This window comes from Ruegeria sp. CDSB022, assembly GCF_059611145.1.
In genome coordinates, this window is record NZ_JBXWOZ010000010.1 from 1 (window position 1) to 54,181 (window position 54,181).

A 54,181-nucleotide genomic window follows, 5' to 3' on the forward strand; every position below is an offset into this window, starting at 1 on the left:
GAGATCAGACATGTTCACCGCTCGTTTTTGAACCGTGAATCACGCCGCAAAACGGAAATCAATGGGTCCTGACCCTAAGCCGACATTAGCGCCCCCCTCCGACTGGGCAATGTGCTCAGAAAAAGCACGCGCCCAACAAAGGCAATCCGACCAATCCTTGAAGCCACGGCATTGATCCCCATCTTAACCCGCGACCGTGCGCCCTCTGGTACTTTCTGCACAAGCAGCGTAAAAAGGGTGCTGCGCGAAATATTTGGAGCCTCGCACCGATGAAAGAACATCGTGGCCGTCTGACCAAGGACGGTATCCGTATCTATGAGCAGGGTGACTTTGCCGGCATGCAGGCGGCAGGGGCTTTGGCTGCGCAGATACTTGATGATATTGCCGATCATGTGTTCGTCGGCCAGACCACTGGCGCGATTGACGGGCTCATCACGCAGATGGTTGAGGATGCGGGCGCAACATCGGCCACGATTGGCTATAAGGGCTATCAGCATGCCAGCTGTATCAGCGTCAATCACGTGGTCTGCCACGGCATTCCCGGCGACAAAAAGCTGAAGGATGGCGATATCCTGAATATCGACGTGACCGTTATTGTCGACGGCTGGTTCGGGGATACCTCGCGCATGTATGTAGCGGGAAAGCTGCCGCGCAAAGCCGAACGGTTGATCCAGATCACTCATGATGCTCTGTTCAAGGGCATCGAGATGGTCAAACCCGGCAACACGTTCGGCGATATCGGCCACGCGATTCAATCATTTGTCGAGGCACACCGGATGAGCGTAGTCCGCGATTTTTGCGGCCACGGGCTGGGCCGAGTCTTCCATGCACCGCCAAACGTTCTGCACTATGGCCGTCCGGGCACTGGTGCGGTTCTGGAAGAGGGCATGTTCTTTACCATCGAACCGATGGTCAATCTGGGCCGCCCCGAGACCAAGACGCTGGCCGATGACTGGACCGCCGTGACGCGCGACAAATCACTGTCGGCACAGTTTGAACACTCGGTCGGTGTAACGGCAGATGGGGTCGAGATCTTTACCCTGTCGCCAGGCGGTAAGTACCACCCGACCTATTCTTCCTGATCCGCCGCCTGATCCCGTAACAGCTTTAGCAGCAAGGTTTCCGGCCCCCATGGCGTGACCGCATCATGGATGAAAACCGGCGCGCGCAGAGGCGTGCGCTGGGGATCGGTTGCGGTGTCAGCCTTTTGCGGAGGTGACCAATTCGACGGGGTCAGTGCACGGTCCATGCCCCGCAGGGTAACATGACCGGGTCAAATCCCCAAAAGCGCCGGGACCTGCGCCATGTCTGAAAAGACTTCGCCCCCCGCATCGGCCAGTTTTTTACCGCCACCATGCGGCACATAGGCCAAACAGCGCATATGTGCCCTGCTTGCTGCGGTCACACCGCTGAGGCTGTCCTCGATCACCACAGGGTTTACGGCGTTGAAACGCTCAGCCGTAGCCAGAAACAATGTCGGGTCCGGCTTGGCCGTTCCCAGAACATGAGCGGAAAAGGCGACATCGCGAAACCGATCCCATAACCCGTTCTGACCCAAAGTGATCTGCATCTTGTCCGGGCTGCCGTTCGAGGCGACACAGAAGGGCAGCCCGTTTGCCTCGAGAACCGCCAGCAGGTCCGCCACGCCGGGCATCAGCTGCACGCCAAGTCGGAGCCGGTCATAGGTTTCCGCATAGACCTCATCAACCCAGCCTGTGGGCAGCTCCGCGCCCAGCGCCCTTGCCTTGTCCCGCACCCCGGTCATGGTGCCCCCAACGAACAGCTTCATACTGTCTTCGATTGTCAGGTTCAGGCCATAACGGGCAAGATTGTCGACCAGTACCTGATTGGACAGCGGCTCACTGTCGACCAGGACTCCGTCGCAATCAAAGATCACCAGATCATGCATCCGGATCGCCATTCCACATCAGGGTGATATGCGTGTCGCCATATTTGCGGCTGTTATGCAACACGAACCCCTCGGGCGGCTGCATGGGCGCGTTTTCCTCCCAGACGACAAGGGCGCCTTGTGCGAACCAGCCGTCAGACAGAGCCGCAATCGCCTTTTGCCCAAGGGATTTGCCATAGGGCGGGTCCAGGAAGATCAGGTCATAAGGCGCTGCAGGATTGGCCCCCAGCCGCGTTGCGTCGCGACGGATCAGCTCGGTACAGTCAGAGCTGCGGGTCAGGTCGATATTCTTGCGGATCAGGCCCTGTGACACGCGGCCATCATCGACAAAGCTCACATGTGCCGCACCGCGCGACAAGGCCTCAAGCCCCAGCGCACCGGTGCCTGCGAACAGGTCCAACACGCGCAGCCCGTCAAAATCAATCTGATGGGCCAGTACGTTGAACAGGCTTTCGCGTACCCGGTCTGTGGTCGGGCGCAGATGCGCGCCGGCGTCCCCCTTGCCGACCGAGGCCAAAGCCCGACCTCGGAAGGCTCCGGCGATGATCCTCACGCTCTGAGCAGCGGTTTCAGGTCCGCATCCGGGTCGGCTACAATAGCAGGATCAGCTGTTTTTCCGCTTTCAATCAGACGCTTACCAACCATATAGGCACGCGGATCGTTCATCGCGTCGACAGCGATCAGCTGATCGCCCTTATAGTACCAGAAGGACACGGTCTGCCCGTCACCATTGCGGGTCACCACCCGGTCATACCCGGTGTTCAGGCCCGCGATCTGCAGTTTGACGTCATACTGATCCGACCAGAACCACGGAATCGCAGTATAATCCTTTGCCGCGCCCAACATGTTCTGGGCAACAATCTCGGCCTGATCAATCGCGTTTGGCACGCTTTCCAGACGGATACGCCCGCCAGCATGCGGGAATGAGGCGCAATCGCCCGCCGCCCAGATCGACGGATCAGAGGTGCGCCCATGCGCATCTGTCTTGATGCCATTGTCCAGCTCAAGCCCGGCCATCTCGGCCAGTTGGGTCGCAGGGGCGATGCCAACACCGACAACAACGAAATCGACCGCCAGTTCTGTTCCATCGGTCAGCACCGCGCCAGTGACCCTGCCGTTTTCACCCAGCAAACGGCCCAACCCGACGCCTTCGCGGATATCGGCGCCATATTCGGAATGCAGCGTTCTGAAATAGTCACTGGTTTCAGGGGCGGCGACCCGTTGCAGAATGCGGTCGGACATTTCAACCAGGGTCACCTTGACCCCGCGCTTGGCGCAAACGGCTGCGGCCTCAAGCCCGATGTATCCTCCGCCCACGATCAGCGCACGCGCGCCTTCGGACACATAAGGTTCCATTTCGTCCACATGGGCCAGATCACGCACCACATGCACCCCGTCCAAATCGCCGCCAATAGCGGCTGGAAGGCGGCGCGGATCCGATCCGGTGGTCAGGGCCAGCTCGTCGTAAGCAACAACCTGATCACCCAGCGTCACGGTCTTGGCCTGAGGGTCGATTCCGGTCACGCGCTGACCAAGGCGCAGGGTGATATTGTTATCGGTATAGAAGTTTTCGGGGCGCAGGAACAGGCGCTCTAGCCCCATCTCACCCAGAAGATAGGCCTTAGACAAAGGCGGTCTCTGATAGGGCAAATGCGGCTCTGCGCCGATCAGAGTAATCTCGCCGTCGAACCCATCTTTGCGCAGCCGGGCGACAAGCGAAGCACCTGCCTGGCCGGCGCCAATCACGACAATATGGCTCATATTCCCCTCACCCTGTCGAATTCCCGTGGTCACTTTTGTTAGCTCACCTATATTGCGGCTAGGCCCGACTCTGCAAATCCAAATGACAGGAGCGAAAAAATGATTTCAACAGGTGACACTCTGCCCGACGCCACATTGACCCAAATGGGGGCAAATGGCCCTGAAGAGGTCCGCGTTTCGGACAAGACCAAAGGGCGCAAGGTTGTCATTTTCGCCGTGCCCGGCGCCTATACCGGCACGTGCACAACGGCGCATGTTCCAAGCTTTATGCGTACCAAAGACCAGTTCGATGCAAAAGGCGTGGAAGAAATCATCTGCATCTCGGTCAACGACCCCTTTGTCATGAGCGCCTGGGGCGAGTCCACAGGCGCAACTGCGACTGGCCTAACCATGTTGGCCGATGCGGCGTCTGAATTCACCAAAGCCATCGGGATGGATTTCGACGCCCCGCCCGTTGGTCTGATCGGCAGGTCCAAGCGCTATGCGATGCTGGTCGAAGACGGCAAAGTGGTCGCCATGAACCTGGAGGAAAATCCCGGCGTCTGCGAGATTTCCGCAGGTGAAGGGCTGTTAGAGGTTATCTGACCTGATCTGGCCCCAGTGCTGCTGGGGCCATTTTCGCAATTTAACTTGCGGCACTCTCATGATGAGCGAATACTTGGTACATATTCATCAGGGAGTTTGTTTATGAACCTAAAGACATTTACCTTTCTTTTAGGTCTGACCGGCGCACTTGGCGCTTGTGGACCGGCCCCTACCCCGCAGCAACAGGCCGCACGACAGCATGAGATCGCCTGCCTGAGCGGCACAGTGGGTGGTGCCTTGCTGGGCGGTGTCATCGGCAATCAGTTTGGCGGCGGTTCCGGGAAAACCATCCTGACGGCAGCGGGTGCTGCGGTCGGCGGCGTTGAAGGTCAGAGGTTCGCATGTTGAGAGGGATGAAGATGAAAACCGCAATCGTCCTGTCGATGTTGTCCCTGGCGGGTGCCGCAACGGCCGAAACCGTGGCAGAGCTGCATGAGAATGAGCTTAAGGCCATCGACACCAATAATGACGGCTTCCTGTCGAAAGATGAGTTCGACGCCTTTTCCGACTATGCGTTCCAGACGATGGATGAGGACAAGAACGGCACATTGGGCCTGGATGAAGCCAAGCCGTTTCTGGATATAAAGCAATTCCAAAAGGTTGACCGGGACCGGGATAGTAATATTTCAAGAACGGAATACGATCAGCATATGACCGAAGATTTTATTTCTGCCGATCAGAACAGCAACGGTCAACTGGATTAGGCTCTGCGGCCCTGGACCAGACAGGAGTATGCAATGACCAAATGGAGCGCTCTTTTTGCGTTGGGGTTGCTTGCGGCATGTGATGTGCCGCAGGCCCCTATTGTGACCGGCCCTGATGGCCAACCGAGGATAGAGATCAGTACCAATGGCCTGACCTGCTATGACCGGCGTTGTCTCGACATCAACCCCGCAGCACGGTCCGTGCGCATGATCGGCAACAGAACTACCCGGATACCTGCCGAAATCGACGTTAGTGACAACCTGGTCACCCCAGCCGAGTTCAGGCGGCTGGGTCAGGTTGCCAGCCTTGCCGGTGGTGTCGGATCACGCGGTGACAGCGGCTAGACCAGGCTGTCCATCTTGCGGGCCAGTTTGGCGTCCAGCGCCGAAAGCCCGCCGACATCATGGGTGGACAGCGTCACCTCGACCGAGCGGTAGACATTGAACCATTCGGGATGATGGTTCCATTTCTCGGCAAACATGGACACTTGGGTCATCCAGCCAAAGGCGTGGACGAAATCTTCGAAGGTAAAGGTCTTGGTGATCGCATCCCGGTCCTTGACCATGGTCCAGCCGCTTTTGAACAGCGGGTCCAGCAAGGGGCCACGGGTCTCGGTCGACAGAAGTTCAGTCATTGGTGTTCCTCCGGGTTCGACTTTCTGAACGGGCCATAATCAGTCAGAATCTCGATTTCTTCTCCCACTGCTTGGGCCTCGGCGTCCAGATATTTTTTGATCGCATCGGCAAAGCTGGGGTCATTGACCCAGTGCAGGCTGTGCGTGCGCGTGGGAAGATAGCCGCGCGCCAGCTTGTGTTCGCCCTGCGCCCCTGCCTCGACCCGGGCCAGGCCTTGCGCAATGGCAAAGTCGATTGCCCTATAATAGCACAGTTCGAAATGCAGGCAGGCATGATGTTCGACGCAGCCCCAGTAACGGCCATAAAGCGTCTCGCGCCCGATAAAGTTCAGCGCCCCCGCAATCGGATACCCGCCGCGCTCGGCCAGAACCAATGCCATGTCATCCGCCATGGTTTCCTGAGCGATATCAAAGAATTGCCGCGTCAGATAGGGCACGCCCCATTTCCGAGCGCCGGTATCCTGATAGAACTCCCAGAACGCGTCCCAATGTTCAGGGCGCAGGTCATCACCCGTCAACGCGCGGATTTCGCCGCCAAAGGCGCAGGCCTGCGCGCGTTCCTTGCGAATGTTCTTGCGTTTGCGCGAGGATAAAGCGGCCAGAAATCCATCGAAATCCGCATACCCGTCGTTCAGCCAGTGAAATTGCTGGGAATGGCGCAGCATCAGGCCCATCTGCGCGCCAGCCAGCGCCTCATCTTCGGTGCAAAAGGTCGCGTGGACAGAGGAAACCTGATTGTCCGCCGCCAGCTGCACCGCCCCCTGCACCAAGGCGGACATGCCCACCGCCTGATATCCCGGCCGCAGCAGAAAGCGACGCCCGGTGGCCGGGGTGAACGGTACGGCAATCTGCAGTTTGGGATAATACCGCCCGCCGGCGTTTTCATAGGCATGCGCCCAGTTGTGGTCGAAGATATATTCGCCCTGACTATGCGATTTGGCGTACATCGGGGCGGCCCCGATCAACATTCCATCCAGATAAACCGTCAGGTATTGCGGCTGCCAGCCGGTACCCGGCCCGACCGACCCGCTCTCCTCCAAAGCCAAAAGAAAGCGATGAGTGGTAAAGGGATCAAGCGGACGGCCCCCATCCGCAGCCTCGGGGCAGGCACAGCTGTCCCACTCTGCCGCAGTAATCTGCGAGAGCGATCCAAGTACCCGAACCTCGATTTGTGCCTGATCCATGTGCCCTCTGCGTTTGATCTTTATCTGTGACGGAAGGGGCGCGGTTCAAGCCGGATGCGCAGCTATGTACCCTTCGAAAGTCACATTATCGGCAATCTTGCGAGCCTCGGCCTCTTGCGCGGCCGAGCGAACGGTCCAGCACAGGACCGGAACACCCTGCGCCTTCAGCTCGGCAACCCTTGGGCGGGACAAGTCTTCGACTTCGTGGCTGATGAAACTGGCCCCGACCCTTACGAAATCCGGGATGTCCCGCAGGTAATCGCACACCGCCGCAGGCAAAAGTTCGACTTTGGGCTGATACGAACAGGTCGTGATCCCCCTGGGCAAATGCGGCGCCAACCGCGCCAGTTCAGCCACCGAATTGGGGTTGAACGACATCAGCGCCACCGGACCTTCATAACCCTCAAGGGCTCGTACAGTATCGCGCTCGAGCGGGCCCACATTCGGGCCCATCACACCGTCCTGATCCTTAAGCTCGATCAGCAGGGGCACCTTGCCCGCCACGATTTCCAGCACATCATCCAGTGTCGGAATACCGTCATCAGCGTGCAACAGCTGTGTCTCGGACGCTACCTGCGCCGAAATCTGCCGAACTGGCCCCGGTCGCCCGGTCAGTCGCCCCAGGTCATAGTCGTGAAAGACCAAAGCCCGGTTGTCGGCGCTCAACTGCAGATCAATCTCAATCCCGTAACCGGCCTTAACAGCGGCACGAACCGCCGCCCGGCTGTTTTCCGGGCGGTTGTCCAATTTGTCGTGCAGGGCCCGATGCGTGATCGGGGCCTGTAGGAACGTAGCGGGCAGTACCGGGGTCATGCGATCTCGAAGATGCCTTCGATCTCAACCGCGACGCCCAACGGCAACGACGCTGCACTCACGGCCGAGCGCGAATGGCGACCAGCCTCGCCCAGCGCCTCGACCAGAAAGTCCGACGCACCATTGATCACCTGCGGCTGGTCGGTGAAATCGGCGGTTGAATTCACAAACCCTGTCAGTTTGATCACACGCACCAGCTTTTCTATATCGCCACCGCAAGCAGCCTTGACCTGCGCCAGAAGATTGATCGCGCAGACCTTGGCAGCCGCAGCACCCGCTGCAACATCCATGTTATCACCCAGCTTGCCGGTGATCAGTTCCGCATCCTTGGAAATCTGTCCTGAAACGTAGACGATATTGCCGACCCGCACGAAAGGCACATAGTTGGCGGCGGGCGCCGGCCCGTCCGGCAGACTGATTCCCAGGCTTTCCAGTTTTGCTGCGATACTCATCGGTTGATCCTCACCTGATATAGACTCGGCCGGACGCTATCCGGGATCGTTCGGCTGGAAAAGTGTGAAACCAGTAAAACTGCGGTCAGTGGCGTATTAAGCGTAACTTCTCTTATCCCGAGGTGTTGAACTTGTGTCACTTTACCTGATGCAGTCGGCCGGGTTAAACGCGAACTGTTTCAAAATGGGCCCAAAACCTTTATGTGACGACAGATTGAGCCGCAAAATGGCCGCAGGCATTATTGATTGAGCGTCCAGCCCCACTCACAAAACGGCTGGCGCGTTTGGAGTTGAAATACCGTGTTGAGCAAGATCAGATTCAAGCCCCTGATTGTCGTGACCCTGATGACCGTTCTTGGCGCTTGTGCGTCCCAACCCGCCGATCAGGCCGCGCGCGGCGATACTTTCGATCCCTACGAGAATACAAACCGCGGCATTCACAAGTTCAATCTGGGCGTCGACCGGTTCCTGTTCCGTCCGGCCTCGAAGGGCTATGTGAAGATCGTGCCCGATCCGATGGTGACCAGTTTCAACCATTTTGCCGAAAACCTGACTATGCCGGGTCAGGCTCTGGATTATCTGCTGCAGGGCAATCTGAAGCAGTCGGGCAATGCCCTACTGCGGTTCCTCATCAATACGACCGTTGGTGGCGCGGGTCTGTCTGACCCGGCCAGCGAATTGAACCTGCCGCCCGTGGATACCGATTTCGGTGAAACCCTGCACGTCTGGGGTTTTGGCGAAGGCGCCTATGTGGAATTGCCCTTCTATGGCCCCTCAACATCCAGGGATGCGGTCGGCGTCGTCGTCAACCTGTTTTCGAACCCGATCAACTTCACACCAGTGCGCCCGGTTGAGAATATCGGCGTCTACGCCGAAATCGTAAGGCGGATGGGCGACCGTGGACGGTTCTCGGACACAGTCGATTCCATCCTCTATGAAAGTGCTGACAGCTATAAGCAGGCACAAACAATTTACCTGCAAAATCGACGTTTCGAACTGGCACGCGATGATGAGGACGCCTATCTGGGATTGTATGACGATCCCTATGCAGATATCGGGACCGACCCTGTCAGAGACCCCTACCTTGACCCCTACGAGGATCCATATGCCGAGTAATTATTTGAAGAGAAGAGAGTTTATTGCATCTGGCATCGCCGGCCTGGCGCTAGCCACCCTCCCTTTGCCAAGCTTTGCACAGACAGAGGCCAGTGCAAAAGCGTTGGTCGTTAGCGTTGTGGATGACATCAACCGCGTCATCAGTTCGGGAAAATCCGAAAAGAGCATGATCCGCGATTTTGAAAAGATCTTCGTGCAATATGCCGACGTTCCGATCATGGCCCGCTATGTGCTGGGGGCCGATGGCCGCTCGGCCAGTGCGTCACAGATAAAGCAGTTCACCGACGCGTTTCAGGGCTATATCTCGAACAAATACGGACGTCGCTTTCGCGAGTTCATTGGCGGCGAGGTGACCGTTCGAAATGCGCGCAAGATCAAAGCCGGATACGAGGTGCGTACCTCGGTCAAGCTGCAGGGCTCCTCGCCCTTTGAGGTGACCTTCCTGGTGTCCGACAAATCCGGCCGCGACAAATTCTTCAACATGTTTATCGAAGGCGTGAACATGCTGCTGACCGAACGTACCGAGATTGGCGCCATGCTGGACGCGCGCGGCGGTGATCTGAACCGTCTGATCAAGGATATGAAGCGAACCGGGTGAATTCACAGCGATTTGCTGCAGTCAAAACTTTCAAATCCGATCGTAGTTTCGACCAGTTCGGCCTCATAGTGTGCGATCATTGGCATTGCAATGGGTTCGATCTGGTCATTCCAGACCGCCTCACCATAGAAGCTGTCCTTTATCCTGTCGCGTTCTTCCAACGAAGAAAACGCGTGCATCCAATGCACTTTGTCAGGATTTTCCAGGTCTCTGAGCGGCCCAAACACAAGCATTCCTGCATCCCGCAACGCAGCGCGATTGTGTTTCTCAAAGAATTCTATGAACGCTTCTCGGCGGCCCGGTTTTAGTGTGTAATGTCGAATTTCCAGTATCATCGATATTCCCCGGGCAATCTCGTTGGCCTGACATGGCATCAGTACTTGGCGAAATTGCCCGAGTTTAGCAAGAACAAGTCCTGCGCAGTGCGCTAGTTCAACCGCTCGCCGGTTTCCTTGGCAAAATAGGACACTTTGCTCATGTCAAAGGCCAGGTTCAGCTCTTGTCCGGCCTGGGCGCTGGTTTCCGCGTGCAGGCGCGCAGTGACCTGTTTGCCGCCCAGTTCGGACACTACATAGGTGTCAGCTCCGGCAGGTTCGACCATGTCGACCATGCAGACCGCCTCCTGCACACCGTCGCCTGCGCGGAATCCGGCCTCGGCGATATCCTCGGGGCGCAGGCCCAGAATCACGTCCTGCGGCAGCGACAGATCACGGGCATCCTTGAGAACCAGCGTTTCACCGGATGACCGCTCAATGGCGATTTCGGTGCCCGTGCCGTTCTTGGTGGCCTTTGCAGGGATCAGGTTCATCGCAGGCGAGCCCATGAAATCGGCGACGAACAGGTTGGCGGGGTTGTTATAGATCTCCGCCGGGCTGCCGATCTGTTGCACGATCCCGCCTTTCAGAACCACAATCTTGGTGGCCAGCGTCATCGCCTCGATCTGGTCGTGGGTGACATAAACGATCGAGGCATCCAGCGTCTGGTGCAGCTTTTTGATCTCGGTCCGCATCTCAACCCGCAGCTTGGCGTCGAGGTTCGACAGCGGCTCGTCAAACAGGAACAGCTTGGGATCACGCACCAGCGCCCGTCCCATCGCCACCCGCTGACGCTGACCGCCGGACAGCTGGCTGGGGCGACGGTTCAGCAGAGGTTCGATCTGCAGCAGGGACGCGACCTCTTTCAGCTTGGCGTCCTGCGTGGGCTGATCCACCCCGCGCACCTTCATGCCAAAGGTGATGTTCTTGGCCACTGACATGGTCGGGTAGAGGGCATAGGACTGGAACACCATGGCAATGTCGCGATCCTTAGGGCTGACATGGGTCATGTCTTTGCCACCAATGGCCAGCGTACCGCCGGTGATCGGTTCCAGCCCGGCAATGCAGTTCAGCAAGGTGGATTTACCACAGCCCGATGGGCCGACCAGCACCAGAAAGTCGCCCGGTTCGATCGAGATGTTGATATCCTTCAGGATCTCGGTTGCGCCGTAGTTCTTGTACAGCTTGTTGATATCAAGGATGGGAGCCATCATTCTATCCCTTCACAGAGCCAGCGGTCAGGCCGCGGATGAAATACTTACCGGCAACGACATAGACGAGCAGCGTCGGCAGACCCGCGATGATCGCGGCGGCCATGTCGACATTGTATTCTTTGACACCGGTGGTGGAGTTTACGATGTTGTTAAGCGCCACAGTCACAGGCTGTGTGCCCGCCTGGCTGAACGACACGCCGAACAAGAAATCATTCCAGATCTGCGTGAATTGCCAGATCACGGTTACCACGATGATCGGCAGTGACAGTGGCAGGAAGATCGACCAGAAAATCCGCAGGAACCCGGCCCCATCGACGCGAGCGGCCTTGGTCAGCTCGGCCGGGATAGAGACATAATAGTTGCGGAAAAACAGCGTGGTGAAGCCAAGACCATAGATTACGTGGACAAAAATCAGACCCGGAATGGTTCCGGCAATACCCATCATGCCCAGAAGGCGCGCCATCGGCAGCAGGACGACCTGAAACGGAATGAAGCAACCAAACAGCATCAGCGAGAAGATGATGTTAGCCCCTTTGAACCGCCACTGCGCGACAACGTAACCATTCAGAGCGCCCAGCAGGGTCGAGATAGCCACCGCAGGCACCGCAATCAGGACCGAGTTCCAGAAGTAAGGCCGCAGACCTTCGCATTGGATACCCGTGCAGGCGCCCGACCAAGCGGTTTTCCAGGCCTCGAAACTCACCTCACGCGGTAACGATATCAGACTACCGGTACGGATTTCCTCAAGACTTTTGAGCGATGTCGTCAACATCACAAACAATGGCATCAGGTAATACAGCGCGAACAGGCACAGCACCACGTAAAGCAGCCAGCGCAGGACGATTTTGCTCATGTTACTTTGACTGCGGGTTTGGGTGTGGGGCATCGACAGATCAGTCATTTTTAGCCCTCAATTCTGAGTAGAGATAAGGAACCACGATGGCAAAGACGACCAGCATCATGATCATTGCAGAAGACGCCGCCTGACCGATATCGCCGCGCGAAAAGGCCATCGCATACATGTAAGTGGCGGGCAGATCGGTGGCATAACCCGGGCCGCCGCCAGTCAGGGCGATGACAAGGTCAAAGCTTTTGATTGCCAGATGCGCCAACACGATGAAAGCGGACAGGAAAATCGGGGCCATCGACGGGATGATGATCGCGGTATAGATACGCCATGTTGGAATACCATCGACCTGTGCGGCCTTGATGATCTCGCCATCGACCGAGCGCAGACCGGCCAGAAACAGCGCCATCACAAAGCCCGAGCTCTGCCAGAGTGCAGCGATCACAATAGTGTAGATCGCGTAATCGGGGTTCACCAGCCAATCGAATTCGAAGTTGGGAAAGCCCCAACCCTGCACCATGGACTCAATCCCCAGACCGGGGTTCAGGATCCACTTCCACGCCGTGCCCGTGACGATCATCGACAGCGCCATGGGGTAGAGATAGATTGTTCGGATCGCTCCTTCGACGCGGATTTTCTGATCCAGCAGGATGGCCAGCAGCAGGCCCAGCAGCATCGCGATCACGATGAACAGAGTACCAAAGATATACAGGTTGCCAATCGCCGTATCCCAGCGAGGAGAGTCGAACAGGCGCTCATACTGGATGAAGCCATGGATCTCGTATTTCGGCAGCAGTTTTGAGCGTGTAAGCGACACCCATGCGGTCCATCCGATAAATCCGTAGACAAAGATCAATACGGCGATGAACGACGGTGCCAGCACCACCTTGGGCAGGTGGTTTTCCAGCCATTCGGACATGTTTTCCTCCGGGGAAAGATGCTCTGCCCCACACCTTGGGGGGCAGAGCGTATTGGATCAGTAGCTGTTGGCCACCGCGTCCGCCAGTTGCTGAACCGCGTCAGCCGAGGACATATCCGAGTTGAAATGCGCGGTCACAACATCTGTGATCGCACCAGCCTGCGACCCGCGCAGCGCCATGCCATGCGCGTAAGACGGCAGCAGCGAACCATTCGCCGATGTCGAGCCCATGTCTTCGGCCGAGATTTGCGCGCAGATGTCAAAGGCATCCAGCGACACATCGGTCCGGGCCGGAATCGAGCCCTTGTTCAGGTTGAACACTTCCTGAAAGTTCGGTGCAACAATCAGCTTGGCCAGCAATTCCTGACCGGCGCGATTGTCGTCGCCCTCAACCTCGAACATGGCAAAGCTGTCGACATTGTACAGATATCCATCGCCGGGGGTCGAGGCGCACAGGAAATCCTCACCAGGCTTCTTGCCCGCTGCAAGGAATTCGCCCTTGGCCCAGTCACCCATGATCTGAAAGGCCGCTTCGCCGTTCATCACCATCGCGGTGGCAAGGTTCCAGTCGCGACCCGAGAAATTCTCGTCCACATAACCACGCAGGGTGCGCATCTGGTCAAAGACCTGGATCATTGTGTCCGAGGTCAACGCCTCGGGGTCCAGATCGACCAGGGCTTTCTGATAGAATTCCGGTCCGCCAAGACCCAGCGCGACGGCTTCGAAAACCGTAGCGTCCTGCCAGGCCTGACCGCCATGCGCCAGCGGGATCACACCGGCGGCCTGCAGTTTTTCGGCTGCGGCGTTGAACTCGTCCCATGTGGTCGGCATCTCAATTCCGTTTGCGGCCAGCACATCGGCATTGGCCCAAATCCAGTCAATGCGGTGAACGTTCACCGGTGCCGCGCACCAGGTGCCCTCGCACATCATGTGACCGGCGATCGACGCGGGCAGAACCTCGGCCCAGCCCTCGGCGGCGGCCACGTTCGAGATATCGGCCAGTACGCCCTCTTCATACCATTCCTGAATCGCCGGGCCTTTCAGCTGAACCGCTGTCGGCGCGTTGCCTGCCAGAACCCGCGCCCGCAGCGCTGTCATGGCCGCATCACCGCCGCCGCCTGCGACAGGCATATCGGTCCATGTGCCCCCGTTCGAGGCAAACTCTTCCTGAAGCACGGCCACCGATTTGGCCTCGCCACCGGATGTCCACCAATGCAAGACCTCCGCCTGTGGTTCGGCCACCACAGATGATCCGGCTGCGACGGCCAATGCGGACACAGTCGCAAAAGAAAATCGTTTCATGTTTTCTCCTCCCTGAGAATTCGGTGCCAGTCAAAATGGCAATGCCGCAATACTGTGCCCCTATCTGAGTCTGACAACGCTTAATCCGGGCCAATACCCGGGAAAGGCGCAAATTTTCACCGCTTTTGTTACAGCGTGTTACGTTAGCATTGAATCTGTTTCCGTTCGTTACAATGGACGAAGTTAGGGGCCAGAGAACAGGAGGACAAACACTGTGAGCATTCCGCGGCTGTTGGTGGTGGATGACGACCCTGAAATGCGGTCGATGATGACCCAGTTCCTGCAACAGAATGGCTTCATTGCGCTGCCCGCCAGTTCCGAAAGCGAAATCCGCGCGCATCTCAAGTCGGGTCGGATCGACCTGATTCTGTTGGATGTGATGCTGGGGGATGAAAACGGCGTTGATATCTGTGCCCGCCTGCGGGCCGAACAGGACGTGCCGATCATTCTGGTCTCGGCCTTGTCCGCCGATCATCAACGCATGGCCGGGTATGAGGTGGGCGCCGACGATTACATCGCCAAGCCTTTTAATCCGCAACTGATGCTGGCTCGCGTACGCGCCGTCATGCAACGGGCGCGTCGTACACCTTCGCTTGCCTATCGCCGCCGCACCCGCTCCTTTAGGTTTGACGGCTGGCTCTATGACGGCAAACGGGACGAAGTGCATTCGCCCGACGGATATCTGGTATCCCTGTCGCAGCGAGAAACAGCAATGCTCAAGGTTTTTCTGGCCAACCCGCATATTCCCCTGACCCGGGATGAAATCGCCGCGGCCCTGGATGTAACAGGCGCTAATGACAAGAGCGAAGGCCAGGGACGCGCCATCGACATGCTGGTCGGGCGGCTGCGATCCAAGATCGAAGCCAACCCCAAAGACCCGCAAATGCTGAAGACCGAACGCGGTGTGGGCTATATCTTTGCCGCAGAGGTGTCTGTGGACGAAACCGCATGACCGTCCGCGCCACGCGCCTGCGCAGCCTGGGCTGGATCTGGACCTGCGCCGCTTTTACCTCGGGGTTGCTGGCCGCAGGCCTTTGGTTCGCCTCGGCCCGGGCATGGCAGGAATTCCAGACCCGTGCATATGTTGCCGGGTTCGCTATTTACGAGGATTTGCGCATCGGTAAATCCCCACCGCCAGGCATCTCCATCGTACCATTGCCGCCCAAAGCAGCCAGCCTGGCGGATGCCGGGCAGTTTGAGCAACTTCCCGGGTTTTCGGATCGCAGCTTTGTCACCAACCTGTCGATCCTGACTGACAGCTCAGCACCCGTTTCAGGCCGAGAGCTGACGCTGGCTGTGATGTCAGACCGGCTGGTTTACCCGGTGTCCGACATCCTCTCCGGCATCGACCAAACCGGCCCAGAGAAAATGGGCAATCTGACCCGGCTTTTGGCGACCTATTGCAGCGAACCGATACTGATCGCCCGCTATGGGCGCGGCGCATGGCAACAGGTGGACGGGACAGATATCTGGGGATGCCGTGCAGCCCCAACCGACCTGCGTCTGCCTACGATTCTGGTCGCTATTGTCGCGCTGGCGGTGATCCTGACCTCGGTGGGCAATGTATCAGACAGTTTCACCCGCTTTTCTACTGCCTTGCGCGACCGCAAAAGGCGGGGTGGGCCGAACAGTTATGAGGCCGATGGCCCGGCCGAACTGCGCGACATCGTCTCTGCCGTGAACGAGCATCTGGACGCAGAGCGCATGCAACTGGAAAAGCGCGCCACTGTTTTATCGGGTGTCAGCCACGATCTGGGCACCCCGGCCACCCGCGTCCGGCTGCGCGCCGCATTGATCCCGGATGCCGAGCTGCGCGAAAAGCTTGAGGCCGATGTCGATCAGATGACCGGCATGATCGAAAGCGTTCTGACCTACACAAGGTCCGAGCTGAGCATTGAGGAACCGCGGCAGATTTCACTGACGTCGCTGGTCGAGGCTTTGGTCGCGGACTATCAGGATATGGGACTGCCGGTGACCCTGAAAAAGCTGGCCCCAGTGGCGGTACAGGGCGGCACGTCAGTTTTCATGTCGCGCCGAGGGCATGGATCACTGCCCGAGACCCGGAGAATGCTGGTCGTCGGCAGGCCAATTTCGCTGAAGCGCGCCCTGACCAACCTGATCGACAATGCGCTGAAATATGGGCGCCATGCCGAAGTTCAGCTGGAAACCGATGCCAAAATAGCAACCATCACCGTCGAGGACAAAGGGGCCGACCTGTCCGTCTCGGATATCGAAGCCCTGATGGCCCCGTTCCGTCGCGGGTCAAACACCGGGTCTTCGGATGGGTTTGGTCTGGGTCTGACAATCGCGGCGACAATCGCAGAACAGCACGGCGGCACCCTCAGCTTCGAAGCCGGAGAGCAAGGCCTGCGCGCACGTCTGCAGATCACCAGGCAGTGACGATTCATGTCATATAGCTACGCACCAGCGCGCTTGCGATCAGCGACCAGCCGTCGGCAATGACAAAGAAGGCTAGTTTGAACGGCAGCGACACTGTTGCAGGCGGAACCATCATCATCCCCATCGACATCAGCACAGCGGCCACCACAAGATCAATGATCAGAAACGGCAGGAAGATCAGAAACCCGATCTGAAAGGCCCGCGCGATCTCAGATAGCATGAAAGACGGCATCAGGATCGACAAAGGAGCCTCAGCCGACAGGGACACCGTATCACCCCCAGGGCGTAGGGCCGCCATGGCATGGAAGGTATCGGGATCAACTCGCCCTGCCATAAAGGCACGAAACGGCTGCAACGCGCGCTCCAACGCTGGTTCGACCTCCATCGTTTCTTCGACCATGGGGCGAATACCTGTGGTCCAGGCCTCCGAAAAGACAGGCTCCATGATGAAATAGGTCAGAAACAGTGCGAGGCTGACGATCAGCATGTTGGGGGGGGATTGCTGCAATCCGATCCCTTGCCGCAAGATGGCCAGAACGGTGATCAGGAACGGGAAACAGGTGATCATGATCGCCAGCCCAGGCGCGAGGCTGAGCACGGTAATAAGCAAAATCAACTGAATGGTGCGCGCGGAAATCGACCCGCCTTCGCCCAGTGACAGCGACACCTCTTGCGCGGCGGCCAGAGACGGCGTCAGCGTCAGCAGCACCGCCACCCAAAACAGGATGCGCATTACCCGATCCCGTTCTGCAGATCCGCGATTTCGGTTAGGCGCACGGACAGTTGCCCGGCCTGATCACCCTCCATCTCTTCCAGCAGACCACGCGCCACGAGTTGGTCGCCAACATAGAGGTCCACAGGGTCTTCGATCCGCTTGTCCAGGGTAAGAACAGCGTTTTCACCCATACTCAGCAGATCGCGGATGAGCGGGCGGGCGCGGCCGACTGACACGGTTACCTCGATCGGAACGGTATCAAACGGGCTGGCTTTTTCGGGTTTGGGGGATTGCGGGTCACTCATTGTTCAATGCCTCTTTTGCCTCATACACGTAAGCGTCAAATGCTGAACGGATTGTCTCTAGCAAGGCGCTGCTATCCACCTCTCGCTGCGAGGTACCAATCTGCAGACGCGCCTGACCAGGCCCCAGAGACGGGTCCTCGACAACCCGTGTCGGGGTGGCCAATTCAGGGGGCAAAAGCCCCTCGACCGCATCCGCGAAACCCGAAGGCACAAAGACCTGCATCGGCTGACCAATCTGTTCCCGGGCCATTTCGGTAAGCTGTTCGACCAACCGCGGGGCCTGCCCCCGATCCAGGGTGTCCGGCAACACCAGATTGACGAGGCTCTGGAACATGGGCTCTAACGACATTGTCATCCGGCTCGTCGCCTCATGATAAGTAAAGGACATATCCTCGAGCGCGCGGGCAAGGTTGTCTGATACCTTTCCACGACCCTGTTCTTGGGCCTGAAGGGCATCGTCCCATCCGGCGCGATAGCCGTGTTCGAAGGCTCCAAGCCGCTGTTCTTCCAGCGCCTCTTCGTCCAGTAAATGAACTTTGCCGCCGCCTGCCTGTACGGTGAAATCCTCAAGAAGATGGGCTATCGACATCACGCACGCTCCTCGCTTTCTTCAAGCCAACTGCGCAGGATTTCCACGGTCTCCTCCTGCTTGTCGCCGATCATGGCCCGCAGCCGATCAACCGGATCAGCGCCCGGATTTGCCGCCAGCGCGGGTACATCCCCCGGGGTATGTCCCGGAATAGCGGCGAATTGCCCGTCCTCTTCGGTCGCGATCTCACCGGTCAGAACCGCCTCGGGCTCTGGCGGCGATCCTGCTGGCAAAAGGGCGGGGGCAAGGGCCGGTTTCATCAGGATCGGACGGATCACGAACAATCCCAGCACCAGCATCACAATCGCCAGAACCGCCATTTGAACCAGCGACATGGCGTCGAAATGAATCTGCTGCCAGATCGAAGCGGAAACCACAGTTCCACCAGGCTCTACTGCGGGCAGATCCAGCGATTTCAGGGTGATGACATCACCTCGTTCTGCATCGAACCCAACGGCCGAGGCCACAAGCTCACCCAATGCATCAAGCTCGGTCTGGGGCAAGGGCGTAAAGCTTTCGGCACCCGAGGCATCAACCGTCCGCGTTCCATTCACCAGAACTGCAACGGTCAGGCGCTTGATCGCACCGGGTGCGGTATGAACCTCTAGCTCCGTCTCGGACACCTCATAATTGACCCGTTCCCGTGTCTGTGTGGCATTCGAATTGGATGCATCCCCACCTGCACCGTCGCCATCGGGCAGGTTCGACGCCACCGTGACATCGGACGATTGGTTCCGGGCGCTGTCAGACCGTTCCTCGACATCGGTGCTAATGGCCACGCGCCCCTTAGGATCAAAGCGCCTTTCACGGATGGATTCGGTTTTAGTGACCGCATCAACACTGACCTCAACGACTGCATTTCTGGCCCCCACTCGGGCCTCAATCAGACGCAGGACCCGTTCGCGCAGCTGGCGCGACTTGTCATCCGCAGAATCTGCTGCCACCGCAGTCTCTTTTGCGCCAATGACCGCACCATTGGAATCAATCACCGCCACATTCTCGGGTGCGAGGCCGCTGACGGCAGAAGAGACCAGAAAACGGATCGCCTTGGCCTGATCCGAAGTGATATCCGCACCCGAGGACACCAGATAGACCGAAGCCGTCGGCGCGACGCTGCGCTGAAACGGGTTCGTTGACCCGTTGGCAATATGCACGCGCGCCTGACTTATGTGAGGGCTGCCGACAATCGTGCGCGCGAGCTCACCCTCTTTCGCACGCCAATAGGCCGCATCGAACATTTGCGAGGTGGTGCCAAAGCCGCTGAGTGAATCCAAAAGCTCATACCCGCGGTTTCCGTTCGCAGGCAGGCCTTCGCTGGCCAGAGTCATGCGCAATTCGTCCCGCTGCGAGCCGGGCACGTAAATCGAACCGCCCCGAATCTCATACTGTACGCCGCGCTGATCCAGCGATCGGACGATATCCCCCGCCGCGCCGCTTTCCAGCCCGGCATATAGCAGGGTCATCGACGGCGCCGTCGCCAACCGCGACATCGCAAGGACCCCTAGAAACACCAGCACAACTGCACCGGCGACAATGATTTGCTTTCGCCTGTCCAAACTTGCCCAGACAGTTCCGATCTGCTGCACGCTCACCTCCGACTCGCCGACATTCTGCCCGGCGCATCCCCTGTTTGGACGATTGCCCTTAACAATCGGTTAGTCCCTGCCGGGTTATGACATCCCCAGACTGAATGAATGAGGACGTCATGACTGACGCGGCTGCAGAACAGGCAGAAGCCCCGGAAAAATCGGGGAAAAAAGGATTGATCATAGGGGTGATTCTGGCCGTTGCCGGGGCTGCGGGCGGGTATTTCCTGACCACTTCGGGATTGCTGCCATTTGGCGGCCAACCAGCCGCAGAAGACGCCAAAGAAAAAGACAACGGGGCTGAGGTTAAGGCCCTGCCCGAGGTTGGTTTTATCGACCTGCCGGCGGTGATCGTCTCGGTCAATGCCGGCGATTCGCGGCACCTGAAATTCCACGCCCAGCTTGAAGTGAACAGCAGCTACGTCTCGGATGTCGAGAAGATGAAGCCTCGAATCATGGATGTTCTGAACGGGTATCTGCGGGCGGTCGAAGTGTCGGATCTGGAGGATTCGCTCGCACTGATGCGCATCCGCGGTCACCTTTTGCGCCGCATTGAAATCGTCGTCGGGGAAGGGCGCGTGCGCGATGTCCTCGTGATGGAATTCGTATTGAATTAGGAGGCCGAGATGGAGCTGATTGCAGATATTTTGCTGGTCGCAGGTGCGCTGGGTGCGGGTCTTTACTGTTTCGTGCTGTCCCGTCGGCTAAAGCGGTTCACTAATCTGGAACAAGGTGTCGGTGGCGCGGTCGCTGTCCTGTCATCCCAGGCGGATGAGTTGAAGAAATCGCTTGATTCGGCACGAACTGCTTCGGACCAGTCGGGCCTTGTACTTGAGGCACTGACCCAAAGGGCGGAATCGGTTGCTCAGCGGCTCGAACTGATGATGGCCTCGATGCACGATGTCATTCCGGCCGAAGACATCACGGTTGAAGAACCCAAGCTGCAAGAACCCGGAGCCGAGGAACCAACGGCGGAACCTGAGCCTGATGAGGCTCCGGTCGAAGCGGTGGAAAAGCCAGAAGCCCCTGTCGCGCCCAAATCCGGGGACGCTCGGGAAAAAAAGCGCCCGGGCGGGCTGATGTTCTTCCGTCACGCCCGCAATAGCGGAGAGGCCGCGACATGAGCGGACGCGCTGTAGAGAAACGGCCAAGAAGCGGTGTGCTGACAGTGATCTCACTGTTGATGCTCGGGTCAGCTGCGATTCGGCTGGGGTTTGAGGCTGGGCCAGCCCTAGCAAAAGGGGCCGAGCAAGCCGAAGCAAAGCCGAAAGAGACCCAAGCAGAGCTGCCCGGAGCCCGGATATTGCTGACCGAATTGCTGCGGCGCGAAGAGGCGTTGAAAAAGCGCGAAGCCACCACCATTGATCGGGAAAAGGCGCTGGCCATTGCCGATCAGGCCATCGAGGCCCGCCTGGCTGCCCTGCAGCAGGCAGAAGAGGCGCTGCGTGAGACGCTGGCCATTGCAGAAAAAGCGGCTGAGACAGACCTGACGCGCCTGACGGATGTCTATCAGAACATGAAGCCGAAAGACGCGGCCGCCCTGTTTGAAACGATGGACCCGACCTTTGCCGCCGGATTCCTGTCACGGATGCCGCCCGATGCCGCAGCCGGTGTTTTGGCAGGCCTGAACCCCGAGGCTGCCTATACAATCAGCGTGATTATGGCCGGGCGAAACGCTTCGGCTCCGCAGGAGTAGCCCCCATGATTTTCAACCCTGCATCGGAATTCGCCGGAGACCTCTTATGATCGGAATTGTCGGAATTGTCGTTATTTTCGTCATGGTGTTCGGCGGCTATTTGGCGGCTGGTGGGAAAATGACCATCATCATGAAATCCCTGCCGTTTGAAATGATGATGATCGGTGGCGCTGCGGTCGGTGCGTTTATGATCAGCAATGACCTGAGCGCCGTGAAACACACGATCAGGGATATGGCAAAAGTATTCAAAGGGCCGAAGTGGATGCCCAATGACTACCGTGACCTGCTGTGCCTGTTGTTTTCGCTGATCCGGATCGCCAAGGCCAACCCGGTCGAGGTTGAACAGCATATCGAAGACCCCGAAAACTCGCCTCTGTTTTCGACTTATCCGAAAATTCAGGCCGACAAAGAAGCCGTCGACTTGATCTGCGACACGATGCGCGCCGCCTCGTTGAACTATGACGATCCCCACCAGGTCGAAGAGGTGCTGGAAAAGCGGATGGAGGCGAATTTTCACCACGCCATGCACTCTAGCCACGCGCTACAGACTGTTGCTGACGGCCTGCCCGCACTTGGAATTGTTGCGGCAGTTCTGGGCGTTATCAAAACGATGGGCTCGATTGATCAACCTCCAGAAGTGTTGGGAAAGCTGATCGGTGGCGCTTTGGTCGGGACGTTCCTGGGGGTCTTTCTGGCTTATGGGCTGGTCGGCCCATTTGCAGGAAAACTCAAATCCGTGGTGGAAGAAGACAATCATTTCTATCAGTTGATCAAAGAGGTTCTGGTTGCCAACCTGCACAACCACAACCCTGCCATGTGCATTGAGGTCGGGCGGCAGAACACTCCCACCCATAACAGGCCGGGTTTCTCAGAACTTGAAGAAGCCTTGAAAGAGCTCAAGCAGGCAGCGGCATGATCCGATACGCCCTGATGGTTTCGGCAGCCCTTGCTGCCGCAGGACAGGCTGGCGCGCGCGACATTTCTGTGCGATCAGGCGAGCATGACGGATATACGCGTCTTGTCGTGCAGGTGCCCCCCGGCACGGAATGGGGTCTGAAACGAACGAATAATGGCGCAAAACTCAACGTGGCGCTTCCTGATGCCGAATTTCAAACCGGAGCGGTATTTCAGCGGCTGTCGCAGAACCGTCTGTCTGCGATCTCACAGACCAACCCGGGTGATGCGTTAGAGATGGAATTCGGCTGCGACTGCTTTGCCACCGCATTTCTGCATCAAAACACGATGATCGTTGTGGATATTGCGCCGGGGGCAGCCCTTCCACCGATCAGCAGCGACATTCCACCCCCAACGCTGCCCAAAGCCGCTGTGGTAAACGCCCCGCTGCCCGGGCCACAGGCGCTTGATCCTCTGGTATTGCCGCTTTTGAATCTCAAAGCGCAGGTATTTGAGGACCAGCTATCGACGCGATTGTTGCAAGGCGCTGACCGAGATCTGGTTGATCTTGAACTATCTCAGATTGGGCCCAGGAACTCGAATGGCAATCAATCGCTCGACATGCCACCGCGTATGGACCTGAACATCGCAGTTACGTCGGTACTGGAAGATCTGGATGGCTTGCTGGGACCATCCATTCCACAACTGGAAAAGAAACCAGCCTGCATTTCCAGCGCCGAGCTAGGTTTTGACAGCTGGTCCGATGAGCGCCTGTTCCCCGAACAGGTGGCAGAGCTGCGCACTGGCCTTTTTCAGGAGTTTGATCACCTTGACAAAGAACGAGCCATGAAGCTTGCCAAGCTCTATGCGTATTTCGGCTTCGGTGCCGAGGCGGTTCGCAGCCTTGGCTGGATGGGTGAAGAGACGCCGGAAACGAACCGGATTTCTGCGATTGCCGCTGTTCTGGACGACCGGCCACTGAAAGGGTCAAATCCATTCCGCGACCTACAGCGTTGCGAAAGTGACGCCGCAATCTGGGCCGCTCTGACCGAGGGTAAGCTCGCCGAAGATGCCCAGATAAGGGTTATGGAACATTCCTTTGCGCGACTACCGGATCATCTGCGCCGGCAAGTCGGACCTATGCTGTCCGACATTTTCGTTGCAGCCCAAAAACTTGAAGCCGCGCGGCGCGTCTTGCGGGCTGTTGATCGCATCGAAACCAAACCCAGCCCCGGCGCAACACAGGCCAAGGCCGGTGTTGCAAAGGCTGAAGGCGATCAGGAAAAATCCGAAACCTTGCTGAAAGACGTGGTGGGCAGCTCGGAAGCGGGGCTCGAAGCGCCTCTGGCGCTGGCGCGACTGATTGAACAGCGGTGGGCGGAACGCGGGTCAGCCTCCGCCCGGGAGCTCGAACTTGCCGCATCTTATACGGTCGAATTGCGCCGATCTGAGATCGGCCCACTTATGCAACGTACATATGCGCTGGCGCTGAGTTTGGGCCAAGAGTTCGACCAGTCTTTTGATCTGTTAGAAGATATTCCGAATTCAGCTGAAACGCTGGACCGGGCCGTTCAAGTACTGACTGCGCGCGCCGACGACGATACCTTTTTGCGGCGCATCTTCAACCTGCCCGAACCGATGGCACAATCGCTGACAACCGAAACCGCAATCTCCATTGCCGAAAGGTCGGCATCGCTGGGGTTTGCCCGTCCAACGCTCTTTTGGTCCAACCGACCTCAGGACACTATCAGGCGAAAGGACCGAGCCCTTTTGCGCGCGCAGGCCGCATTGTTGTCCGGCCAGCCACACAAAGCCTTGCTGGAGTTAGGGGATGACCCCTCGGACAAGGCCATGTCACTGCGGGCGCAGGCCAATCTGGATATAGGTGAGTTTGAAAATGCAGGGCGGGTACTGTTGCAGTTTGACAGGGTGAACGAAGCAGAAAGATTGTTCTGGCTTTCTGATATGGAAGACGTCCCGCAGCCTGAGGCCGACCAAAAATTTGGACAGGTCAGGCGGGCGACTCTGGCATTGGCAGAACCTGTAACCAGGATTGAAGAACGACCATTGGCGGATGCAACTGCCCTGCTTGAAAACAGCGCCAACGCCCGGGAGAATATCGCTCAGCTTCTCGCACTTATGAGGGCAGACTGAAACGTCTGGGCAAAACTCAGGGTGGCCACCCAGTCAGGGCTGATCTCCTGACGAACCGCGGCATCCAATGCCCTGTTCCCGAGGGAAAACCTCATGAACAGAGCCTGAATTGGTGGGTTTAGTCAGTAAGGCGCCTCGACGTCATTCATCGAGACATAAACCGTTTTCATCTCGCTGAAATGATTGATTGCCAATTTCGAGTTTTCCCGCCCGACCCCAGACATTTTTGACCCGCCAAACGGGGCTTCAACCGGTGCGAGGTTGTAAGTGTTGATATAGCAGGTGCCCGCCTCGAACGCGGCCGCGATACGATGGGCTCGGGTCAGATCTTTGGTGAACACACCGGCTGCCAGACCGAATTCGGTGTTATTGGCGCGGGCCATCACCTCTTCCTCGGTTTCGAAATCCAACACTGACATAACCGGGCCGAAGATTTCCTCGCGCGCGATGGCCATGTCATCGGTCACATCGGCAAAGACGGCGGGCTGAATGTAGAACCCGTCGCCTTCGATACGCGCACCGCCATAGACCAAACGCGCACCTTCTGCCTTGCCTTTTTCAACATAACCCAGAGCGATATTCATCTGGTTTTCGCTAACCATCGGACCGAAATTAACCTCTTCATCCATCGGGTCGCCGATTTTCACATTCGCCAGACGCTGGGACAGGCGATCGAGGAAGGCTTCTTTGATGCCTTTGTGTACAAAAACGCGGGTGCCGTTGGAACAGACCTGACCCGAGGAGTAGAAATTCCCCAAAATGGCGCCAGACACGGCGTTTTCGATATCCGCATCGTCGAACACGATCATGGGGGACTTGCCGCCTAGTTCCATCGTGACATGCTTCATGCCATCGGCTGCTGCGGCATAAACCTTGCGCCCTGTCGGTACCGATCCGGTCAGCGAGACCTTGGCAACACGGGGGTCCGTCACAAGTGATGCGCCCACATCGCCATAACCCTGAATTACGTTATAGACACCCTTTGGTGCCCCGGCCTCGACCAGGATTTCGGCCACTTGCAGAGCAGACAAGGGCGTGGTCTCGGAAGGCTTGAATACCATCGTGTTGCCGCAGGCCAAAGCAGGCGCGCCTTTCCAGCAGGCAATCTGGGTTGGATAGTTCCACGCGCCGATTCCGACGCAAACCCCAAGCGCCTCACGGATCGTATATACGAAATCCCCACCACCCAGCGGGATATGCGCGCCGGTCAGCGAGGCCGCCAGACCTCCGAAATATTCCAACGCATCGGCTCCGCTGGTAGCATCGGCAACCAACGTTTCCTGCAGCGGTTTTCCAGTATCGTGGGTTTCGATGATCGACAGATCACGATTGCGTTCGCGCATGATGTCCGCGGCGCGGCGCAGAACACGGCCCCTTTCGGTCCCAGACATCGCGGCCCAGTCTGCCTGTGCCGATTTTGCACTGTTTAGAGCCTGATCTATGATCTGCGGAGTAGCAGAATGCAGCCGTGCGATCACTTCCCCTGTTGCAGGGTAGATCACGTCTATGGGTGCTCCGGTCGTGTCGTCGACATATTCACCGTTGATGAAATGGCTCGCCTTGGGCTGAAATCTCATTGTGGGGATTCCCTGATCAGAAGCTGTTTCCTCCGCGTTTATATTTTATTGACTCAGCAGTCAATAAAACTGATCCAGAGCGATTTCCTGCCAATTCCAACAGGCCGTGGCTTGAAATTTTCGGTAAATGTTCTATTTATGTTCTACATAGTCAGAGGATCAACCGATGGCCCATTCATTGCGAAACACCGCCCCGCACGGCCCGACAAACGACTATCACCTGCTGCCCGCCACCGATCGGCAGATACGCTATGCCCGCGCCATCGCGGAGCAAACTGCACTTGAGATTCCGGTCGAGGCGCAGCGCGACCGTCAGTCCATGTCTGCCTGGATTTCCAAACACAAACCTGATGATCCCTCGCCATTTGCAAATTACCCGACCGGCAAGCAGGTTGCCTTTGCCGAACGTATCTCGCGCAGCAAACGCCGCCCAATCCCGTCGGAGTGCTTTCGCGACAAACAGATGATGTCGCGTTGGATAGATCAAAACAAATAGACGAAATCAGAGCCTAATCCGGACTATGATTGCGGGCATACAACGCCACCGCCGCCGCGACGAACAGGCCCAGTAGGATATAGCCGGTCACCGCCTCGGCCACGGCCAGGGCGCGGCACAGCCCGGTTGGGGACATATCGCCGTACCCAACGGTGGTGAATGTAACATAAGAAAAATACAGGATATCAGCGGGCCCTTGCGCCCCGATGACGCAATTATCCTGGTACCCGAATGCGCCATAGGCAGCGGCGAACAGGAACGGAACGACCTGAATAAAGGACACACCCATCAAAAACAGAATGCGGCGCGGTGATTTCACCTGAGTCATATAGAACCAGGATTGAGACACCATCCACACAACCAGCCCCACAGAGGCGATCGTACCGATCGTGTCACCTGCGGTGCCCTCGCTCAGACGGGACAGACCGAACCATGCGAGGAAACTGGCAACCACCATTGCGGCTGCCGCCAGCAGCGTTGATTTCCATTCTTCCAAAGTCGTGGGTTTTCGGGACATGGAACCTCCAACGCGCTGAAATCTCCGGGATTATCCGGTGGACTGTCCTGCGTGGCAACCAGATTTCAGCAAATCAGTCTGCGCCCAGATGCTCCTGTCCCCGCTGACGTGCCAGCAGGATCTGTTTTTGACGTTCCCGGAACCGGGTTTTGTCGACCTCAGAGGTTTCCTCTATGCATTGATGGCAGGACACGCCGTGTTCGTATTCGGCACGTTTCACATCCTCGGGAAGGATCGGGCGACGGCAGCCATGGCACAGGTTGTGCGGCCCTTCGACCAGCCTATGCCCAACAGATACGCGGTTGTCGAACACAAAGCATTCGCCCTGCCAGGTGCTGTTCTCGACGGGCATTTCCTCGAGGTATCGCAAGATGCCACCTTTCAGGTGATAGACATCCTCGACCCCCTGACCCAACAGATAATTGGTGGATTTCTCACACCGGATGCCACCCGTGCAGAACATCGCCACACGCTTATTGTGGAACCGGTCTTTGTTTTCTTCCCACCAAGTGGGGAATTCACGAAAACTGCTTGTTTCAGGGTCTAACGCGCCCTCAAACGTACCGATTGCCACCTCGTAATCATTTCGGGTGTCGATCACCACCACATCATCCGAGCGGATCAGATCATTCCAGTCTTCGGGCTCGACATAATTGCCGACACGGGCGCGCGGATCGATATCCGGTTGGCCCATGGTCACGATCTCTTTTTTCAGGCGTACCTTGATCTTGCCAAATGGCGGTTGGTCAGACGTGGCCTCTTTCCACTCCAGATCAGCACAGCCGGGCAGCGCACGGATATGGGCCAGAACCGCGTCAATGCCAGCGCGGGGTCCGGCAATAGTGCCATTGATCCCTTCCTGTGCCAGCAAGAGCGTCCCTTTGACCGATTGCGCGCGGCACAGCTCAAGCAAGGGCGCACGAAGGGCTTCGTGGTTGGCGAACCGGGTGAAATGATAGAGAGCAGCGATCGTATACATGCGCGCGGTCTAAACCCGCGCGGACAGAGTCGCAAGAGACCGGATTGACGCCCCTTGTCGCGCCCACTACCGATAACGCAATCGAAGGAGGTCCCAATGACCCATGCCCTTATTGTGATCGATGTTCAGAACGATTTCTGTCCCGGCGGTGCGTTGGCGGTTCCCGGCGGGGATGAGATCGTGGCTCCGATCAACGCGATGATGCCAGATTTTGACACGGTGATCCTGACTCAAGACTGGCACCCTGCGGGGCATTCGTCCTTTGCCAGCAGCCATGCGGGCAAAAACCCCTTTGACATGACCGAGATGCCTTATGGGCCTCAGGTTTTGTGGCCAGATCACTGCGTGCAGGGAACAAATGGGGCAGCATTTCATGCGAACCTGCGTACGGATGGCGATCTGATCCTGCGCAAAGGGTTCCGCAGCAACATCGATAGCTATTCGGCGTTCTTTGAGAACGACCAGACCACGCCCACCGGGTTGGAAGGGTATCTGCGCACCCGTGAAATCGAGAGACTGACACTCGTCGGGCTGGCCACGGATTTCTGCGTCTACTACTCTGCGGTTGACGCTGCGCGGCTGGGTTTCGACGTGTCAGTTCAGATGAGAGCCTGCCGGGCAATTAACCTGGATGGGTCATTGGCCTCGGCAGAGACCGCGATGAAAGATGCTGGCGTTCGGCTGATTTAAGGGGTTGCCCCCGCAGCCGCCAGATACTTGAGCAGCGCAAAGATAATCACCGCCAACCCCAAAGCAAACCCAACCCGGCCTGGTACAGTTCGGCGATTTGGTCCGGCCGATTCCGCCTGCTGTGGCCTGGGTTTCCACATTGGAACCTCTTTGGGCAACCCGGCGCGCGGCTTGGCGGCTTTTACATCGTTCATGAACTTCAGGAAATCAAACTCGCCGCAATATTCGCCTTTGACTCCCGTCGTCCGGATATTGTGAAACAAGGCTCGCAGAATGCGATCCCTGTCCGCCGTATCCTGTGGACGGTAATATCCATGGGTAATCTCGCTGCGCGTCGAATCCAGACCAAAACCGGCATCATGAAAAATTTTGCGTATTTTGGGTGACGCTGCCCGCAATGCATCGGCTGTTTTCACATTCCGAAACAGCGCACGCACTTTGCGTCCGTTTTGCGCCCCTGACGGGGTCGCCTCCGGATCGTTTTCCCCCGAAGCGATCGTTACAATATCAAAGTCGTACTCGAGAACCATTCACTAACTAAACCTCGACTATCCATCCCCCTCTTTCCACTAACCGGTGAAAAGACCCCACAATATGCTCGCATTGTGACTTGACCTTGTCATTGTCATCAATTTAGCGACTCTTGCCATTCCACGCACCTATTGATCTAACAACGGAAATCGCAGGAGTTCCCAATGGTCGATATTGCGACGCGAGTATACAATCACAAATGGAAGATTGACCCGATTGTCCGGTCTTTAATCGACACAGACTTCTACAAACTGCTGATGTGCCAGTCAGTGTTTCGAAATAAGCCCCAAACGGATGTGGTGTTTTCACTAATTAACCGGTCGAATCACATTCCATTGGCTGAATTGATTGATGAGGGGGAGCTGCGCGAACAGCTGGACCACATTCGGTCACTCAGCCTGAGCCGGGGGGAAAGCACTTGGCTGCGCGGCAATACCTTTTATGGCAAACGTCAGATGTTCCGTTCAGATTTCATGGGGTGGTTCGAGAACCTGCGACTGCCGCCCTATCACCTTGAACGCAAAGGTGATCAGTACGAATTGACCTTTGAAGGCAAATGGCACGAGGTCATGCTGTGGGAAATTCCCGCATTGGCAGTCCTGATGGAGCTGCGATCCCGCTCGGTGCTGAATGCGATGCGGCGGTTCGAGCTACAAATTCTCTATGCTCGTGCGATGACCCGTGTATGGGAGAAAATCGAACACTTACGAGGGATTCAGGGGCTGGGCATCGCCGATTTCGGCACTAGGCGGCGGCATTCCTTTCTATGGCAGGACTGGTGCGTCCAAGCCATGATCGAAGGTCTGGGCCCTGCATTTACCGGCACCTCGAACTGCCTGATCGCCATGCGGCGCGAGGTCGAGGCCATCGGCACCAATGCCCACGAGTTGCCCATGGTTTACTCTGCGCTGGCTGATACTGATGAGAAACTGGCGCAGGCACCCTATGATGTGCTTAGCGATTGGCACGAGGAACATGACGGCAACCTACGGATCATCCTGCCTGATACCTATGGCACCAAGGGTTTTCTGGACGACGCGCCAGATTGGTTGGCGGGATGGACCGGCATCAGAATCGACAGCGGTGATCCGGCAACCGGTGCAGAAACTGCGATCAAATGGTGGCAATCGCGCGGTGAGGATCCCAAACAGAAACGCGTGATCTTTTCTGACGGTCTGGATGTCGGCAAAATCCGCGAACTGCAAAGTCAGTTTGCAGGCCGCACCAAAGTATCCTTCGGCTGGGGCACGCTGCTGACCAATGATTTCAGAGGGCTGGTTCCCGATGACGCGCTGGCACCCTTCTCGTTGGTCTGCAAGGCGGTTTCGGCCAATGGTCGCCCGACGGTCAAACTGTCGGACAACCCGGAAAAAGCGATGGGTCCGGCAGATCAGATCGAGCGCTACAAACGTGTCTTCGGCGTCGGCGTGCAACAGCCAATCGAGGTCATCGTTTAGGCCCTAACCATGGAATGCAGCTACCGTTTTCACCTGTGAGAACCCGTACAGCGCTTCGAACCCTTTTTCGCGACCATGGCCGGATTTCCCGACACCGCCAAAGGGCAGCTCCACGCCGCCGCCAGCGCCGTAATTGTTGATAAACACCTGCCCCGACCGCAACTTCTTCGCCAGCCGCATCTGCCGCGCGCCATCGCGTGTCCAAATGCTGGCAACCAGCCCGTAATCGGTGGAGTTGGCGATCTGCAGGGCCTCTTCCTCGGTCTCAAAGGGGATCAGTACTTGGACTGGGCCGAAAATCTCATCCTGTGCCAAAACATGATCAGAGGGTACGTCGGCAAACAGGGTCGGTTGCACATAGGCGCCAGACTCGGGTGCGTGGCCAACAATCGGCCCCTGGCCCACGATATTCAGATCTGCGCCTTTGTCGATAAATCCAGTCACGATGTCCTTCTGGCGTGCTGAAATCAGGGGCCCCAGGCGCAAATCTTCGGACGCGGGCCCAACGGTCAACTCGGAATAGGCCGAGGCCATGCGCGATTTGACCTGCTCATACACTCCGCGTTGCACCAGAACGCGGGAGGAGGCCGAACAGGTCTGCCCTGCGTTCTGAACGCCCGCATTCACCAGAAATGGCAGGGCCGCATCCAGATCTGCATCGTCGAACACCAGCTGCGGGGATTTCCCGCCCAGCTCCAGCGTCACTGGCACCACGTTATGCCCAGCGGCCTGTTGCACCAACGCGCCGGTGGCAACGGAGCCGGTGAAGGACACATGCTGAATCCCCGGATGCGCCGACAGCGCCGCCCCGGCCTCGGCCCCCAGCCCCGGAACCACGTTCAAAGCGCCCGCCGGCAACCCGGCCTGCTGCGCCAGATGGGCAAAGGCAAGCGCGGTCAAACAGGCCTCTTCCGCTGGTTTCAGCACACAGGCATTGCCCATCGCCAAAGCCGCCCCGACAGAGCGGCCGATGATCTGCATAGGGTAATTCCACGGCACAATGTGGCCCGTCACACCATGCGGTTCACGCAGGGTATAGACGGTATAGCCATCCAGATAAGGGATCGTTTCGCCCATCACCTTATCCGCCGCGCCTCCGTAAAACTCACAATACCGCGCCAGTGCCACCGCATCGGCGCGCGCCTGTGTCAGGGGTTTGCCGACATCCATCGCCTCCAACGCGGCCAGATCATCGACACGCTCCAGCACCATCTGACCCAACCGGGTCAGAATGCGGCCCCTCTCCAGTGCGGTTTTGCGGCCCCAGTCCCCATCCAGCGCCTTTTGCGCCGCGTTCACCGCAGCATCGATGTCATCAGCATCCCCGCGCGCGATACGACATAGCTCGGACCCGTCCGACGGGTTGATCAGCGGCAAATCGGCCTGAGACGCAGGCCGCTGCCACGCGCCGCCAATCAGGCACAAGCTGGGATCGAACCACAAGGGGTTGGTCATGTCAGGCTCCACTTCGTCTCTAACATTGAAATTTACGCCACATCCTGACCGATATCCGGCAGGATAGGTGCAGCGGCAATCAGGGTTTGGGTATAAACGTGCTGCGGGTTGGAAAAGACCTGTTCGGTCTCACCCTGTTCGACAATCTGCCCCGCCTGCATCACCAAAACCCGGTCGGTAATGGTGCGCACGACGCTTAGATCGTGGCTGATGAACAGATAAGTCAGGTCATAGGCGGCGCAGAGCTCGGCCAGCAGATCAAGGATCTGCGCTCGGACAGAAACATCAAGGGCCGAGACCGCCTCATCAAACAAGATCAGTTCGGGCCGGATGATCAGGGCACGGGCGATGGCGATACGCTGCCTCTGCCCGCCCGAGAATTCGTGAATGTACCGACCCGCGTCATTGGGGCTGAGACCTACGGCTGTCAGAATCTCGGCGATCCGATCCTGCCGCTCGAACCCGGTTGGAGGATGTTCGAGCAGGTGAAACGGCTCGGTGATCAGGCGAGTGACCCGGTGTCGGGGGTTGAAGCTGCCATAGGGGTCCTGGAACACAACCTGCATCTTACGCCGGACGGCCAGATTGGGTTTGTGCCCGGTGAATACTGGCTGCCCGTCCAGCAGAATCTGGCCGCTCTGCACCTCTTCCAGCCCCAGGATAGCCCGTGTTAGGGTCGATTTTCCGCACCCGGACTCTCCGACTAGGCCCAAGCGCTCGCCTTTGTTCAGTGTAAAGCTGACCCCAGCCACAGCCCTGTGGTGTCGCGGCGCATCAAACAAGCCCTTTCGGGGCAAACGGTAATCCCGGACCACCTGTGCAACCTCAAGCAAAGGCTGTGTCGGTTTGGGTTCCGGCAGGTTGACCTGATGGCCCGAAGCCCGGAACAGCATGCGTGTATAAGGGTGCTGCATGTTCCGCAGCAAGGGTTCGGTGGCGCCGGCCTCGACGACTTCGCCATAGCGCATGACGATGATCCGGTCGGCCATATCGGCCACAACCGCCAGATCATGGGTGATCATTAGCAATCCCATGTCGTATTCGCGCACCAACCCCGTGAGCAGGTCTAGAATCTGCGCCTGCGTAGTGACGTCCAGCGCCGTCGTAGGTTCGTCCGCGATCAGCAACCTTGGGCGCAACGCGATGGCCATGGCGATCACCACGCGCTGACGCTGACCACCGGACAGCTCATGCGGATACCTGGACAGAGGGAACCTTTCGGGCGGAAGGCCGACGCGCGTCAGCACTTCTTCGGCACGGGACCGGGCCTGTGCAGTAGGCATGGCTTTGTGGATCAGGATTGTCTCCATCACCTGATCCCCGATGGTTTTGACCGGGTTGAGCGCGGTCATGGGTTCCTGAAACACCATCCCGACCGAGGCGCCACGCAGGGCGCACATCTCATCCTCGGAACAGTTCAGCAGGTCCAGCCCGTCCAACCGGATCGCGCCCGCGGCATCCGCACCGTTTGGCAGCAGTTGCATCACCGCCAACGCCGTCATGGACTTGCCCGAACCGCTTTCACCGGTGACGGCGACGATCTCACCCGACGCAACAGACAGGCTGACCTGTTTGAGGATGTCCATGCCATGAATCGACAGGTTGAGATTTTCGATTTCCAGCAAGCTCATGCGCGCGCCACCCGTATTCTTGGGTCCAGCCAATCCCGCAAACCGTCGCCCAGCAGGTTCAGCCCCAAAACAGTGACAATGATTGCAAGCCCCGGAATCAGAGCCAAATGCGGGGCAAAACTGACCATCGTCTGCGCATCTGCCAACATCCGGCCCCAACTGGGCGTAGGCGGTTGCGCACCCAACCCGACATAGGACAGGCCCGCCTCGGCAAGAATGCCAAGGCTGAATTGGATGGTGCCCTGTACGATCAGCAAGTTCGCCACATTAGGCATGATATGTTCCGCCGATATCCGCGCCGCGCCCTTGCCCGAGACCCGGGCGGCCAGGATGAACTCTCGCTCCCACAGGGACAGCGCAGCGCCACGGGTGATACGGGCAAAGACCGGAATGTTGAAGATACCGATGGCAATGATGGCGTTGACCGCCCCGGCACCGAAAACGGCAGTGATCAGGATGGCGATGACCAACGACGGGAAAGCAAAAACCAGATCGTTGCCGCGCATGATCACCTCATCCAGCCACGTGCCTTTGCGCGCCGCTGCCGCCAGACCAAGTGGCACGCCCAATGTCATGCCGATCCCCACCGCCACCAAGGCCACAGCGATTGAAGTGCGCGCACCCACCATGATCATTGAGAACATGTCCCGCCCAAAATGATCGGTGCCAAACCAGTGCTGCGCGTTGGGTGGTTGCAGCTTGGCGGGAATATTCAGCGCGGCGTGCGCATAGGGCGTCCAGACAAAGGAAAGTGCGGCCGCCAAGACCACCAGCGAGGAGAGCACTGCACCAAGGATGAGGTTGCGGCTCATGTCCTGCTCCTCAGACGGGGGTCAACGGCGGCATAGGCGAGATCAACCAGAAAATTCACCGTGATCACTGCAAAAACCAGTAGCATGACCACGGATTCCACCACGATCAGATCGCGGGCCGAGATCGCTTGAAACACCAGCCGCCCGAGGCCGGGCAGGTAAAACACCTGTTCGATAATGATGGACCCGGCCAGAAGAAAGGAAAACTGCAGCCCGATGATAGTCAGCACCGGGATCAGCGCATTGCGCACCCCGTGACGCCACAGCGCCTGTCGGCGGGACAGGCCCTTGGCCCGTGCGGTGCGCATGAAATCCTCACCCAGAATATCCAGCAGGGCCGACCGCATGACCCTTGCAAGAATCGCCGCCTGTGGCAGAGCCAGCGCTATGGCTGGCAGGGTCAGCGAGTGTAGACCGGTCCAAAACCCGTCGTCCCAGCCTGCGAACCCTCCAGCGTTGAACCAGCGCAGATTGATGGCAAAGACCAGCACCAGCATCATGGCGAACCAGAAATTGGGCACGGCGATGCCGAGCTGTGTGGCCCCCATGACCGCCACATCGCCGGGCCGCCCCCGGCGCGCAGCAGCGTAAATCCCTGCGGGAAAGGCGATCAGGGTTGAAAGGGTCAGCGCATAAAGCGCCAGCGGCAGCGACACCCAAAGTCGGTCCGCAATCATCTGCGACACCGGCGTGCGATAGGTGTATGAGGTGCCGAAATCCCCGACCAGCATTCCGCTGACCCAGTTGAAATAGCGCTGCGGTTTGGACACATCCAACCCCAGCTCGGCCCGCAGCGCGGCCAGCGTGTCCGCCTGCGCGTTGACGCCAAGCATGAAGGATGCCGGATCGCCCGGCGCGACCTCGATCACTGCAAAAATGACCACCGAGGCGATAGCCAGGCTGATCACCAGCGAAATCAGACGTTTGAGGGCATAGCGTAGCATTACAAACAGGTTACGGGTGCGAGCGGCGCCTACGCAACAGCTACTTGTAGGACTGCTGCTCTTGCCGGACCAGATCAGTCGCGCAGGTCGAAAGCTTCGCCGCGGGTGCGCTGTCCACCAGCGTTTCCAGATTTGTCTCGGTCCGGGCCAGTGCCGCCCGACGAAGGACCATCAGGCGCGCGCGAGGACTGTCCAGAAACTGCTCCTGCGGGATGAGCGTTTCCAGCGGGCTGTCGATGCGGATGACCTCGAAATAGCCGCCAAACAGGGCAAGGAAGGCAAAGGCGCAGTTTGGTGCCTCGGCCCCGCATTGGTCAGAACAGAGCTGCGCGATGGGGCGGGTCGACTGGGATGTCATCAACCAGTTTTCCACCGCCGGGCGCCAGCTATTGTCCACAGACAGATCGCCATATCCCAGCCCCAGGGCCAGCAATCCCGCCATGCCCAGCGCCTGATCGGAATTCATGTCAACTGGATCAGGCTGAATGTGGCGCAGCGCTGCCAGACCGTCGCCGCGCGGCTCGGGATCGACCGTCAGATAACTCAGATAAGGTTTGAGGTCCTGCATCAGCTGCCCATCCGCCAACAGATCGCCGCGCATTTCTGGATCGCCATAGAGCGCCACAATTCGCGTCGGGTAGTCCGTAGCTTGATGTTCTCCCAACGCATTGAGCTGTGCAATCAGCTTCGGGTCTGGTGTGGGGCGTTTGGCATCCAACAGCGCTTGGGCAAGCTCATTTCCACCTTTCGCCTCGACCAACAGCCAGGATCGGCCAAAGGCCGTCAGGTCTTTTTGACGAAACAGCTTGCGCGAACCCTTTCGGCCCAGCGATTGGCGGAACGGAGATGGTCCAAGATCGGCGGTTTCAATTCGCCCCAACAGCAGACGAGCCTGCGCGTTGCCATCAGCCGCCAGATCCGCCAGCAGTGGCAGAGCGCGTTCATCATCGCCCTCCAGCCACAGTGTCACCGCCTGTTCAAGCGGCGTATCCCCTTTGGCGACCGGCGCAATCACGACTAAAACCGCAATCATCAACGCAACGAGGGTTGATCTTCTCATGCGCCGGTCTCCTCTCTGGAACTGGTCTTATTCCGCCCAACTGATGGCGGTCAGGTCGATGGCCGCTGTGGGTGCGTTTTCCCAAAGTCCCTGAACGCCAGCCTTGGCAACGCCAAGCTTGGCCAGCTGGAACAGATACCCGTTGACGTAATCATTTGCGATCAGACGCTGCGCTTCGCCCAACAGGCGGGTACGCTCATCAGGGTCGGTGGTGGCGTTCAACGTCTCCATCAGCGTCTGAAAGTCGATGCTGTCATACTGGAAATAATAGTCGGGCCGCGCATAGATGCCGATATCCATCGGCTCGGTATGGCTGACGATAGTCAGACCAAAATCCTTGCCCTTGAACACCGATTCCAGCCACTGCGCCCATTCGACATTGATGATTTCAGCCTCAATCCCGACCTCGGCCAGTTGTGCGGCGATGATCTCGCCTCCGCGGCGAGCGTAAGAAGGCGGCGGCAGGTGCAGAGTGGTCTTGAACCCTTCGGCATAGCCCGCATCGGCCAGCAACTGCGCGGCCTTCTTGGGGTCATACGCCGAATTGCCGGTCAGATCGACATAGGCGGGGTTGTGCGGGGCAAAATGCGTTCCGATGGGCGTGCCATAGCCGAACATCGCGCCGTCAATAATTGCCTGACGGTCGATGGCATGGGCCAGCGCCTGCCGCACCCGGATGTCGTCAAAGGGCGGCTGCTTGTTGTTGGTGGACAGAATCGTCTCACCCTCGGTCGAGCCGACAAGCACCTGAAAGCGCGGATCAGCCTCGAACTGCGGCATGTTCTCAGGCGCCGGGAAAATGTCGAACACATCAACATCCTCGGCCATCATGGCGGCAAAGGCGGCGGTTGGGTCCGAGATGAACTTGAATGTAGCAGACTCTAACGCGGGCTGATCACCCCAATAGTCGGGGTTTCGCGTCAGCGTGATGCTGTCCCCCTGCACCCAGTCCCCAAAGGCAAACGCGCCGGTGCCGACCGGGTTGGTCTTGATCGCCTCTATGCTTTCGGGGGCGACAATCACCGCATCCCCCCAGGCCATATTGAACAGGAAATTCCCGTTTGGTCCTGACAGGGTGACCCTGACGGTCAACGGATCCACGACCTCAACGCTTTCGATCCCGGCAAACAGGGCCTTTTGTGCATTGGCGCTGTCTTCAGCGCGGGCCCGGTCAAGGCTGAATTTGACGTCCTCGGCATCCATGGTGGTGCCATCGTGGAAGGTCACACCATCGCGCAGCTTAAAGGTATAGACGGTGCCGTCGTCTGATATCTCCCAGCTTTCCGCCAGCCCGGGCACGACCGATCCGTCGCCCATGAACCGGGTCAGACCTTCGAAGATATTGGTATAGACAACCGAATCGATGGCCTGTGCCGCAGCGCTGGTCGGGTCCAGATGCGGCGGCTCAAGCTGCATTGCGATGGTGATGTCGGATTTGGCCAGGGCCTGGGTGGCTATCAAACTGGCTCCAATCGCCAGCGCCGATGCAAAAGACCGAAACATCTGCTTTGTCATATCGTTGTCTCCCCACTGAAACTGCGTGGTCCTGCATGTCGCGGACCGGTCTGCGGACCAATGTCCCTTTAAACCTTAGGTCAATCAAGGAAATGTTCGCGCAACCGGGCTATCTTTGGCCCGGTCCAATCTGCTATGCCGCACCGCAACATGAACCGCGAGGAGCGAGCATGAGCGCCACCGCCCGCAAAAGAGCCCCGAATGCCGTGGATATTCGCGCCCGAAAAGGTGGCGAGCCACTGGTCAGTCTGACCGCATATACAACTCCGATGGCCCGACTGATGGATGATCATTGCGACTTTGTTCTGGTCGGTGACAGTGTCGGCATGGTGCTACACGGGTTGGAATCCACCCTTGGCGTGACGATGGAGATGATGATCCTGCATGGTCAGGCTGTTGCTCGCGGGCTGGACAAGGCGATGATGGTCATCGACATGCCCTTTGCCAGTTACGAGGAAAGCCCCTCACAGGCGTTCCGCAATGCCGCCCGCCTGATGGCGGAAACCGGTGCCGGTGCGATCAAGCTAGAGGGCGGGGTCGAAATGGCCGAAACCATCCGCTTTCTGGTCAAGCGCGGCATCCCGGTGATGGCGCATATCGGCCTGACCCCACAGTCGATCAACACGCTAGGTGGATATAAGGTGCAGGGCCGTGATGTTCAGGCACAGACGGTACTGGCCGATGCCCATGCCGTGGCTGATGCAGGCGCCTTTTCCCTTGTGTTAGAGAAGGTCCCGCAGGGTCTAGCCAACCAAATCACTGCCGAGGTCGCCATCCCTACTATCGGCATTGGCGCGTCCGCCGAATGTGACGGGCAAATACTTGTGGTGGACGACATGGTCGGCTTTTTCACCGCTTTCAAACCGAAATTCGTCAAACGATATGCCGAGCTGGGGCCACTGGCCGAGGCCGCCATCGCCGAGTACGCCGCCGAAGTGCGCGCACGCGCTTTCCCCGCCGATGAACATGTCTTTGCCAATCAGGCTCCGTCACAGGGCACAGCTAAATGACCGCTCCGATCCTGCGTCGCCTCTCCGATCTGCGCGCCTTGACCGCCAACTGGCGCAAGAATGGTGAGGCAATCGGCGTCGTCCCAACTATGGGCGCGTTGCATCCGGGGCATCTGTCTCTGGTTGAGGCGGCCAAAAATGGCACCGACCGAGTTATCGTGACGATTTTCGTGAACCCAACGCAGTTTAACAACCCCGAGGATCTGGCCAATTATCCGCGCACCGAAATCGAAGATGCTCAGAAACTGGCCCCCTATGGCGTTGATGCAATTTATGTGCCGGACCCGGACGAGATCTACCCGCAAGGCTTTGCCACCACCGTATCTGTAACTGGCCTGACCAGTGTGATGGAGGGCGAATTCCGCCCCGGCCATTTCGATGGCGTCGCCACTGTGGTCGCCAAACTGTTCCTGCAAACCCAGGCAGACAGAGCCTATTTTGGGGAAAAAGACTATCAACAGCTGCTGGTCGTGCGCCGCATGGCGCGCGATCTGGATATCCCGATCGAAGTGATCGGCTGCCCCACGGTGCGTGAACCCTCGGGTCTGGCCATGTCCTCGCGCAATCAGCGCCTCTCGCCCGAGGGGGTGGAGATTGCAGCGCACAAACACCGCATCATGCTGGATCTGGCCAACGCGCTAAAGAACGGCGCCCCGTTCGACACACTGGCAGCACAGGCCAGTACCGATCTTTTGGCCGCAGGTTTTACACAAGTGGAATATATCCAACTGCGCTGTGCGGAATCTCTGAACCCGCTGACACATGCCGACCGACCCACCCGCCTGTTTGCCGCGGCCTGGGCGGATGGAGTGCGTCTAATCGACAATATTCCCGTCTGAACACTCTGGTACGCAACCGACTGTTTGCGCTAAAGTCTCGCAAAACCAAATGCGAAGGGGGGCGCAGGCGTGACCTATATTCTTGCCATTGATCAGGGCACCACATCATCACGGGCCATTCTGTTCGACGCGGACATGCAACGGGCAGGCACCGCGCAGCATGAATTCACGCAGCATTTCCCACAAGAAGGCTGGGTCGAACACGATCCCGAGGAAATCTGGGACAGCGTCCTACGTGTCTGCCGCGAGGTGATGCAGAGCGTTGGCGCAACCCCCGATCAGATTGCCGGTATCGGCATCACCAACCAGCGTGAAACAACCGTGGTCTGGGATAAACAGACCGGCGAGCCTATCCACAACGCAATCGTCTGGCAGGATCGACGCACCGCCGATATCTGCGCCCGCTACAAGCAGGCCGGTTGCGAGGATGACGTGACCCAGCAGACCGGGCTGTTGCTGGACCCGTATTTTTCGGGCACCAAAGTCAAATGGCTACTGGATAATGTCCCCGGCGCCCGCGACCGCGCCGAGGCAGGCGATCTACTGTTCGGCACCATCGACAGTTTCCTGATCTGGCGCCTGACCGAAGGCTGCAACCACGTGACAGACGCCACCAACGCTGCCCGCACACTGCTGTTCGACATCCACAAAGGCTGTTGGAGCACCGAGATCTGCGATCTGTTGGATGTGCCCATGTCCATGCTGCCCGAGGTACAGGATTGCGCCTCGGATTTCGGAGAAACGACTCTGATTGGGGGAAAAATCCCGATTCTGGGTGTTGCGGGCGATCAGCAGGCCGCGACTATCGGGCAGGCCTGTTTTCAGCCCGGCATGATGAAATCGACCTATGGGACAGGCTGTTTTGCGCTGTTGAATACCGGGCCACAGCCGGTCGCCTCGAAGAACCGCCTACTGACGACGATCGCCTATCAGTTGGACGGACAAAGAACCTATGCACTTGAGGGTTCGATTTTTGTCGCAGGCGCAGCAGTCCAATGGCTGCGCGATGCGCTGCAGATCATCGAAACCGCCCCGGAAAGTGGCGAGCTGGCGCAGCAGGCCGACCCGAACCAGCATGTTGTGCTGGTGCCTGCGTTCACCGGATTGGGCGCGCCCTATTGGAAACCCGATTGCCGGGGCGCGGTCTTTGGGCTGACCCGCAATTCCGGCCGGGCAGAATTTGCCAAGGCAACACTGGAAAGCATCGCCTATCAGACCCGAGACCTGTGGCATGCCATGCAGGGCGACTGGGGCGCAGATACCGATGTCATCTTACGCGTCGACGGCGGTGCCAGCGCATCCGATTGGGCGATGCAAGGCCTGTCGGATTACCTCGGCGCCGAGGTCGACCGACCCGTGATGCAGGAAACCACCGCTCTGGGCGCGGCCTGGCTGGCCGGTATGCGCGCGGGCATCTACCCCGACCAACAGGAATTCGCAGAAACCTGGGCGCTGGATCGCCGGTTCGAACCCAAACTCTCCACAGAGGAACGCGACGCCGCCTATGACCGCTGGCAACGCGCTGTTCAGGCGGCCATGGCGTTCTGATCGCTGCCGCATTTGGGCTCTGCTTTGTTCAAGGTTGGGTTTTTTGGGGCCACCTGTGCGAACGGTGAATTTCTACGGCAAGTCAGTGCTGCGAGTTAGGCTGATGGTCAATGTCGGTAGAGCGGGACATTCCTGCCGCTCACGAAATATTTCACTTAGCTAATCACGTGGATATCTACTAACGCTGATTCCATGGCTTACAATTACGACAAACTGTACGGCGAGACACGAAATGCACTGGGGCAACCAACTTCGGTTTTTGTCAAATTTTTCGACCAACTCGACCAACATAACGTTCGTGTCCTCGACGTGGGGTGCGGACAAGGCCGTGACGCTATTTTCATTGCGAATTTGGGGCATCGCGTTGTGGGAGTGGACATATCCCCCAATGGCATTCGCGACCTAAGAGCTGCAGCGACAAAAGAAAATTTAAAAGTTGAAGGTGTTGTGGCCGACATCACTACCTACAACCCAGAGGGTCTATTTGACATAGTGCTGATCGACCGAACACTGCACATGTTAGATCGCCCATCTCGGGGCACGGTTCTGAATTCGTTGATGGACCATGTAAGCGATGACGGATGGCTTCTAATCGCGGATGAGTCGCCCAATATTGCAGACTTTAAAGCCACCGCTTTGGCCCATGGTTTGGATTGGAAAACACATTTCGCAGAACGCGGTTATCTGTTTATGCGCCGATCTTAACGAACACATTGGGCTCGAACCGGATATCTGCCGTATCTGTAGTCCCGGTAGCCTGATTGAGAACGCGAGGATCAAATCCATCTGACAACCGATAATCGAGCGCCTTTAGCTGTGATCTTTCAGCAAGCGTTGCTTTTGCCGTGACCAGTCGCGCTTGGCCTGGGTTTCGCGCTTGTCGTGGTTTTTCTTACCCTTGGCGATGCCGATCTTAATCTTGGCCAGGCCCTTGTGGTTGAAATACAGGACCAGCGGCACAAGCGTCATGCCTTTGCGTTGGGTCGCGTTCCACAGATTTGACAGCTCTTTGCGCGACACCAACAACTTACGGCGACGACGTTCTTCGTGTTTGAATACCTTGGCCTGTTCGTAAGGGGCGACATAGCTGTTGACCAACCACAGCTCTCCGTCATCAACCGTGGCATAGCTTTCGGCGATGTTCGACCCGCCTGCCCGCAGGGATTTGACCTCGGACCCGTGCAGAATGATGCCGCACTCGATATCCTCTTCGATCGCGTAATCGAAGCGGGCGCGCCGGTTTTCGGCGATGACTTTGTAATTCGGGTCTGTCTTCTGCTTGGCCATGACGGGTTGATTTATGCCCCTTGGGCGGACCTTGCAAGCAGGTGCATCAGGATTTGGCCGAGATAATCAGATCGGGGCCGAAAATCGTGTCGGCGTGGTTGTGCAGATAGATTTTCAGCCAAGGCGTAAACCGGTCAGGATGGCGCTGCACCTCGGCCAGCAGATCGTGGTAGTCGATCCAGCGGATATCCATCACTTCCTCGGGGTTCGGCTCGATCTTCAGTGGCCCGCGGACATGAGCGAGGAAAACATCCACCACCTCATGCTCGATCAGCGAATTGCCGACATCGGCGTGATATTCCAAACGGTGACGATATTCGGGATACAGCCCAGTGATCCCCAGTTCCTCTTGCAAGCGACGCACTGCACAGACCGAGGGCATCTCACCCCAGTCAGGATGGGTACAACAGGTATTCGCCCACAGGCCGGGCGTGTGGTATTTGCCCATCGCCCGGCGCTGCAGCAAAATCTCGGTGCCGCGCACAACAAAGACCGACACCGCTTTGTGCCGCAGACCCTTTTCATGGGCTTCAAGCTTTTCAACGGGGGTCAATTCACCATCAACCCAGGCCGGGATCATGATTCCCATTTGTCGTCTCCTGCTGCCGATCCGCCTGGGCGACCGGGAATTCCGGAATAGCTTTGGCCTGATAGGCTTGGCTGTGGTGCAAAGCGGGCAATGCACCACGCGATTCCAAACTGGCGTCTATTGATCCGGTTATCAACCGCACGAAAGGCCGCAGGGGCTGCGGCCTTTTCTGGTCTTACCGATTGCGTGGTTTCCCAGGTTATTCGCCCGAAACACTGACGATATAGGCGTAAACGTCCTCAGCACCCTTTTTCAGCTTGAAGGTCATTTTGGACTTGGCCGAGGTCTGATCCAGATAGGATTGCAGGAAGGCTTTGGGGTCCTGGGCATATTCGACAAAGGTTGCCTCGTCCCAGACCAAGCCGTTTTCACCGGCTTCGACAATGCTGTCACCGTATTTGAACCCTTCGACCGTCCCAGCAGTACGGCCTGCAACCCCATAGAGGTTCGGGCCGGTTTTTCCGCCCTTTACGATCACCTCGCCATCGGGATCAGCAATCAGATGGCAGGATTTGCATTTGTTGAAGGCTTTCTTGCCAGCTTCGGTGTCACCTTCAGCATAGACTGGAAGGGCCAGTAGGCCGGCAATTGCGGTCGCGAGGATACGATTCATAACTTTTGCTCCGATACGAATTGGCTGCACAGAAAGGACCTCTGGCGCGGCAGAGAGTCAACGCGCAGATTGCCGCGCGATGGCACTGTGTCACAGCCGGGATCGGGTCGTCCTTAACTTAAGTCATGTACGTCTGCCCAACAGGGCAGAAGATCGCCTGCACTGGGTGACGCCAGATAAATCGCACGGGCGATCGCCCGCGACAGGCAAACCGAGGCTGCATGCGCGATCATAGGCAGCACGCTTGGGTCAACAGCTTGACCGGAAGTGCTGATGCCGAAAACCAGATCACCATCTTGTGAAGTATGCGCAGGCACAATCGCGCGAGCGATGCCATCATGAGCTGTCACCGCCAGGCGGTGGCACTGTGTCTTGGTTAACGCGGCATCAGTTGCGACAATTGCAATGGCCGTGTTGGCCCGGTCTGGGTCAACCTGCCCCATAGCTAGAGCTTTGCGGCTTTGCTGAATCTGTGCTTGACCCGATGAGAGGTCTGGCCCCAGGCCGCCAAATTCGTTGTCGATCTCGAATGGCGCCGCCCAGAAGTGGCGATCCCCAGGTGTCGTGACGCTGCCAACCGGATTGGCTGCCACAAGCGCGCCTACAGTGATGCCGTCGTCCAGAACCAACGATGCAGAACCCAGGCCACCTTTTTGCATAGCCGCCAATGCGCCGGTTCCTGCCCCGACTGAACCGAGCGCAAAACGTTCTGCGGCAGCGTGGTAGGCTGCCTTTCCGAGAGCGCGGTATGGATTCTCGGACCAAGTTTTATCGCCGCCATTGAGTAAATCGAACAGAATTGCTCCCGGCACGATGGGCACAATCGCATTCCCGACAGCAAAGCCGCGCCCGTCGCCCCGCAAACCATCCGTAACCCCTGAGCAGGCGTCCAACCCGAAAGCCGAGCCACCAGACAGCGCGATCGCATCGATTTGATCAACGGTTTTGTCCGGTGCCAACAAGTCAGTTTCACGCGTGCCCGGCGCGCCCCCCATTACATGGACAGAAGCAACAAAGGGTTTGTCCGCCGTCAGAACAGTTGTGCCCGATTTCAACGCCTCGTCCTGCGCGTTGCCGACCTTCAGCCCTGGGACATCGGTGATCAGGTTTTTGGATCCGGGAGTCATCGAAACCTCTGACGTTGGGCAGGGAAGCGCGCCTCGGCGCGCTGCCTCTGGCGGAGATATTTTGAGCCAAATGAAGTCCGGATCAAATGCATCGGCCCCCGTCCACTTCGAGCGTGGTGCCCGTAATCATAGTGGCTTCATCCGAGCACAGAAAGCAGGCGGCGTTGGCCATGTCTTCGGGAGTCGAGAAGCGACCCAATGGGATGGTCGACAGGAATTTGGCGCGAATCTCGGGGGTGTCTTCGCCCATGAAGGATTTCAGCAATGGGGTTTCGCCCGCAACGGGGCAGATCGCGTTGACACGCACGCCGGACGGGGCGAGTTCCACCGCCATGGTTTTGGTTGCGGTGATCATCCAACCCTTGGACGCGTTATACCAGTTCAGGTTGGGGCGCGGGGACAGCCCGGCGGTTGAGGCGATGTTCAGGATCGCCCCGGTTCCGCGTGCCTTCATCATCGGCACAAAGGCGCGGGCGGTCAGATAGACGGATTTCATGTTCACGTTGAAGACACGGTCGAAATCCTCTTCGGAGACGTCTTCTAGCGGTGTAGGCAGATGGGTCACTCCGGCATTGTTGACCAGGATGTCGAGCCTGCCAAAGGCGTCGTGGGCGGTGTCCGCCATTTCCTGAACCGATGCCGTGCTGGCCACATCAACCTGCTGCGCGATGGCCTGCGCGCCCAGCGTTTCTGCCATTTCGCGGGCCGCAGCGCCGTTGATATCCGCGATCATAACGCGTGCGCCCTCTGCATTGAACTTCTGCGCGATACCGGCCCCGAACCCGGACGCGCCGCCTGTTACGATTGCGGTTTTTCCCTCCAACCTCATAGCTTTGCCTCCTTGTCGCCTGTCAAGGCAGAGTAGCAAGGCGCAAAGAAGTTACCAGATCAATCTTCGTCGACCCTGCCGCGCAGAGATTTGACATCCGAACGGGCCTTTTTGGCGGCCAATCGACGTTTGACCGAGCCATAGGTGGGCTTGGTGGCGATACGCCGTTTGGGTTTGACCAGCGCGCGGGTGATCAGTTCAGCCAATCGCACCCGCGCAATCTCGCGGTTGCGAGCCTGGCTACGCGTTTCCTCGCACTGGATGATGATCGCGCCCTCTTTGGTCCAGCGCCGCCCAGCCAACCGTTTCAGCCGCGCCTTGACCGGATCAGGCAGTGAGGGCGAGCGCGCCGCTTCGAACCGCAACTCGACTGCGGTCGAAACCTTGTTCACGTTCTGCCCGCCAGGGCCGGAAGAGCGCACAAAGCTTTCGGTCATTTCCCAGTCTTGCAGGGTGATATCGTCATTGATCCGCAACATGGGGCGGACCTTACAAGTGCTGTGCGGAAACAAAAAGGGCCGCCCTAGCAGGACGGCCCTTCGAAAGTTCAGGAGGTTGGGTCGGTTAGATCAATCGACCAGCCGGAGCGAGCGCTCCGCCAAGGGCTGCCCTAACGGGCGATCCCCCCGGTTGTTCCAACACCTCTCTCCAATCTCTTTCTCGACACTGGATCACCTCCTTTTCTATCTGTTGCGGTTAACTAGGATGGTGACACAAGCTGTGCCATTCTCAAAGCGTTTTTTACACGGGCTGCGCGGTCAGGCGCGCAACGATCACCCTGAAGGGGATCAGCGCAATCAGCGCCAGCGACAACTTTACCAGCCAGTCCGCAAAGGCCAGCGTGACCCATAGGGGTGCCATCGGGCCAGACAGCATGAAGGGAACAGGCTCCCACGCCCAGTTGATCGCGGCGTCTGCATTGGCGCCGAAGATCGCGATCGAGGCAGAAAAGGCGATAGTGAAGAACAATGCTGTATCCAGCGCCGAACCCACTAGGGTCGAGACCAGCGGTGCGCGCCACCAGCGACCCCCGCGCATTGCATTGAACACGGTGACATCGGTCAGCTGGGCGATCAGGAAAGCAGTGCCAGAGGCAACAGCGATCCGCAGCGGCACAGCGGCATAGGTGAACCCGTCGCCCTGCAGCATGATCTGGCTGCCGATCAGCGAGCAGACGATGCCGGTGACGAACCCGGCAAACACGACCTTGCGGGCGGTTGCCACGCCATAGACGCGGTTCATGATGTCGGTGACCAGAAAGGCCAGCGGATAGGTGAAAGCACCCCAGGTCAACAGCCCGTCAAGGATCAGGAACTGGACCAGAATGTTCGAAGCCACAACGATGGTGGCCATGGCAAGGATGCCGGGAATAAAAGCGCGTTGCATATTTTGATGCCCGTTTTGACAAGGTAGCGGCGACTTGGCCAAGGGACTGTCCCAAGGCAAGCCGTGCGTTTAGACCTTTGTTTCAAGCCTGTCAATCGGGCAGCAGATATTCCACCAGTTCCGTCCGCTGAATGGCCAGAAAATTGTCATCCGAAATCATCGTAACCCGCAACCTTCCCTGATCGTCACGCCAGACCGACAGGCCTTCGAGGTTGTCATGCGTCCCGCGCGCGGTTTGCAGCAAGATCTCTTCGGATTGCGGAGTGTCACCATTCAGTTCCCAACGCCTGAGCTGCGACCGAAAGCCTGTCAGGGACACCGATCGTTCCAGCACATAGAACCGCCCGTCGGGGCCGAAATCCGCGGCTACTGGCAGGAACTTGCCCCGTTGCGGCAGGACAAAAGGTGTCGACCACGACAGACCATCCCAACGATATACCGGTATGTCCCCCGATACGGTACGGCTCTTTTCGGTCAGGGTGTACAGCCGCCCAAGCCTGTCAATGGCCAGTGCCTCGAACGAGCCGTTATGGTCAAGAACCTCAAAGGCTTTGGGGCGTGGCAGAACCTGCGCCGGGCCGGTTGGATCGGAATAATAAGCCACCCGGTGCACACCCTCGAATGAGATATAGACCCCACCGTCAGGGGCGATTACCAGGCCTTCGGAATCGCCCGCGGTGCCCACCAGAACCTTGCCGGTGCTGGACAGGATGGGCCAGAGCCGCTGGATCTCGATGCCAGTAATCTCATCTTCGTTTCGATCAATACGAGCGTCCAACATCGTTGCACGATCACTCAGCGCGATCATGCGGGTGCCACCGTCAAAGATGTGAATTCCGGAATATCCGCCGAACCAATCCGCCTGATGTCGCCATGCAAAATTGTTCAGCAAAGCGGCAGGCTTTACCCCCTCCGCCCAGACCATACCTGTCAGCAGCAGCGCCGCGATCAGTTGGATTGCAAGACGTTTGTGCATTGCTTGGGCAGATCGGCCAGCCGGTATTCGCGTCGCTTCTTGGGTGCAGGCGCGTTTGGATCGGGCGGTGGCGGGTTGAGGATGTTGTTAACCCATTGCTGTGCTTCGGCGCAACCATCACCCTTGGGCGGCGGATCCTGATTCACGCAGCCGCTTGATCCTCTTGGACAGGCCAACCGCACGTGGAAATGATAGTGATGGCCCCACCACGGCCGGATTTTACGCAGGTAAGCGCGGTTTCCCTTTTCGTCATTGCACATCTGCACCTTGGCACCGGGAAAGACGAATATCCGCGCCACGCGCTTGTCTTTTGCCGCCTCACGCAGCACTGCGTGATGCTGTTTGGTCCAGCTGCCGTTGACGAAGGCACCGTTCGAGCGGCGCAGGGAAATCGAAGAGATATTCTCGCGCGCCTTGCGGGAAAGACGCATGTTGTCACCGGGCAGCATCCAGATATCGATGTCCAGACCCAGCTGGTGGCTGCGGTGGCCCGATGTCATCGGCCCGCCGCGCGGCTGGCTGATATCGCCTATATAGAGACCATTCCATCCTGACTGCTTGGCCGCAAACCGGCTCAGATCCTGGACATAGTCGATCGCCTGCGGATGGCCCCAGTTGCGGTTGCGTGACAGGCGCATAGCCTGCCATGTGGGTCCGGTTTCGGGCAGTTGTACCGCCCCCGCCGCACAGCCGCGCGAATAACTGCCGAAAGCGGCCGATTTTTGTTGTGAACTTTGCTTTTGGCCTCCGAATAACTGCTTGGCCAGCGGCTCGGAACCTGCGGTACCGGCGAATGTGATTGCGGCAATGACCGCGAAAAAACGTAATAAAATCATCTGCTCTGATCCCCTTCCGGTTTCACCCAGCGCATTAGGAACAGTCCCAGAATAAACAACAGAACTATGGGTGACACCCCCAGTCGCGCACTACCGGTCACAGTTGTGGCAATCCCGATCAACAACGGGGCCGCAAATGCGGTGGCGCGGCCGGACAAGCCATACAGGCCAAAGCTCTCGACCGGGGCAGCGGGATCGGTGTGGCGCACCATCAGAGAACGGCTGGCCGATTGTAGGATACCCCCCATGCCGCCGATCAGAACACCGCAACCAAAGAACACCAGATCCGGCAGGCCCGACCCTTCGGGCAGGGCGATGCCGTAGATCTGGGTCCGGTCCATCATCACGACGGTGATACAGACAAAGATCAGTACCCAGATCGCAACCAGAATGACAGGTTTGGGGCCGTATTTCTTGTCCAGCTTGCCGCCAAGCCAGGCAAAGGCTGCCGCAGCCAGAACGCTGACAATCCCGAATACGCCGATCTTGATCAGATCCCATTCCAGCACCAGCCGCGCATAAACGCCGCCAAATGTATACAGCCCGTTCAACGCGTCACGATAGAACATGGACGAGCCCAGATAGCTGGCGAGGCTAACGCGATTGCGCAGGTTAGAGACTGATTTGACCAGCAGCTGCAGCGCCTCTTTGACGCTGCCTTTCTTTTCGACATCTGGATCGTCGCGCACCCACAGGAAATAGGGGATCATGAACAGAATGAACCACACGGCGGTGAACGGCCCGACAAATCGCGTGCCTTCGCGTGCTGCGGCGTCCAGACCAAAAACAGGGTCCATGCCGATCAGGGTCTTGCCATTACCCTGCTCAACAAACAGGGCCAGCATGATTGCCAGCGAGATAAGCCCGCCGAAATAGCCAAAGGCAAAACCCGAACCCGATATCTCGCCCACCTCACTGTCATCACCCAGATCGGGCAGCTGAGAATTGGCGAAGATCAGCGCGTATTCCGCCCCGACAAAACCCAGGCCAAAGGCCGACAGCATCAGCCACATGTTTGACCCGTCCGGCAACGTGTACCACAGCGCAGCAGAGCCCACCGCGTACATGATGGAAAAGCCGAATATCCATGGTATACGACGGCCCGAAACATCCGCCATCGCCCCCATCAGCGGGGCACCGAAGGCGATGATCAGCCCCACGATGGTCATGCAGTTCGCCCACACCGTCTGCGCCCGTGCGTCTGCGGCATCGGAACCCAGACCGGCGTTCAGATAATACTCGGCGGCTACCCCGGCAAAATAGGGCCCAAAAACAAAGGTCACCAACAGCGTGTGATAGGGCTGACTTGCCCAGTCGAAGAACCACCAGCCCCAGATGCGTTTGCGCTTGGAAATCTCTGCCATACCTGCCCCGTTTTTTATTGTTGGCGTCATAAGACGGTTCTTTGGCCTATTTCGCAAGGGTTCTGTTAGCGCGCACTTGCTCTTTGCTGCGCTAGCCACTACCTCTCCCGAAACGTGACTTGGAGTATACGAATATGATGGCAATTTTCGGCCCGATCGACTTGGTATTGAGCATCGCCTATTGGTTCGTCTTGATTCAGGTCATAATGAGCTGGCTGATTAACTTTCAGGTTCTGAACCTTCACCAGCAATTCGTTGCCCAGATTTGGTACGGGTTGAATCGGATCCTGGAGCCGATTTATCGCCCTATTCGCAAAGTGCTGCCCGATCTTGGCGGCATCGATCTGACGCCTCTGGTCGTGTTGATCATCATCATTTCACTGCGAAGCTACGTCCTGCCGGAACTCTTTCTGGCCCTGAGCTGAGGCTGATCCCTCTTGTTCAGTGAATCTTAGTATGTGATTGTCCTGTCTTAAGAGCAGATAAACCTTAAAACAGGGCACCCCCGCACATGTTTGACGCCGCGCCTTTGCTGCGAGATGTCTTTGGATTCGACGATTTCCGCCCCGGTCAGGAAGAGATCGTCGATGCCGTCACGCTGGGCGAAAACGTGCTGGCCATCATGCCGACGGGCGGTGGTAAATCCCTGTGTTTCCAACTGCCTGCGATGATGCGTGATGGGGTCACGGTAGTGATCTCTCCGCTGATTGCCCTGATGCGTGATCAGGTGCGCGGCTTGCAGGAAGCAGGCGTCGAGGCCGGCGCGCTGACCTCCGGCAATACCCCCGAAGAAACCGATGCCGTGTGGGAGGCGTTGGAGGCCGGACGGCTCAAGCTGCTGTACATGGCTCCCGAACGTCTGGCCGCCGGATCGGCGCTGGGCATGTTGCGGCGGATCAATGTCAGCTTGATTGCGGTGGACGAGGCGCATTGCGTCAGCCAATGGGGCCATGATTTCCGCCCCGATTACCTTCGGATCGGAGAGCTGCGACGTGCGCTGAACGTGCCCCTGGCCGCCTTCACCGCCACGGCGGATGCGGAAACGCAGGACGAGATTGTCGAAAAGCTGTTTGACGGCGCGGCCCCGCGCAAATTTCTGCGCGGGTTCGACCGGCCTAACATCCACCTGGCCTTTGCCGCCAAGGATGGGCCCCGCAAACAGGTCCTGGATTTTGCCGCCGCGCGCAAAACCCAATCCGGCATTGTCTATTGCGGCACCCGTAACAAGACCGAGGTTCTGGCACAGGCCCTGCGTGCCGAAGGCCACACCGCCTGTCACTATCACGGCGGCATGGATCCCGAGGATCGCCGCATCGTCGAGACCCGCTTTGCGCGCGAGGATGGTCTGATCGTGGTGGCCACGGTTGCCTTTGGCATGGGCATCGACAAGCCCGATATCCGCTGGGTCGCCCATGCGGACCTGCCCAAATCCATCGAGGCCTATTATCAGGAAATCGGCCGCGCCGGGCGCGATGGCGCCCCGGCAGAAACCCTGACCCTGTTTGGGGCAGATGACATTCGCCTGCGCCGGTCACAGATAGACGAGGGGCTTGCTCCGTCTGACCGGCGGATGGCCGATCACGCCCGTTTGAACGCCCTGCTTGGCTTGGCCGAGGCGCTGGCCTGCCGCCGTCAGACTTTGCTGGGTTATTTCGGTGAACAGACCGAACCCTGTGGCAAATGCGATCTGTGTGACAGCCCGCCGGAAGTGTTCGATGGCACCACCCCGGTTCGTATGGCCCTGTCCGCGATCCTGCGCACCGAGGAATGGTTCGGCGCAGGCCATCTGATCGACATCCTGTTGGGCAATGAAACCGACAAGATCCGCGCCCGCCGACATGACAATCTGTCGACCTATGGCATTGGCAAGGACTGGTCCCGCCCGCAATGGCAGGCGATCTTCCGGCAGATGATGGGCCATGATCTGGTCCGTCCTGATCCCGACCGCCACGGTGCGCTGCGCATGACTGAGGCCGCCAAGCCGATCCTGAAAGGCGAGGCGCAGATCAACCTGCGTAAGGACACGATCCGCAAAGCAACCCGTCGGCCTGCGGTCAAAGAGATGGTATCCGAAGAAGACGCACCGCTGCTGAGCGCACTCAAGGCGAAACGCCGTGCGCTGGCCGAATCCGCGCGGGTCCCGGCCTATGTTATTTTTCCCGATCGCACGCTGATCGAAATGGCGGAAACCCGCCCTGCAACGCTGGATGATATGGCCCGGATCAGCGGGATCGGTGCTAAAAAGTTGGAACGATACGGGGCCACGTTTCTGGAGGTTCTGACCGGCGCGGTCGAAGAACTGCACCCGGCCCGCCGCAAACTGGCCGGGCGCGATCAGGGTGAGATTTACGACCGCCTGCTCGAAGTTCAGTCGCAACTGTCGCGCGGCCCTGATGGAATCGACAAGCCGCTGACCTGTACCGCCTCGCAACTGGCAAAGGTGGCGCAGTTGCGATCAGACGACCCGCGCGCCATCGAACAGGTTCTGGGTGACCGCCGTCACGAAAGGTTTGGAGCCGCCTTTCTGGACGTGCTGCGTATGGCAAGCTAGATACCCACCAACAGGCAAGAAACGAGGGCGACTATGCTGGTAGTGATTTCCCCGGCCAAACGGCTGGATTGGGCAGAACGGAATGTTGAGGTCACGCAACCCGACTTTCAGGATGACGCGATCCGCCTGTCGAAAACCGCCCGCAATCTGACGCTGGGCGACCTGAAAAAGCTGATGGATCTGAGCGATGATCTGGCCCGCCTGAACCGCGACCGTTATCGCGCCTTTTCGGACGCCCCCGATGCTGTGGCGACACGCCCGGCCGCACTGGCCTTTGCCGGAGACACCTATCAGGGGCTCGAAGCGACTTCGCTGGATGTGGAAGAGATGGCCTGGGCCCAGGATCACCTGCGCATCCTGTCCGGACTGTATGGCATATTGCGTCCGCTGGACGCCATTCAGCCCTATCGGCTTGAGATGGGCAGTAGGCTGAAGACCCGGCGCGGCAAGAACCTGTACGATTATTGGCGCGACCAACTAAGCAAGGCGCTGAACGCTCAGGCAGCCGGTACCGGTAGCGATGTGCTGTTGAATTGCGCCAGTCAGGAATATTTCGGTGCAGTAGACCCCAAAGCGCTGAAATTACGGGTCATCACGCCGGTCTTCATGGAAGACAAGGGCGGCACGCCAAAGATCGTCAGCTTCTTTGCCAAAAAGGCACGCGGGGCGATGGCCCGCTATGTTATTCAACACCGTCTGTCCGAACCCGCCAGCCTGACAGAGTTCGACTCGGGCGGCTATGAATATCGACCCGACCTGTCAGAGAACGACAAGCCGGTCTTTATCCGGCCCTATCAGGCCTCAGCCAGCATCGACGGGTCGTAAGAGACCAGTTCAACTGTGTTGCCTTCCGGGTCTTCGGTGAAAATT

General features: G+C 58.3%; 62 protein-coding genes (1 of these 62 cut by a window edge). 24 read left to right on the top strand and 38 right to left on the bottom strand.

Annotated features, from left to right (window positions below):
* Positions 1–269: 269 nt before the first annotated feature.
* Entirely contained in the window at positions 270–1,082 is an 813-nt protein-coding gene (gene map / locus AC2FIZ_RS14375; RefSeq protein ID WP_142638685.1) for a type I methionyl aminopeptidase, read from the top strand.
* Here map and AC2FIZ_RS14380 read toward each other — a convergent pair.
* From AC2FIZ_RS14380 to AC2FIZ_RS14395, 4 genes are read right to left on the bottom strand one after another with little or no spacing between them, the layout of a single operon-like run.
* Positions 1,070–1,249, bottom strand: a complete 180-nt coding sequence (locus AC2FIZ_RS14380; RefSeq protein ID WP_142638682.1) for a hypothetical protein — start codon at positions 1,247–1,249, stop codon at positions 1,070–1,072. The genes map and AC2FIZ_RS14380 overlap by 13 nt on opposite strands.
* A 24-nt stretch (positions 1,250–1,273) precedes the next feature.
* Positions 1,274–1,921 carry an HAD family hydrolase gene (locus AC2FIZ_RS14385; RefSeq protein WP_246097263.1) on the bottom strand — a complete coding sequence of 216 codons (648 nt, stop codon included), beginning with the start codon at positions 1,919–1,921 and terminating at the stop codon, positions 1,274–1,276.
* The gene (rsmD, locus tag AC2FIZ_RS14390) at positions 1,902–2,462 is read right to left on the bottom strand and encodes a 16S rRNA (guanine(966)-N(2))-methyltransferase RsmD (protein WP_142638680.1); all 561 of its coding nucleotides are present in this window, start codon (positions 2,460–2,462) and stop codon (positions 1,902–1,904) included. Before rsmD ends, AC2FIZ_RS14385 begins: the two co-directional genes overlap by 20 nt.
* Positions 2,459–3,670, bottom strand: coding sequence for an NAD(P)/FAD-dependent oxidoreductase (locus AC2FIZ_RS14395; RefSeq protein WP_281995690.1), 1,212 nt, complete (start codon positions 3,668–3,670; stop codon positions 2,459–2,461). Before AC2FIZ_RS14395 ends, rsmD begins: the two co-directional genes overlap by 4 nt.
* Before the next feature lie 99 nt (positions 3,671–3,769).
* Between AC2FIZ_RS14395 and AC2FIZ_RS14400 the strand changes: the two genes are divergently transcribed.
* The 4 genes from AC2FIZ_RS14400 to AC2FIZ_RS14415 all read left to right on the top strand — a co-directional run bounded on the left by AC2FIZ_RS14400 (position 3,770) and on the right by AC2FIZ_RS14415 (position 5,304).
* On the top strand, positions 3,770–4,255 hold the full coding sequence (locus AC2FIZ_RS14400) for a peroxiredoxin (protein WP_142638675.1): 486 nt from the start codon (positions 3,770–3,772) through the stop codon (positions 4,253–4,255).
* Between the two features lie 102 nt (positions 4,256–4,357).
* A complete protein-coding gene (locus AC2FIZ_RS14405; RefSeq protein WP_271952399.1) occupies positions 4,358–4,603 on the top strand; it encodes a glycine zipper 2TM domain-containing protein in 246 nt (81 codons plus the stop codon).
* A gap of 11 nt (positions 4,604–4,614) precedes the next feature.
* Positions 4,615–4,959 carry an EF-hand domain-containing protein gene (locus AC2FIZ_RS14410; protein WP_142638671.1) on the top strand — a complete coding sequence of 115 codons (345 nt, stop codon included), beginning with the start codon at positions 4,615–4,617 and terminating at the stop codon, positions 4,957–4,959.
* Positions 4,960–4,992: 33 nt separating this feature from the next.
* The gene (locus tag AC2FIZ_RS14415) at positions 4,993–5,304 is read left to right on the top strand and encodes a hypothetical protein (protein WP_281973287.1); all 312 of its coding nucleotides are present in this window, start codon (positions 4,993–4,995) and stop codon (positions 5,302–5,304) included.
* Here the strand turns inward: AC2FIZ_RS14415 and AC2FIZ_RS14420 are convergent.
* From AC2FIZ_RS14420 to AC2FIZ_RS14435, 4 genes are read right to left on the bottom strand one after another with little or no spacing between them, the layout of a single operon-like run.
* A complete protein-coding gene (locus tag AC2FIZ_RS14420) occupies positions 5,301–5,594 on the bottom strand; it encodes a 4a-hydroxytetrahydrobiopterin dehydratase (RefSeq protein WP_281973288.1) in 294 nt (97 codons plus the stop codon). The genes AC2FIZ_RS14415 and AC2FIZ_RS14420 overlap by 4 nt on opposite strands.
* The gene (locus AC2FIZ_RS14425; protein WP_281995691.1) at positions 5,591–6,778 is read right to left on the bottom strand and encodes a GNAT family N-acetyltransferase; all 1,188 of its coding nucleotides are present in this window, start codon (positions 6,776–6,778) and stop codon (positions 5,591–5,593) included. The genes AC2FIZ_RS14420 and AC2FIZ_RS14425 overlap by 4 nt, the downstream gene beginning before the upstream one ends.
* Before the next feature lie 45 nt (positions 6,779–6,823).
* Positions 6,824–7,591, bottom strand: a complete 768-nt coding sequence (locus tag AC2FIZ_RS14430; protein WP_281995692.1) for a glycerophosphodiester phosphodiesterase family protein — start codon at positions 7,589–7,591, stop codon at positions 6,824–6,826.
* Positions 7,588–8,043, bottom strand: a complete 456-nt coding sequence (locus AC2FIZ_RS14435) for a RidA family protein (protein ID WP_142638661.1) — start codon at positions 8,041–8,043, stop codon at positions 7,588–7,590. Before AC2FIZ_RS14435 ends, AC2FIZ_RS14430 begins: the two co-directional genes overlap by 4 nt.
* Before the next feature lie 345 nt (positions 8,044–8,388).
* Here AC2FIZ_RS14435 and AC2FIZ_RS14440 point away from each other — a divergent pair, with 345 nt between their 5' ends.
* Together AC2FIZ_RS14440 and AC2FIZ_RS14445 are read left to right on the top strand one after the other, a co-directional pair.
* Positions 8,389–9,159: an MlaA family lipoprotein gene (locus AC2FIZ_RS14440; RefSeq protein ID WP_142638706.1), complete on the top strand. Its 771-nt coding sequence runs from the start codon at positions 8,389–8,391 to the stop codon at positions 9,157–9,159.
* A complete protein-coding gene (locus AC2FIZ_RS14445; RefSeq protein ID WP_142638660.1) occupies positions 9,149–9,757 on the top strand; it encodes an MlaC/ttg2D family ABC transporter substrate-binding protein in 609 nt (202 codons plus the stop codon). The genes AC2FIZ_RS14440 and AC2FIZ_RS14445 overlap by 11 nt, the downstream gene beginning before the upstream one ends.
* A gap of 2 nt (positions 9,758–9,759) precedes the next feature.
* Here the strand turns inward: AC2FIZ_RS14445 and AC2FIZ_RS14450 are convergent, their stop codons facing one another.
* The 5 genes from AC2FIZ_RS14450 to AC2FIZ_RS14470 form a co-directional block, all read right to left on the bottom strand.
* On the bottom strand, positions 9,760–10,092 hold the full coding sequence (locus tag AC2FIZ_RS14450; protein ID WP_496791229.1) for a putative quinol monooxygenase: 333 nt from the start codon (positions 10,090–10,092) through the stop codon (positions 9,760–9,762).
* Between the two features lie 92 nt (positions 10,093–10,184).
* Positions 10,185–11,282 (bottom strand): ABC transporter ATP-binding protein, encoded by a 1,098-nt coding sequence (locus AC2FIZ_RS14455; RefSeq protein ID WP_496703496.1) that lies wholly within the window; start codon positions 11,280–11,282, stop codon positions 10,185–10,187.
* Between the two features lie 4 nt (positions 11,283–11,286).
* On the bottom strand, positions 11,287–12,186 hold the full coding sequence (locus AC2FIZ_RS14460) for a carbohydrate ABC transporter permease (protein WP_496694332.1): 900 nt from the start codon (positions 12,184–12,186) through the stop codon (positions 11,287–11,289).
* On the bottom strand, positions 12,179–13,051 hold the full coding sequence (locus AC2FIZ_RS14465) for a carbohydrate ABC transporter permease (protein ID WP_142638652.1): 873 nt from the start codon (positions 13,049–13,051) through the stop codon (positions 12,179–12,181). The genes AC2FIZ_RS14460 and AC2FIZ_RS14465 overlap by 8 nt, the downstream gene beginning before the upstream one ends.
* Before the next feature lie 57 nt (positions 13,052–13,108).
* Positions 13,109–14,353, bottom strand: coding sequence for an ABC transporter substrate-binding protein (locus tag AC2FIZ_RS14470; RefSeq protein WP_281973294.1), 1,245 nt, complete (start codon positions 14,351–14,353; stop codon positions 13,109–13,111).
* 214 nt (positions 14,354–14,567) lie between these two features.
* On the opposite strand from AC2FIZ_RS14470, the gene AC2FIZ_RS14475 reads away from it, so the two are divergent.
* Positions 14,568–15,305 (top strand): response regulator transcription factor, encoded by a 738-nt coding sequence (locus AC2FIZ_RS14475; RefSeq protein ID WP_142638648.1) that lies wholly within the window; start codon positions 14,568–14,570, stop codon positions 15,303–15,305.
* On the top strand, positions 15,302–16,753 hold the full coding sequence (locus AC2FIZ_RS14480) for a sensor histidine kinase (protein WP_496791230.1): 1,452 nt from the start codon (positions 15,302–15,304) through the stop codon (positions 16,751–16,753). The genes AC2FIZ_RS14475 and AC2FIZ_RS14480 overlap by 4 nt, the downstream gene beginning before the upstream one ends.
* A gap of 4 nt (positions 16,754–16,757) precedes the next feature.
* Here AC2FIZ_RS14480 and fliP read toward each other — a convergent pair whose 3' ends face one another.
* The 4 genes from fliP to fliF are packed head-to-tail and all read right to left on the bottom strand — an operon-like array spanning position 16,758 to position 19,948.
* Entirely contained in the window at positions 16,758–17,486 is a 729-nt protein-coding gene (fliP, locus tag AC2FIZ_RS14485; protein ID WP_496791231.1) for a flagellar type III secretion system pore protein FliP, read from the bottom strand.
* Positions 17,486–17,773, bottom strand: coding sequence for a FliM/FliN family flagellar motor switch protein (locus tag AC2FIZ_RS14490; RefSeq protein ID WP_496791232.1), 288 nt, complete (start codon positions 17,771–17,773; stop codon positions 17,486–17,488). The genes fliP and AC2FIZ_RS14490 overlap by 1 nt, the downstream gene beginning before the upstream one ends.
* Positions 17,766–18,362 carry a FliH/SctL family protein gene (locus AC2FIZ_RS14495; protein WP_496791233.1) on the bottom strand — a complete coding sequence of 199 codons (597 nt, stop codon included), beginning with the start codon at positions 18,360–18,362 and terminating at the stop codon, positions 17,766–17,768. The genes AC2FIZ_RS14490 and AC2FIZ_RS14495 overlap by 8 nt, the downstream gene beginning before the upstream one ends.
* The gene (gene fliF / locus AC2FIZ_RS14500; protein ID WP_496791235.1) at positions 18,362–19,948 is read right to left on the bottom strand and encodes a flagellar basal-body MS-ring/collar protein FliF; all 1,587 of its coding nucleotides are present in this window, start codon (positions 19,946–19,948) and stop codon (positions 18,362–18,364) included. Before fliF ends, AC2FIZ_RS14495 begins: the two co-directional genes overlap by 1 nt.
* A gap of 119 nt (positions 19,949–20,067) precedes the next feature.
* Here fliF and AC2FIZ_RS14505 point away from each other — a divergent pair, with 119 nt between their 5' ends.
* From AC2FIZ_RS14505 to AC2FIZ_RS14525, 5 genes are read left to right on the top strand one after another with little or no spacing between them, the layout of a single operon-like run.
* A complete protein-coding gene (locus AC2FIZ_RS14505) occupies positions 20,068–20,565 on the top strand; it encodes a flagellar basal body-associated FliL family protein (RefSeq protein WP_282027657.1) in 498 nt (165 codons plus the stop codon).
* Between the two features lie 9 nt (positions 20,566–20,574).
* Complete coding sequence (locus AC2FIZ_RS14510; RefSeq protein WP_496791237.1) at positions 20,575–21,072, top strand: hypothetical protein; 498 nt, start codon at positions 20,575–20,577, stop codon at positions 21,070–21,072.
* Complete coding sequence (locus AC2FIZ_RS14515; protein ID WP_281995699.1) at positions 21,069–21,644, top strand: MotE family protein; 576 nt, start codon at positions 21,069–21,071, stop codon at positions 21,642–21,644. The genes AC2FIZ_RS14510 and AC2FIZ_RS14515 overlap by 4 nt, the downstream gene beginning before the upstream one ends.
* 46 nt (positions 21,645–21,690) lie before the next feature.
* A complete protein-coding gene (gene motA, locus AC2FIZ_RS14520; RefSeq protein WP_281995700.1) occupies positions 21,691–22,560 on the top strand; it encodes a flagellar motor stator protein MotA in 870 nt (289 codons plus the stop codon).
* Positions 22,557–24,692 carry a hypothetical protein gene (locus AC2FIZ_RS14525; protein WP_496791238.1) on the top strand — a complete coding sequence of 712 codons (2,136 nt, stop codon included), beginning with the start codon at positions 22,557–22,559 and terminating at the stop codon, positions 24,690–24,692. The genes motA and AC2FIZ_RS14525 overlap by 4 nt, the downstream gene beginning before the upstream one ends.
* Positions 24,693–24,814: 122 nt before the next feature.
* Here AC2FIZ_RS14525 and betB read toward each other — a convergent pair whose 3' ends face one another.
* Positions 24,815–26,269: a betaine-aldehyde dehydrogenase gene (gene betB, locus AC2FIZ_RS14530; protein ID WP_496791239.1), complete on the bottom strand. Its 1,455-nt coding sequence runs from the start codon at positions 26,267–26,269 to the stop codon at positions 24,815–24,817.
* Between the two features lie 166 nt (positions 26,270–26,435).
* Between betB and AC2FIZ_RS14535 the strand changes: the two genes are divergently transcribed.
* Positions 26,436–26,765, top strand: a complete 330-nt coding sequence (locus AC2FIZ_RS14535) for a hypothetical protein (protein ID WP_271952366.1) — start codon at positions 26,436–26,438, stop codon at positions 26,763–26,765.
* A gap of 13 nt (positions 26,766–26,778) precedes the next feature.
* Here the strand turns inward: AC2FIZ_RS14535 and AC2FIZ_RS14540 are convergent, their stop codons facing one another.
* Both AC2FIZ_RS14540 and trhO read right to left on the bottom strand, forming a co-directional pair.
* The gene (locus tag AC2FIZ_RS14540; protein WP_281973307.1) at positions 26,779–27,282 is read right to left on the bottom strand and encodes a potassium channel family protein; all 504 of its coding nucleotides are present in this window, start codon (positions 27,280–27,282) and stop codon (positions 26,779–26,781) included.
* 73 nt (positions 27,283–27,355) lie between these two features.
* Positions 27,356–28,261, bottom strand: coding sequence for an oxygen-dependent tRNA uridine(34) hydroxylase TrhO (gene trhO / locus AC2FIZ_RS14545; RefSeq protein WP_281973308.1), 906 nt, complete (start codon positions 28,259–28,261; stop codon positions 27,356–27,358).
* 96 nt (positions 28,262–28,357) lie between these two features.
* Here trhO and pncA point away from each other — a divergent pair, with 96 nt between their 5' ends.
* Positions 28,358–28,951 carry a bifunctional nicotinamidase/pyrazinamidase gene (gene pncA / locus AC2FIZ_RS14550; RefSeq protein WP_281973309.1) on the top strand — a complete coding sequence of 198 codons (594 nt, stop codon included), beginning with the start codon at positions 28,358–28,360 and terminating at the stop codon, positions 28,949–28,951.
* Here pncA and AC2FIZ_RS14555 read toward each other — a convergent pair.
* Positions 28,948–29,481: a hypothetical protein gene (locus tag AC2FIZ_RS14555; protein ID WP_281973310.1), complete on the bottom strand. Its 534-nt coding sequence runs from the start codon at positions 29,479–29,481 to the stop codon at positions 28,948–28,950. The two genes, pncA and AC2FIZ_RS14555, sit on opposite strands and share 4 nt — an antisense overlap.
* Positions 29,482–29,646: 165 nt before the next feature.
* On the opposite strand from AC2FIZ_RS14555, the gene pncB reads away from it, so the two are divergent.
* Positions 29,647–30,939: a nicotinate phosphoribosyltransferase gene (gene pncB, locus AC2FIZ_RS14560; RefSeq protein ID WP_142638615.1), complete on the top strand. Its 1,293-nt coding sequence runs from the start codon at positions 29,647–29,649 to the stop codon at positions 30,937–30,939.
* Positions 30,940–30,942: 3 nt separating this feature from the next.
* On the opposite strand, the gene AC2FIZ_RS14565 is transcribed toward pncB, so the two are convergent.
* The 6 genes from AC2FIZ_RS14565 to AC2FIZ_RS14590 are packed head-to-tail and all read right to left on the bottom strand — an operon-like array spanning position 30,943 to position 38,356.
* The gene (locus AC2FIZ_RS14565) at positions 30,943–32,394 is read right to left on the bottom strand and encodes an aldehyde dehydrogenase family protein (protein ID WP_281995703.1); all 1,452 of its coding nucleotides are present in this window, start codon (positions 32,392–32,394) and stop codon (positions 30,943–30,945) included.
* 32 nt (positions 32,395–32,426) lie between these two features.
* Positions 32,427–34,025, bottom strand: a complete 1,599-nt coding sequence (locus AC2FIZ_RS14570) for an ABC transporter ATP-binding protein (RefSeq protein ID WP_496791240.1) — start codon at positions 34,023–34,025, stop codon at positions 32,427–32,429.
* On the bottom strand, positions 34,022–34,837 hold the full coding sequence (locus tag AC2FIZ_RS14575) for an ABC transporter permease (RefSeq protein ID WP_142638610.1): 816 nt from the start codon (positions 34,835–34,837) through the stop codon (positions 34,022–34,024). Before AC2FIZ_RS14575 ends, AC2FIZ_RS14570 begins: the two co-directional genes overlap by 4 nt.
* Positions 34,834–35,781: an ABC transporter permease gene (locus AC2FIZ_RS14580; protein WP_282027660.1), complete on the bottom strand. Its 948-nt coding sequence runs from the start codon at positions 35,779–35,781 to the stop codon at positions 34,834–34,836. The genes AC2FIZ_RS14575 and AC2FIZ_RS14580 overlap by 4 nt, the downstream gene beginning before the upstream one ends.
* 40 nt (positions 35,782–35,821) lie before the next feature.
* Positions 35,822–36,841, bottom strand: coding sequence for a hypothetical protein (locus AC2FIZ_RS14585; RefSeq protein WP_281995707.1), 1,020 nt, complete (start codon positions 36,839–36,841; stop codon positions 35,822–35,824).
* A gap of 27 nt (positions 36,842–36,868) precedes the next feature.
* The gene (locus AC2FIZ_RS14590; RefSeq protein WP_281995708.1) at positions 36,869–38,356 is read right to left on the bottom strand and encodes an ABC transporter substrate-binding protein; all 1,488 of its coding nucleotides are present in this window, start codon (positions 38,354–38,356) and stop codon (positions 36,869–36,871) included.
* 170 nt (positions 38,357–38,526) lie between these two features.
* On the opposite strand from AC2FIZ_RS14590, the gene panB reads away from it, so the two are divergent.
* The 4 genes from panB to AC2FIZ_RS14610 all read left to right on the top strand — a co-directional run bounded on the left by panB (position 38,527) and on the right by AC2FIZ_RS14610 (position 42,458).
* Entirely contained in the window at positions 38,527–39,366 is an 840-nt protein-coding gene (panB, locus tag AC2FIZ_RS14595; protein WP_271952346.1) for a 3-methyl-2-oxobutanoate hydroxymethyltransferase, read from the top strand.
* Positions 39,363–40,205, top strand: coding sequence for a pantoate--beta-alanine ligase (gene panC / locus AC2FIZ_RS14600; protein ID WP_496791242.1), 843 nt, complete (start codon positions 39,363–39,365; stop codon positions 40,203–40,205). Before panB ends, panC begins: the two co-directional genes overlap by 4 nt.
* A 69-nt stretch (positions 40,206–40,274) precedes the next feature.
* Complete coding sequence (glpK, locus tag AC2FIZ_RS14605; RefSeq protein ID WP_496791243.1) at positions 40,275–41,753, top strand: glycerol kinase GlpK; 1,479 nt, start codon at positions 40,275–40,277, stop codon at positions 41,751–41,753.
* A gap of 192 nt (positions 41,754–41,945) precedes the next feature.
* A complete protein-coding gene (locus AC2FIZ_RS14610; protein WP_282022203.1) occupies positions 41,946–42,458 on the top strand; it encodes a class I SAM-dependent methyltransferase in 513 nt (170 codons plus the stop codon).
* Positions 42,459–42,563: 105 nt separating this feature from the next.
* On the opposite strand, the gene smpB is transcribed toward AC2FIZ_RS14610, so the two are convergent.
* The 10 genes from smpB to AC2FIZ_RS14660 form a co-directional block, all read right to left on the bottom strand.
* Entirely contained in the window at positions 42,564–43,040 is a 477-nt protein-coding gene (gene smpB, locus AC2FIZ_RS14615; RefSeq protein ID WP_271951849.1) for an SsrA-binding protein SmpB, read from the bottom strand.
* Positions 43,041–43,086: 46 nt separating this feature from the next.
* On the bottom strand, positions 43,087–43,629 hold the full coding sequence (idi, locus tag AC2FIZ_RS14620) for an isopentenyl-diphosphate Delta-isomerase (protein ID WP_271951847.1): 543 nt from the start codon (positions 43,627–43,629) through the stop codon (positions 43,087–43,089).
* A gap of 199 nt (positions 43,630–43,828) precedes the next feature.
* A complete protein-coding gene (locus AC2FIZ_RS14625) occupies positions 43,829–44,242 on the bottom strand; it encodes a c-type cytochrome (protein ID WP_142638581.1) in 414 nt (137 codons plus the stop codon).
* A 113-nt stretch (positions 44,243–44,355) separates the two neighbouring features.
* Positions 44,356–45,369: a P1 family peptidase gene (locus AC2FIZ_RS14630; RefSeq protein ID WP_142638579.1), complete on the bottom strand. Its 1,014-nt coding sequence runs from the start codon at positions 45,367–45,369 to the stop codon at positions 44,356–44,358.
* Between the two features lie 82 nt (positions 45,370–45,451).
* On the bottom strand, positions 45,452–46,198 hold the full coding sequence (locus AC2FIZ_RS14635; RefSeq protein ID WP_496692794.1) for an SDR family oxidoreductase: 747 nt from the start codon (positions 46,196–46,198) through the stop codon (positions 45,452–45,454).
* A 59-nt stretch (positions 46,199–46,257) separates the two neighbouring features.
* Positions 46,258–46,677: an alternative ribosome rescue aminoacyl-tRNA hydrolase ArfB gene (gene arfB, locus AC2FIZ_RS14640; protein WP_142638575.1), complete on the bottom strand. Its 420-nt coding sequence runs from the start codon at positions 46,675–46,677 to the stop codon at positions 46,258–46,260.
* 262 nt (positions 46,678–46,939) lie between these two features.
* Positions 46,940–47,584 carry a queuosine precursor transporter gene (locus AC2FIZ_RS14645; protein ID WP_496791244.1) on the bottom strand — a complete coding sequence of 215 codons (645 nt, stop codon included), beginning with the start codon at positions 47,582–47,584 and terminating at the stop codon, positions 46,940–46,942.
* A 91-nt stretch (positions 47,585–47,675) separates the two neighbouring features.
* A complete protein-coding gene (locus AC2FIZ_RS14650; RefSeq protein WP_281973322.1) occupies positions 47,676–48,560 on the bottom strand; it encodes an esterase-like activity of phytase family protein in 885 nt (294 codons plus the stop codon).
* The gene (mepA, locus tag AC2FIZ_RS14655) at positions 48,533–49,396 is read right to left on the bottom strand and encodes a penicillin-insensitive murein endopeptidase (protein ID WP_496791245.1); all 864 of its coding nucleotides are present in this window, start codon (positions 49,394–49,396) and stop codon (positions 48,533–48,535) included. The genes AC2FIZ_RS14650 and mepA overlap by 28 nt, the downstream gene beginning before the upstream one ends.
* Entirely contained in the window at positions 49,393–50,760 is a 1,368-nt protein-coding gene (locus AC2FIZ_RS14660; protein ID WP_496694340.1) for an MFS transporter, read from the bottom strand. Before AC2FIZ_RS14660 ends, mepA begins: the two co-directional genes overlap by 4 nt.
* A gap of 134 nt (positions 50,761–50,894) precedes the next feature.
* On the opposite strand from AC2FIZ_RS14660, the gene AC2FIZ_RS14665 reads away from it, so the two are divergent.
* The 3 genes from AC2FIZ_RS14665 to yaaA all read left to right on the top strand — a co-directional run bounded on the left by AC2FIZ_RS14665 (position 50,895) and on the right by yaaA (position 54,136).
* A complete protein-coding gene (locus AC2FIZ_RS14665; protein WP_108860000.1) occupies positions 50,895–51,185 on the top strand; it encodes a YggT family protein in 291 nt (96 codons plus the stop codon).
* Positions 51,186–51,271: 86 nt separating this feature from the next.
* Positions 51,272–53,311, top strand: coding sequence for a DNA helicase RecQ (recQ, locus tag AC2FIZ_RS14670; RefSeq protein ID WP_496791246.1), 2,040 nt, complete (start codon positions 51,272–51,274; stop codon positions 53,309–53,311).
* 33 nt (positions 53,312–53,344) lie between these two features.
* The gene (yaaA, locus tag AC2FIZ_RS14675) at positions 53,345–54,136 is read left to right on the top strand and encodes a peroxide stress protein YaaA (RefSeq protein ID WP_142638565.1); all 792 of its coding nucleotides are present in this window, start codon (positions 53,345–53,347) and stop codon (positions 54,134–54,136) included.
* Here yaaA and AC2FIZ_RS14680 read toward each other — a convergent pair.
* On the bottom strand, positions 54,106–54,181 hold the 3' end of the coding sequence (locus AC2FIZ_RS14680) for a VOC family protein (RefSeq protein WP_142638563.1). 386 nt of this gene lie beyond the right edge of the window; only the last 76 of its 462 coding nucleotides appear in the window; the start codon falls outside the window, past its right edge; it ends in the stop codon at positions 54,106–54,108. The two genes, yaaA and AC2FIZ_RS14680, sit on opposite strands and share 31 nt — an antisense overlap.

Coding starts and splice junctions, on each gene's coding strand:
- AC2FIZ_RS14650 (WP_281973322.1), bottom strand. CDS start 48,560: ATGCACAAACGTCTTGCAATCCAACTGATCGCGGCGCTGCTGCTGACA.
- AC2FIZ_RS14405 (WP_271952399.1), top strand. CDS start 4,358: ATGAACCTAAAGACATTTACCTTTCTTTTAGGTCTGACCGGCGCACTT.
- AC2FIZ_RS14590 (WP_281995708.1), bottom strand. CDS start 38,356: ATGACAAAGCAGATGTTTCGGTCTTTTGCATCGGCGCTGGCGATTGGA.
- AC2FIZ_RS14645 (WP_496791244.1), bottom strand. CDS start 47,584: ATGCAACGCGCTTTTATTCCCGGCATCCTTGCCATGGCCACCATCGTT.
- AC2FIZ_RS14525 (WP_496791238.1), top strand. CDS start 22,557: ATGATCCGATACGCCCTGATGGTTTCGGCAGCCCTTGCTGCCGCAGGA.
- panC (WP_496791242.1), top strand. CDS start 39,363: ATGACCGCTCCGATCCTGCGTCGCCTCTCCGATCTGCGCGCCTTGACC.
- AC2FIZ_RS14465 (WP_142638652.1), bottom strand. CDS start 13,051: ATGTCCGAATGGCTGGAAAACCACCTGCCCAAGGTGGTGCTGGCACCG.
- AC2FIZ_RS14480 (WP_496791230.1), top strand. CDS start 15,302: ATGACCGTCCGCGCCACGCGCCTGCGCAGCCTGGGCTGGATCTGGACC.
- AC2FIZ_RS14495 (WP_496791233.1), bottom strand. CDS start 18,362: ATGTCGATAGCCCATCTTCTTGAGGATTTCACCGTACAGGCAGGCGGC.
- AC2FIZ_RS14490 (WP_496791232.1), bottom strand. CDS start 17,773: ATGAGTGACCCGCAATCCCCCAAACCCGAAAAAGCCAGCCCGTTTGAT.
- AC2FIZ_RS14665 (WP_108860000.1), top strand. CDS start 50,895: ATGATGGCAATTTTCGGCCCGATCGACTTGGTATTGAGCATCGCCTAT.
- AC2FIZ_RS14585 (WP_281995707.1), bottom strand. CDS start 36,841: ATGAGAAGATCAACCCTCGTTGCGTTGATGATTGCGGTTTTAGTCGTG.
- motA (WP_281995700.1), top strand. CDS start 21,691: ATGATCGGAATTGTCGGAATTGTCGTTATTTTCGTCATGGTGTTCGGC.
- AC2FIZ_RS14610 (WP_282022203.1), top strand. CDS start 41,946: ATGGCTTACAATTACGACAAACTGTACGGCGAGACACGAAATGCACTG.
- AC2FIZ_RS14450 (WP_496791229.1), bottom strand. CDS start 10,092: ATGATACTGGAAATTCGACATTACACACTAAAACCGGGCCGCCGAGAA.
- arfB (WP_142638575.1), bottom strand. CDS start 46,677: ATGTTGCGGATCAATGACGATATCACCCTGCAAGACTGGGAAATGACC.
- AC2FIZ_RS14515 (WP_281995699.1), top strand. CDS start 21,069: ATGAGCGGACGCGCTGTAGAGAAACGGCCAAGAAGCGGTGTGCTGACA.
- AC2FIZ_RS14555 (WP_281973310.1), bottom strand. CDS start 29,481: ATGGTTCTCGAGTACGACTTTGATATTGTAACGATCGCTTCGGGGGAA.
- pncA (WP_281973309.1), top strand. CDS start 28,358: ATGACCCATGCCCTTATTGTGATCGATGTTCAGAACGATTTCTGTCCC.
- AC2FIZ_RS14540 (WP_281973307.1), bottom strand. CDS start 27,282: ATGTCCCGAAAACCCACGACTTTGGAAGAATGGAAATCAACGCTGCTG.
- AC2FIZ_RS14535 (WP_271952366.1), top strand. CDS start 26,436: ATGGCCCATTCATTGCGAAACACCGCCCCGCACGGCCCGACAAACGAC.
- AC2FIZ_RS14580 (WP_282027660.1), bottom strand. CDS start 35,781: ATGCTACGCTATGCCCTCAAACGTCTGATTTCGCTGGTGATCAGCCTG.
- AC2FIZ_RS14455 (WP_496703496.1), bottom strand. CDS start 11,282: ATGGCTCCCATCCTTGATATCAACAAGCTGTACAAGAACTACGGCGCA.
- recQ (WP_496791246.1), top strand. CDS start 51,272: ATGTTTGACGCCGCGCCTTTGCTGCGAGATGTCTTTGGATTCGACGAT.
- AC2FIZ_RS14430 (WP_281995692.1), bottom strand. CDS start 7,591: ATGACCCCGGTACTGCCCGCTACGTTCCTACAGGCCCCGATCACGCAT.
- AC2FIZ_RS14445 (WP_142638660.1), top strand. CDS start 9,149: ATGCCGAGTAATTATTTGAAGAGAAGAGAGTTTATTGCATCTGGCATC.
- trhO (WP_281973308.1), bottom strand. CDS start 28,261: ATGTATACGATCGCTGCTCTCTATCATTTCACCCGGTTCGCCAACCAC.
- map (WP_142638685.1), top strand. CDS start 270: ATGAAAGAACATCGTGGCCGTCTGACCAAGGACGGTATCCGTATCTAT.
- AC2FIZ_RS14400 (WP_142638675.1), top strand. CDS start 3,770: ATGATTTCAACAGGTGACACTCTGCCCGACGCCACATTGACCCAAATG.
- AC2FIZ_RS14575 (WP_142638610.1), bottom strand. CDS start 34,837: ATGAGCCGCAACCTCATCCTTGGTGCAGTGCTCTCCTCGCTGGTGGTC.
- AC2FIZ_RS14570 (WP_496791240.1), bottom strand. CDS start 34,025: ATGAGCTTGCTGGAAATCGAAAATCTCAACCTGTCGATTCATGGCATG.
- AC2FIZ_RS14635 (WP_496692794.1), bottom strand. CDS start 46,198: ATGAGGTTGGAGGGAAAAACCGCAATCGTAACAGGCGGCGCGTCCGGG.
- AC2FIZ_RS14510 (WP_496791237.1), top strand. CDS start 20,575: ATGGAGCTGATTGCAGATATTTTGCTGGTCGCAGGTGCGCTGGGTGCG.
- panB (WP_271952346.1), top strand. CDS start 38,527: ATGAGCGCCACCGCCCGCAAAAGAGCCCCGAATGCCGTGGATATTCGC.
- AC2FIZ_RS14410 (WP_142638671.1), top strand. CDS start 4,615: ATGAAAACCGCAATCGTCCTGTCGATGTTGTCCCTGGCGGGTGCCGCA.
- AC2FIZ_RS14505 (WP_282027657.1), top strand. CDS start 20,068: ATGACTGACGCGGCTGCAGAACAGGCAGAAGCCCCGGAAAAATCGGGG.
- pncB (WP_142638615.1), top strand. CDS start 29,647: ATGGTCGATATTGCGACGCGAGTATACAATCACAAATGGAAGATTGAC.
- AC2FIZ_RS14435 (WP_142638661.1), bottom strand. CDS start 8,043: ATGAGTATCGCAGCAAAACTGGAAAGCCTGGGAATCAGTCTGCCGGAC.
- betB (WP_496791239.1), bottom strand. CDS start 26,269: ATGAGATTTCAGCCCAAGGCGAGCCATTTCATCAACGGTGAATATGTC.
- AC2FIZ_RS14460 (WP_496694332.1), bottom strand. CDS start 12,186: ATGACTGATCTGTCGATGCCCCACACCCAAACCCGCAGTCAAAGTAAC.
- AC2FIZ_RS14415 (WP_281973287.1), top strand. CDS start 4,993: ATGACCAAATGGAGCGCTCTTTTTGCGTTGGGGTTGCTTGCGGCATGT.
- AC2FIZ_RS14625 (WP_142638581.1), bottom strand. CDS start 44,242: ATGAATCGTATCCTCGCGACCGCAATTGCCGGCCTACTGGCCCTTCCA.
- AC2FIZ_RS14420 (WP_281973288.1), bottom strand. CDS start 5,594: ATGACTGAACTTCTGTCGACCGAGACCCGTGGCCCCTTGCTGGACCCG.
- fliP (WP_496791231.1), bottom strand. CDS start 17,486: ATGCGCATCCTGTTTTGGGTGGCGGTGCTGCTGACGCTGACGCCGTCT.
- AC2FIZ_RS14565 (WP_281995703.1), bottom strand. CDS start 32,394: ATGACCAACCCCTTGTGGTTCGATCCCAGCTTGTGCCTGATTGGCGGC.
- AC2FIZ_RS14385 (WP_246097263.1), bottom strand. CDS start 1,921: ATGGCGATCCGGATGCATGATCTGGTGATCTTTGATTGCGACGGAGTC.
- AC2FIZ_RS14440 (WP_142638706.1), top strand. CDS start 8,389: ATGACCGTTCTTGGCGCTTGTGCGTCCCAACCCGCCGATCAGGCCGCG.
- mepA (WP_496791245.1), bottom strand. CDS start 49,396: ATGATTTTATTACGTTTTTTCGCGGTCATTGCCGCAATCACATTCGCC.
- AC2FIZ_RS14380 (WP_142638682.1), bottom strand. CDS start 1,249: ATGGACCGTGCACTGACCCCGTCGAATTGGTCACCTCCGCAAAAGGCT.
- AC2FIZ_RS14630 (WP_142638579.1), bottom strand. CDS start 45,369: ATGACTCCCGGATCCAAAAACCTGATCACCGATGTCCCAGGGCTGAAG.
- AC2FIZ_RS14660 (WP_496694340.1), bottom strand. CDS start 50,760: ATGGCAGAGATTTCCAAGCGCAAACGCATCTGGGGCTGGTGGTTCTTC.
- idi (WP_271951847.1), bottom strand. CDS start 43,629: ATGGGAATCATGATCCCGGCCTGGGTTGATGGTGAATTGACCCCCGTT.
- yaaA (WP_142638565.1), top strand. CDS start 53,345: ATGCTGGTAGTGATTTCCCCGGCCAAACGGCTGGATTGGGCAGAACGG.
- AC2FIZ_RS14470 (WP_281973294.1), bottom strand. CDS start 14,353: ATGAAACGATTTTCTTTTGCGACTGTGTCCGCATTGGCCGTCGCAGCC.
- AC2FIZ_RS14425 (WP_281995691.1), bottom strand. CDS start 6,778: ATGGATCAGGCACAAATCGAGGTTCGGGTACTTGGATCGCTCTCGCAG.
- smpB (WP_271951849.1), bottom strand. CDS start 43,040: ATGGCCAAGCAGAAGACAGACCCGAATTACAAAGTCATCGCCGAAAAC.
- AC2FIZ_RS14395 (WP_281995690.1), bottom strand. CDS start 3,670: ATGAGCCATATTGTCGTGATTGGCGCCGGCCAGGCAGGTGCTTCGCTT.